The 56043-nt window shown below is 68.6% G+C and carries 43 protein-coding genes and 1 pseudogene; 24 read left to right on the top strand and 20 right to left on the bottom strand.

The genetic code is table 11. From position 1 onward, the window contains the following. The first annotated feature begins 145 nt into the window (after positions 1–145). From DLJ59_RS18410 to DLJ59_RS18440, 7 genes are all read left to right on the top strand, one after another. On the top strand, positions 146–1327 hold the full coding sequence (locus DLJ59_RS18410) for an acyl-CoA dehydrogenase family protein (protein WP_124773876.1): 1182 nt from the start codon (positions 146–148) through the stop codon (positions 1325–1327). Between the two features lie 306 nt (positions 1328–1633). Continuing rightward, positions 1634–2650: an alcohol dehydrogenase catalytic domain-containing protein gene (locus DLJ59_RS18415; RefSeq protein WP_124773911.1), complete on the top strand. Its 1017-nt coding sequence runs from the start codon at positions 1634–1636 to the stop codon at positions 2648–2650. A 192-nt stretch (positions 2651–2842) separates the two neighbouring features. Next, entirely contained in the window at positions 2843–4087 is a 1245-nt protein-coding gene (locus DLJ59_RS18420; RefSeq protein ID WP_124773877.1) for a cytochrome P450 family protein, read from the top strand. After that, a complete protein-coding gene (locus DLJ59_RS18425) occupies positions 4084–5388 on the top strand; it encodes an enoyl-CoA hydratase/isomerase family protein (protein ID WP_208648750.1) in 1305 nt (434 codons plus the stop codon). The genes DLJ59_RS18420 and DLJ59_RS18425 overlap by 4 nt, the downstream gene beginning before the upstream one ends. Next, complete coding sequence (locus tag DLJ59_RS18430) at positions 5367–6680, top strand: aminotransferase-like domain-containing protein (RefSeq protein WP_244236101.1); 1314 nt, start codon at positions 5367–5369, stop codon at positions 6678–6680. The genes DLJ59_RS18425 and DLJ59_RS18430 overlap by 22 nt, the downstream gene beginning before the upstream one ends. A 147-nt stretch (positions 6681–6827) precedes the next feature. Beyond that, positions 6828–10379: a non-ribosomal peptide synthetase gene (locus DLJ59_RS18435; RefSeq protein WP_124773878.1), complete on the top strand. Its 3552-nt coding sequence runs from the start codon at positions 6828–6830 to the stop codon at positions 10377–10379. Positions 10380–10614: 235 nt separating this feature from the next. Then, positions 10615–11850, top strand: a complete 1236-nt coding sequence (locus DLJ59_RS18440) for an acyl-CoA dehydrogenase family protein (protein ID WP_124773879.1) — start codon at positions 10615–10617, stop codon at positions 11848–11850. A gap of 544 nt (positions 11851–12394) precedes the next feature. Here the strand turns inward: DLJ59_RS18440 and DLJ59_RS18445 are convergent. Further along, entirely contained in the window at positions 12395–14047 is a 1653-nt protein-coding gene (locus DLJ59_RS18445; RefSeq protein WP_244236105.1) for a condensation domain-containing protein, read from the bottom strand. A 225-nt stretch (positions 14048–14272) separates the two neighbouring features. On the opposite strand from DLJ59_RS18445, the gene DLJ59_RS18450 reads away from it, so the two are divergent. The 7 genes from DLJ59_RS18450 (at position 14273) to dpgB (ending at position 21872) form a co-directional block, all read left to right on the top strand. Further along, entirely contained in the window at positions 14273–14653 is a 381-nt protein-coding gene (locus DLJ59_RS18450) for a phosphopantetheine-binding protein (protein ID WP_208648751.1), read from the top strand. Further along, positions 14650–16005, top strand: a complete 1356-nt coding sequence (locus tag DLJ59_RS18455) for a condensation domain-containing protein (RefSeq protein ID WP_124773882.1) — start codon at positions 14650–14652, stop codon at positions 16003–16005. The genes DLJ59_RS18450 and DLJ59_RS18455 overlap by 4 nt, the downstream gene beginning before the upstream one ends. A 99-nt stretch (positions 16006–16104) precedes the next feature. Then, complete coding sequence (locus DLJ59_RS18460; RefSeq protein WP_244236102.1) at positions 16105–17109, top strand: LLM class F420-dependent oxidoreductase; 1005 nt, start codon at positions 16105–16107, stop codon at positions 17107–17109. Between the two features lie 504 nt (positions 17110–17613). Beyond that, on the top strand, positions 17614–18765 hold the full coding sequence (locus DLJ59_RS18465; RefSeq protein ID WP_244236106.1) for a serine hydrolase domain-containing protein: 1152 nt from the start codon (positions 17614–17616) through the stop codon (positions 18763–18765). 139 nt (positions 18766–18904) lie between these two features. Further along, the gene (locus DLJ59_RS18470; protein WP_124773883.1) at positions 18905–19486 is read left to right on the top strand and encodes a pyridoxamine 5'-phosphate oxidase family protein; all 582 of its coding nucleotides are present in this window, start codon (positions 18905–18907) and stop codon (positions 19484–19486) included. Between the two features lie 482 nt (positions 19487–19968). Next, positions 19969–21159: a 3,5-dihydroxyphenylacetyl-CoA synthase DpgA gene (gene dpgA / locus DLJ59_RS18475; protein WP_208648752.1), complete on the top strand. Its 1191-nt coding sequence runs from the start codon at positions 19969–19971 to the stop codon at positions 21157–21159. Next, positions 21156–21872, top strand: coding sequence for an enoyl-CoA-hydratase DpgB (dpgB, locus tag DLJ59_RS18480; RefSeq protein ID WP_341869615.1), 717 nt, complete (start codon positions 21156–21158; stop codon positions 21870–21872). Before dpgA ends, dpgB begins: the two co-directional genes overlap by 4 nt. Before the next feature lie 706 nt (positions 21873–22578). Here the strand turns inward: dpgB and DLJ59_RS18485 are convergent. The 3 genes from DLJ59_RS18485 to DLJ59_RS18495 form a co-directional block, all read right to left on the bottom strand. Next, complete coding sequence (locus DLJ59_RS18485) at positions 22579–23004, bottom strand: SgcJ/EcaC family oxidoreductase (protein ID WP_124773885.1); 426 nt, start codon at positions 23002–23004, stop codon at positions 22579–22581. Positions 23005–23104: 100 nt separating this feature from the next. Beyond that, positions 23105–24265, bottom strand: coding sequence for an epoxide hydrolase family protein (locus tag DLJ59_RS18490; RefSeq protein ID WP_124773886.1), 1161 nt, complete (start codon positions 24263–24265; stop codon positions 23105–23107). 15 nt (positions 24266–24280) lie between these two features. After that, the gene (locus DLJ59_RS18495; protein ID WP_124773887.1) at positions 24281–25654 is read right to left on the bottom strand and encodes an FAD-dependent oxidoreductase; all 1374 of its coding nucleotides are present in this window, start codon (positions 25652–25654) and stop codon (positions 24281–24283) included. 375 nt (positions 25655–26029) lie between these two features. Here DLJ59_RS18495 and DLJ59_RS18500 point away from each other — a divergent pair, with 375 nt between their 5' ends. After that, complete coding sequence (locus DLJ59_RS18500) at positions 26030–26833, top strand: hypothetical protein (protein ID WP_124773888.1); 804 nt, start codon at positions 26030–26032, stop codon at positions 26831–26833. A 313-nt stretch (positions 26834–27146) separates the two neighbouring features. Here DLJ59_RS18500 and DLJ59_RS18505 read toward each other — a convergent pair whose 3' ends face one another. Further along, on the bottom strand, positions 27147–28343 hold the full coding sequence (locus DLJ59_RS18505) for an MFS transporter (protein ID WP_158630866.1): 1197 nt from the start codon (positions 28341–28343) through the stop codon (positions 27147–27149). A 285-nt stretch (positions 28344–28628) separates the two neighbouring features. Continuing rightward, a complete protein-coding gene (locus DLJ59_RS18510; protein ID WP_208648753.1) occupies positions 28629–29315 on the bottom strand; it encodes a DUF899 domain-containing protein in 687 nt (228 codons plus the stop codon). A 390-nt stretch (positions 29316–29705) separates the two neighbouring features. On the opposite strand from DLJ59_RS18510, the gene DLJ59_RS18515 reads away from it, so the two are divergent. After that, positions 29706–30503 (top strand): helix-turn-helix domain-containing protein, encoded by a 798-nt coding sequence (locus DLJ59_RS18515; protein WP_124773891.1) that lies wholly within the window; start codon positions 29706–29708, stop codon positions 30501–30503. A gap of 163 nt (positions 30504–30666) precedes the next feature. Here DLJ59_RS18515 and DLJ59_RS18520 read toward each other — a convergent pair whose 3' ends face one another. From DLJ59_RS18520 to DLJ59_RS18580, 13 genes are all read right to left on the bottom strand, one after another. Then, positions 30667–31464, bottom strand: a complete 798-nt coding sequence (locus DLJ59_RS18520; protein WP_425271437.1) for a TIGR03084 family metal-binding protein — start codon at positions 31462–31464, stop codon at positions 30667–30669. 24 nt (positions 31465–31488) lie between these two features. After that, the gene (locus DLJ59_RS18525) at positions 31489–33156 is read right to left on the bottom strand and encodes a GMC family oxidoreductase N-terminal domain-containing protein (RefSeq protein WP_124773892.1); all 1668 of its coding nucleotides are present in this window, start codon (positions 33154–33156) and stop codon (positions 31489–31491) included. Next, positions 33153–33683, bottom strand: a complete 531-nt coding sequence (locus tag DLJ59_RS18530; protein WP_124773918.1) for a DUF5987 family protein — start codon at positions 33681–33683, stop codon at positions 33153–33155. The genes DLJ59_RS18525 and DLJ59_RS18530 overlap by 4 nt, the downstream gene beginning before the upstream one ends. A 46-nt stretch (positions 33684–33729) precedes the next feature. Beyond that, on the bottom strand, positions 33730–34176 hold the full coding sequence (locus DLJ59_RS18535; protein ID WP_124773893.1) for an SCP2 sterol-binding domain-containing protein: 447 nt from the start codon (positions 34174–34176) through the stop codon (positions 33730–33732). Positions 34177–34428: 252 nt separating this feature from the next. Beyond that, complete coding sequence (locus DLJ59_RS18540; protein WP_124773894.1) at positions 34429–35223, bottom strand: 4'-phosphopantetheinyl transferase family protein; 795 nt, start codon at positions 35221–35223, stop codon at positions 34429–34431. Positions 35224–35226: 3 nt separating this feature from the next. After that, positions 35227–36072: an enediyne biosynthesis protein gene (locus DLJ59_RS18545; protein ID WP_425271438.1), complete on the bottom strand. Its 846-nt coding sequence runs from the start codon at positions 36070–36072 to the stop codon at positions 35227–35229. 197 nt (positions 36073–36269) lie between these two features. Next, positions 36270–38231, bottom strand: coding sequence for a CRTAC1 family protein (locus DLJ59_RS18550; RefSeq protein WP_124773896.1), 1962 nt, complete (start codon positions 38229–38231; stop codon positions 36270–36272). 245 nt (positions 38232–38476) lie between these two features. Beyond that, positions 38477–39058, bottom strand: a complete 582-nt coding sequence (locus DLJ59_RS18555) for a flavin reductase family protein (protein ID WP_124773897.1) — start codon at positions 39056–39058, stop codon at positions 38477–38479. After that, on the bottom strand, positions 39051–39473 hold the full coding sequence (locus tag DLJ59_RS18560) for an acyl-CoA thioesterase (protein ID WP_124773898.1): 423 nt from the start codon (positions 39471–39473) through the stop codon (positions 39051–39053). The genes DLJ59_RS18555 and DLJ59_RS18560 overlap by 8 nt, the downstream gene beginning before the upstream one ends. A 3-nt stretch (positions 39474–39476) precedes the next feature. Then, on the bottom strand, positions 39477–45233 hold the full coding sequence (locus DLJ59_RS18565; protein WP_124773899.1) for a type I polyketide synthase: 5757 nt from the start codon (positions 45231–45233) through the stop codon (positions 39477–39479). After that, a complete protein-coding gene (locus DLJ59_RS18570; RefSeq protein ID WP_124773900.1) occupies positions 45230–46222 on the bottom strand; it encodes a DUF1702 family protein in 993 nt (330 codons plus the stop codon). The genes DLJ59_RS18565 and DLJ59_RS18570 overlap by 4 nt, the downstream gene beginning before the upstream one ends. A gap of 262 nt (positions 46223–46484) precedes the next feature. Next, positions 46485–47033, bottom strand: coding sequence for a copper resistance CopC family protein (locus DLJ59_RS18575; RefSeq protein ID WP_124773901.1), 549 nt, complete (start codon positions 47031–47033; stop codon positions 46485–46487). 4 nt (positions 47034–47037) lie between these two features. After that, complete coding sequence (locus DLJ59_RS18580; RefSeq protein WP_244236103.1) at positions 47038–47517, bottom strand: hypothetical protein; 480 nt, start codon at positions 47515–47517, stop codon at positions 47038–47040. A gap of 419 nt (positions 47518–47936) precedes the next feature. Between DLJ59_RS18580 and DLJ59_RS18585 the strand changes: the two genes are divergently transcribed. Further along, on the top strand, positions 47937–48872 hold the full coding sequence (locus DLJ59_RS18585) for a hypothetical protein (RefSeq protein WP_124773903.1): 936 nt from the start codon (positions 47937–47939) through the stop codon (positions 48870–48872). Positions 48873–48912: 40 nt separating this feature from the next. On the opposite strand, the gene DLJ59_RS18590 is transcribed toward DLJ59_RS18585, so the two are convergent. Continuing rightward, positions 48913–49770: a maleylpyruvate isomerase family mycothiol-dependent enzyme gene (locus DLJ59_RS18590; protein ID WP_208648754.1), complete on the bottom strand. Its 858-nt coding sequence runs from the start codon at positions 49768–49770 to the stop codon at positions 48913–48915. A gap of 343 nt (positions 49771–50113) precedes the next feature. Between DLJ59_RS18590 and DLJ59_RS18595 the strand changes: the two genes are divergently transcribed. From DLJ59_RS18595 to DLJ59_RS18625, 7 genes and pseudogenes are all read left to right on the top strand, one after another. Beyond that, complete coding sequence (locus DLJ59_RS18595; protein WP_124773905.1) at positions 50114–51187, top strand: carboxymuconolactone decarboxylase family protein; 1074 nt, start codon at positions 50114–50116, stop codon at positions 51185–51187. A 215-nt stretch (positions 51188–51402) separates the two neighbouring features. Then, entirely contained in the window at positions 51403–51783 is a 381-nt protein-coding gene (locus DLJ59_RS18600; protein WP_124773906.1) for a YciI family protein, read from the top strand. A 5-nt stretch (positions 51784–51788) separates the two neighbouring features. After that, positions 51789–52175: a YciI family protein gene (locus DLJ59_RS18605; protein ID WP_244236104.1), complete on the top strand. Its 387-nt coding sequence runs from the start codon at positions 51789–51791 to the stop codon at positions 52173–52175. Next, positions 52172–53419, top strand: coding sequence for an RNA polymerase sigma factor (locus DLJ59_RS18610; protein WP_124773907.1), 1248 nt, complete (start codon positions 52172–52174; stop codon positions 53417–53419). Before DLJ59_RS18605 ends, DLJ59_RS18610 begins: the two co-directional genes overlap by 4 nt. 330 nt (positions 53420–53749) lie before the next feature. After that, on the top strand, positions 53750–54313 hold the full coding sequence (locus DLJ59_RS18615) for a carboxymuconolactone decarboxylase family protein (protein WP_124773908.1): 564 nt from the start codon (positions 53750–53752) through the stop codon (positions 54311–54313). Between the two features lie 35 nt (positions 54314–54348). Next, a pseudogene (locus DLJ59_RS18620) lies at positions 54349–54489 on the top strand (helix-turn-helix transcriptional regulator); the annotation flags it as partial. Between the two features lie 3 nt (positions 54490–54492). Further along, the gene (locus DLJ59_RS18625) at positions 54493–55704 is read left to right on the top strand and encodes a tyrosine-type recombinase/integrase (protein WP_124773909.1); all 1212 of its coding nucleotides are present in this window, start codon (positions 54493–54495) and stop codon (positions 55702–55704) included. The last annotated feature ends 339 nt before the right edge of the window (positions 55705–56043 follow it).

Raw genomic sequence — 56043 nt, forward strand, 5'->3', positions numbered from 1 at the left:
GCAGCGTGGCCGGGCAGCGTGGCCGGGCAGCAAGCGCGAAGACGCGGCAAGCCGGCCGACCTGGAAATGTCGGCATAGCCGCTGATTCCGATATCGGCCCCGATGACGCAGCGCGGCCGCGGGACGCCTGCTAAGGAGAAACTCGATGGAGATTACGCAAGCGCCGCCCAGGGACGAGCTGGTCCGTCGCGCCTCTGAGCTTGTCCCGCTGCTGCGGGACAAGGCCGTCTGGATGGAGGAGAACCGACGGATCCACGACGACGTCGTCGACGCGATCACCGACGCCGGCATCCTGAAGATGCGGGTCCCGGTGCGCTACGGCGGCTACGAGTCGGACATGCGAACTGTCGTGGATGTCGTGGCGGAGCTCGGACGCGGCGACGGCTCGACCGCGTGGACGGTCGCGGTGTGGTCGATCAGCACCTGGATGACGGGGCTGTTCCCCGACGAGGTGCAGGACGAGGTGTTCGCAACCCCGGACGTGCGCATCAGCGGAATTCTCAGCCCCGGCGCGGTGGCCGTTCCGACCGAGGGCGGCTTCGTCATCAACGGTCGGTGGTCGTTCAACACCGGGGCCCAGCAGAGTACCTGGAACACGAACGCCGCTGTCACGCCGACCGGGGACGGCGGCTTCGCACCGATCATGGCGGCCATCCCGATCGCCGACCTGGAGATCGTCGACGACTGGCACACCTCGGGGCTGCGCGGCTCCGGCAGCATCACCACGATCGCGAAGGACGTCTTCATCCCGGCCGAGCGGGTCCTCCAGATGGGGCCGGTGCTGCAGGGTCAGCACCAGTCCCGACTGAACGCCGACGCGAGGATTTTCAAGGCCCCCTTCATGCCGACCGCGTGCGCCACCATCAGCGCGCCGGCCCTTGGCCTTGCCAGGGCGGCGAAGGACGCCTTCCTCGAGCGACTGCCCGGCCGGAAGATCACCTACACCGCCTACGAGAACCAGGCCGAGGCACCGGTCACCCACCTGGAGGTCGCCGAGGCGATCACCAACATCGACGAGGTCGGTTTCCACGCCCACCGCGCGGCCGACATGATCGACAGCAAGGGCCAGGCGGGCGAGCCGTGGACGCTCGCGGAGCGGGCCCGTGTACGGCTCGACCTGGGTGCCGCCTGCCAGCGGGCCAAGGAGGCGGTCGACATCCTGCACGGCGCGAGCGGCGGTTCGTCCATTCACACGGACGTGCCGATCCAGCGCATCCAGCGGGACGTGCAGGCGCTCAACCTGCACGCCATCCTGCACCCGAAGACCAACCTGGAGCTGTACGGCCGGATTGTCTGCGGACTGGACAGCAACACGCCCTTCGTCTGACCGTCGCGTTCACCGGGGCCCGCACAGGGTGGCCGGTGACCGCAACCAGGAGCACCGCTCCGGAGTGCCGTCCGCAGCTCACCCATGAGGCCGGCGGATCAACCGTGGACAGCGGACGGCCTCCGGAGGCGTTCCCCGGCTCGGCCAGCCCAGTGTGCGTTTCCCGGGACTTGGGTCCGACGGTGGCTGGTCGACGATCCGGTGTCCCAGGCGTGCTCGACCCGCCGCTGGGAGCCGGCTGGGGACTTCATTCATCAGGATCGGCCGCCTCAACCGGCCGGTCATACTCGGAAAGGCGTCGTCGTGATGCTGGCATCAGTGTGTCCCGCAGCCGGTCAGACCTGGGAGTTGACCGAGGTTCCCAAGCCCGTGCCGGGTCCCGGCGAGGTGCTCATCCGCGTGCACGCGAGCGGTCTGTGCCGCAATGATGTGTGGCTCACCGACGGTACGTATCCGTTTCCGCCGATCGAACCGGCCATCGTCGGGCACGAGCCTGCCGGTGAGGTCGCCGAGGTCGGCCTCGGGGTGACCGCGCGCAAGGTCGGTGACCGGGTCGGCGCCACCTGGATCCAGAGCGGCTGCGGCTCGTGCGATCACTGCCGGCTCAACCTCCCGGTCACCGGCATCACCGGCATGAACTGCGACAACCCGGAGATGACCGGGCTGACCAGGGCCGGTGGCCACGCCGAGTACCTGGTGGTACCCGCGTCCTCCACGGTGCTGCTGCCGGACGAGCTGCCGTACGAGATGGCCGCGCCGCTGCTGTGCGCCGGGTACACCTCGTGGTCGGCGTTGCGGGCCGCGAATCCCCAGCCACACGAACGGGTCGCCGTGCTCGGCATCGGCGGCCTCGGTCACCTGGCCGTGCAGTTCAGCAAGGCCTGCGGCTTCGAAACCGTGGCCGTGACCCGTACGCCGGGCAAGCACGAGGTCGCCCGCGAACTTGGGGCCGACCACGTGGTTTCCGACGGGGAGGCTCTCGCGGGCATCGGCGGCGCGGACGTCGTCGTCGTCGCAGGCACCTCGTACGAGGCCGCCGCCGAATGCCTCACGGGCCTTCGGGTCAATGGCCGCATGGTGCTCGCGACAATCGACCCGTCGGGTTCCTTCGCCATCGACCCGTCGCGACAGTTCTTCGCCAAGGGTCAGTCGATCCTCGGTGCCACCCACAACGGTCTCCCCTATCTCGTCGAGGCCCTCGACCTGGCAGCTCGCGGGGCCGTCACCCCCCATATCGAGGTCTTTCCCAAGGAGGAGATCGCCGAGGCGGTCGACCGGGTGGCCGCTGGAGAGGTTCGTTTCCGCGCCGTCGTCACCTACTGAGCGGGCGGCTGTTCCCCGCGCGGTGACCACTCGGAACGTCGATCAGAACAGCATGCCCGCAACGGCGGACCACCACGCCTGCGGCAGCATTCAGCAAGAGGTGTCCCCGGGGCAGGTCATGCCATCGTCACCGATGAAGATCGGTCATTTTCCGGCACGAGGCTGGTCTCACTGAGCAGCGAGGACGGCGTTATGCAGAACGAAGACCCTCCGGTTGTCATCGACACGTCCGGTGCCGATATCCACGGGGAGAATGCGCAGATTCGCGAGCGCGGGCCAGTCGCCCAGGTCGAGCTACCCAATGGCGTACGGGCGTGGTCGATCACCGGCTACGAAGCCGGTAGGCAGGCGCTGGGCGACCCGCGGATGTCCAAGGACGGGCATCAGCACTGGACCGCGTTCGTCGACGGCGAGGTCGACCCGAGCTTCCCCCTCATCGACTGGGCGCTCATGGAAAACATGAACACGACGTACGGACACGCGCACAGCAAAATGCGTGGGCTGGTGGCAAGAAGATTCACGCCGCGACGGATCGAGGCGATGCGGCCGACGATCGACGCGGCCGTCGCGGGCCTGTTGGCCGGTCTTTCCACCAGCCAGACCGGCTCGATCGTCGACCTCAAGGCGAGGTACGCGTATCCGCTCGCCGCCCACGTGATATTCGATGTCCTCGGTATCGCCGACGCGGCCCGGGGGACCATTCTGGGCGACGGCGAGGCGCAGGTCGACACGACCAAGACCGGCGAGGAGATAGCGGCGAGCGTCGAGCAGGGCCTCATGGAGATGGCCGATCTGGTCGAGGCAAAGCGCGGAAACCCGGCGGACGATCTCATGAGTGATCTGATCGCCGCCCAGGAGAAGGATGGCTCAGGGCTGCGCGACGCCGAGATTGTCGGCACGTTGTCGTTCCTGCTGGGGACCGGCACCGAAACCGTCACCAACCTGGTGATCAACTCGATTCTCGCACTACTCACCCATCCCGACCAGCTCGAGCTGATCAGGTCCGGGAACGCCTCGTGGCAGGACGCGATCGAGGAGACACTTCGCGTCGAGGCTCCGGTGGCACATCTGCCGTTCCGCTTTCCCACCGAGGATGTCCAGCTCGGCGACGTGACGATCGGCGCGGGCGAGCCCGTCCTCATGAACTTCGCCGCCATCGGACGCGATCCCGCCATCCACGGCGCGAGCGCCGGCTCCTACGACATCACCCGGCCGCGCAAGGACCACCTGTCCTTCGGTCACGGCGGGTACAGCTGCATTGGCAAGGCCCTGGGACGGCTGGAGGCCGAGATCGCGGTCCCTGCGCTGTTTGCCCACTTCCCCGATCTTGCTCTCGCGGTTCCGGCGTCGGAGATCAAGCCGCAGAGCACATTCATCATGAACGGTCGGGACGAGTTGCCAGTCCTGCTGTCCGCGCCCGCTGCCGAGTCAGCGTGACTCCACCAACCACTCCCCTGGTGCGGGACCGCCTACGGGCCGAGGTGACGGATGCCGCGGCCCGCACGGCCGACCTGTTGTCGACGTTGCCCGCTCCCGCCGACCGCAACCCCGACCAGCAGAGCCGAGCCACTGCGGCACACGGACACGCGCGCGCAGCGAGGCGCCAACTGCTGAACGCCCAAGCGGACCAACTCTGTCGGGACATCGTCGGAGAGAGCCCACAGCGGCGGTCCCTGGCTGACCTGTCGTACCGGCTGGCCGACCTGGTTCCCGGCCTGACGCCGAACCGGGCGGAGATGGAGCGGGAACGTGGCCGTCGTCAAGCCGCCAAGGAGGGCTTCGAGATCGACCAGGGCATCGCGTACTCCGCGCTGCTCCGATCCGGTGCGGGCGGCGACCTGCTGCGCTCACAGCGACTGCCGACGGACGAGGCCCGCTCGCGGCTGCCGGAGTTCCAACGGACCGGCGTGGTCGAGATGCCGGTGGTGTCCGTGCGACGTACGGACGGGGTCGCCGAGATAACCGTCGCCAACCAGCGCTATCTCAACGCGGAGGACGAGCCCCTCGGTGAGCAGTTGGAGGTCGCTGTCGACCTGGCCCTCCTGGATCCGGGCGTACGCGTGGGCGTCATGCGGGGCGCCGTCATGGAGCACCCGAGGTACGCCGGCCGTCGGGTCTTCAACTCGGGAATCAACCTGACACTCCTGTGCGCTGGGCAGATCCCCTTCCTGGGCTTCGTCATGCAGCGGGAGATGGGCTACCTGAGCAAGATCCAGCGTGGCCTGTGGGACCCCCGGCAGGAGGTCGATCCGACGGCTCGGGGCGGCAAGCCATGGGTCGCCGTGGTCGACGGGTTCGCCATCGGCGGCGGCATGCAGCTGATGCTGACCTTCGACTACGTGATCGGCCTGGACACGGCCTACTTCACTTTGCCGGCGGCACGGGAGGGCATCGTGCCCGGTGCGGCCAATCTCAGGCTCGGCCGCCTCCTCGGCCCGAGGCTGGCTCGACAGGTTCTCCTGGGCGGAAGGCGGATAGCGGCCCGCGACCCGGTCGCCGCGCTGCTGTGCGACGTCGTCCTGGACGAGGACGGCGTCGACGACGCGGTCGACGACGCGGTCCACGCCATGGACAACCCGGCCGTGGTGGCCAATCGGCACATGCTCACCGCCTTCGAGGAGACCGAGGACCAGTTCCGGGGCTACCTCGCCGAGTTCGCGGAAGTTCAAGTTCAGCGGCTGTACAGCCGGGACGTACTGCATCGGTTGGAGCAGCAGTGGATGCAACGGCAACGCTGATCACCGGGACGCACCTGCACGCTGATGATCTGCATCGCAGCGTGTCCAGCCGGCAGGTCGCCGCCATGACCTTCCTCAACGAGATCGTGGCCGAGTTCCCCGACGCCATCTCGTTCGCGCCGGGCGCCCCCTACGAACCGTTCTTCGCCGACGTCGCGGTCGGTCCGCTGCTGGACACCTTCGTCGAGGCCCGACGTGCCGCCGGTTTCAGCGAGGAGGCGGTGCGCCGACACCTGTTCCAGTACGGCCCGAGCAAGGGGATCATCAACGACCTGGTTGCCGCCGCACTGCGGGCCGACGAGGGCATCGACGTCTCCCCGGAAGCGATTGTCATGACGGTCGGGTGTCAGGAGGCGCTGTTCCTCACCCTGCGTGTCCTTCATCCGCCGGGTGCCAGCCTGGCGGTCACTGATCCGTCTTACGTCGGCGTGGTCGCGGCGGCCGGTTCCCTGGACATCGCGGTTCACCCGGTGCCGGACGATGGCACCGGTCCCGACCTGGCGGCCCTCCGTACGGTGTCGGAGCGGGAGCGGGCAGCCGGCCGTCGCCTCCGCGCGTTGTACGTCTCCCCTGACTTCGCCAACCCGTCGGGAAACCGGCTCTCGCTCGCCGCCCGACATCGTCTGCTGGCGGAGGCGTCTGCCCTCGACCTCATCCTGATCGAGGACAATCCGTACGCGTTCACGGCCGCTTCGGACGACCGGCTGCCCAGCCTCAAGGCGCTCGATCGCGACGGTCGGGTGGTGCACACCGGCACCTTCGCGAAGGTGGCGGTGCCGGGTGCCCGGGTGGGCTACGTGGTGGCTGACCAGTGGGTCGAGTCGCGCTCCGGTCCGCCGGTGCGACTGGCGGCCATGATCGCCGCTGCCAAGAACGCGGTCACCCTGAACACGTCGCCTCTGGCTCAGGCCCTGATCGGCGGGCTTCTCATTCAACATGGGGGTTCCATCGCCGCCCTCGGCCAGCGAAAGGCGGCGCACCTGCGCGACAACCGAGCCGTCCTCCTCGATCGGCTTGTCCACCACTTCGGCGAACCCGGTCAGCCGAGCACCAGGGTTCGCTGGTGGGCTCCCGAAGGCGGCTACTTCGTCCAGGTCGAGCTCCCGGTCGAGGCCGATGACGCGCTGTTGCGGCATTCCGCGGAGACGTACGGCGTGCTCTGGACCCCGATGCGCGGCTTCCACCTCGGCGGGGGCGGCGAGCGCCGAATTCGGCTGTCGTGCTCCTCGCTTGAGCATCAGGAGATCGTCGAGGGCACCGGTCGGCTGGCTGACTTTGTCAACGCGTTGTAGAGGACACGCCGATCGCGCTCGGCGCGAACATGCCGCTGGTGCGGTCACTCCGGTCGCTCGGTTGCCGCGTCGATCACGACACAGGCACCGAGGCTGGCGACGACAGCCGGTGACGGCGACGACCGGCGCCCAGGCGAAGGAGGAGCAATGAGCAACGACGTCTCGTCATCCGAGCGGCGGCCGACCGCCAGCCAACTCGCGTTGTATCTTGCCGAGCAGACGGCCTTCTGGGCCGGCGGCCTGCAACACTGCCGGGCGGTCCTGGTAGCGGGTGACGTGGTCCTTGCCGCCCTGGCCGCCGCATGCGCAGATCTCCAGCGTCGATACGCCGCGTTGCGACGCCACTTCCGTGACGTCGACGGAGAACCGCTGCTGGTTTCCAGCGATGGATGGCCGGTGGAGTTCATCGCCGGTGCTCCACGATCGTTGGGCGCCGCGCTCAAGGTTGCCGCGGTCGACGCGAGCCGTCATTTCGACCTGGACGACCGACCTGCTATCAGGGTTGGCGTGTATCCGGTGGAGGGCGGCAGGACGCTGGTGGTGCTGACCATCCACGCCGCGGTGGGCGGCCGGTCCGTGGCAGCGCGGCTGCTCGACGAGCTGGGTCAGCGGTATCCGTTAGCACTCGCCGGCCCGCCCTGGCCGTCGAACGACATGCCTGCCGTGGAGCAGGGCGGCCCGGGCCGCGTCGTCGGGAGTGTCGCCACGCTCGACGGCGTCTCTCGTGCCGTGCTGGCACACAGGCCGATCACGTGGCCCGTCAGCCGTGGCCGCGGGCGCGGTCATGGCCGGTCGATCACGACGGCCTGGTGGCTGGAGGAGAGTCACACCGCCCTCCTGCGGGCGTTTGCCGACCGCGTGGGCGTCTCCGTGGCCACAGTCCTGCGGAGTGCCCTACGCATCCTTCTCTTCCGTGAGACCGGCGAGCGGGACATCCTGCTCGGCTCACCCAAACCCACCCGCATCGGCGACGTTGCTGTCGCAGCCGACGACATCCAGATCTTGCGACACGCTCTCGACCCGCACACCTCGGTCGTCGACACGGTCCAGGCCGAGCACACCATGGCGACGCAGCCGGTCGACCACCCCGACGTGCTGAATGCGGTGCTCTCGCGGGCGCTGCGACCGGAACAGAGCGACGGGCTCGAAGTCCAGGTCGGCTTCCGGTGCGACACCGGAGCCGAACCGCCCATCACCTGGGCCGGAATGGTGGCACGGGACATCGACCTGCCGGTGGCGCACTCACCGTACGAACTCGAATGTGCCGTTACCGTCGGTGACGACGGCATTGTCGGCGAGTGGCGAGGCGCGGTCGGGCTGTTCGACGAGCAGACCCTCGATCGGATGGGGCGCAGCTACTCGACCCTGCTGCATGGCCTCGTACAGTGCCCGGCCAGGCCGATCGGCGAGCTCGACGTGATCCACCCGACCGACCGGACGCGGCTGGCCAAGTGGGAGGCCCCGACCTCGGGCGCGAGCGGTGAGGACACGCTTGTCGAGCTGGTCGGTCGTTGGATCCGGCGGACGCCCGACCGGCCGGCGGTGGTGATGGCCGACGTCGTGCACACCTACTCGGAGCTGGACGCCGCGGCGACCCGGATAGCAGCCGCGTTGGGCACGCTTCGACTTCCGCCCGAATCACCGATCGGCATCCTCGTCGCCCGTCGTGTGGAGCTGCCGGCGATCCTGCTCGGAGTTGCCCGAGCCGGTTTGGCCGCCGTACCCATGGATCCGGACCATCCCACCGAGCGCCTGTCCTACATCGTCGGCGACAGCGGATGCGGCGGGGTGATCACCGATGGCGCCCTGCCAATCGAACGGGTGACAGCGCTCGGCGTACCGGTGGTGTCGCTGTCCGACCTGCTGGCGGCCGACCCGGCACCGCCCGGCCGACCGCCGCACCCGGATTCACTGGCCTACGTGCTGTACACCTCCGGATCCACCGGACGTCCGAAGGGCGTCGCGGTGACCCATCGCGGCCTGGCCAACTGCCTGGTCGCCACCCGGCAGCTGCTCGATTTCCAGCCGACCCAGTCGCTGCTCGCGGTGACCACGATCTCCTTCGACATCGCGATGCTGGAGACGTTCCTGGCCCTGACCAGCGGCGGACGGACGATTCTGGCGACCAGCGCCCAGGCACGCAACGGAGCGGAGTTGCAGGCTGTCCTGGCACGGCATCGGCCCGACGTCATGCAGGCCACGCCGATGACCTGGCGCATCCTCTTCGCGACGGGTTGGCCCGGCGACCCGGAGTTGATCGTGTCATGCGGAGGCGACGTCGTCTCGCCGGAGTTGGCCAGCCGGTTGGTCAGCTGCACGAAGGAGTTCTGGCACACCTACGGGCCCACGGAGGCCTCGATGTACGCGGTGTGCGAACGGCTGCCGCGAGACCCGCAGATGTCCATCGTGCCGGTCGGTCGCCCGTTGCCCGGTGTCTGGCTGCGCATCCTCGATGCCGCAGGTTCGCCCGTGCCGCCTGGTGTGGTCGGCGAGCTCTATCTCGGCGGTGTCGGTGTGGCGCGGGGTTACATCGGTGCCCCGGCGCAGACCGCCGAGCGCTTCGTGCCCGATCCGACCAGCGAAGGCGGCCGGCTCTACCGCACCGGTGACCTCGCCCGGTGGCGCGCCGACGGTCGGCTGGAGCTGCGAGGACGCAACGACCGTCAGGTCAAGATACGCGGGCATCGCATCGAACCGGACGAGATCGAGAGCGTCCTCAGCGGGCACCTGGACATCGCGTTCGCCGCGACCGTGGTGGCCGGCCACGATCGCGACAGCAGGAACATCGTGGCGTTCCTCCAGCCACGACAGTCAGGTGCCGTCCAGGACCTGGTGAGCCGGGTCGCTGCGCATGCCCGCCAGGCGTTGCCGGCGTACATGGTGCCGTCCTCGTACGCCCTGCTCAGCACGATGCCACTGACCGCGACCGGCAAGATCGATCGGGCGGCACTGGCCCGTATCAAGCCACCGCGACGCAACGTCGTCGAGAGCGATCCGGAAGCACGCTGGATGTCCGAGGCATGGCAATACGTTTCCAGGGGCAGCGCCAGCCGCGACGACGACCCTGGTCAGCTCGCCGGAGACCTGCGACTCGCCTGGAAGCTTCGCGCCCACGTACGGCGCGAGTTGGGCGTCCAGCTTCGTCTGGACGACATCGTAGCCGCGGCCACCGCAGCCGATCTGGCACAGCGGATCCGGCAGCTTCGGCTCGCCGCCGGCGTACCGCCGCTGCGCTGGTCTGGTCGTGCGGATAGGTCCGCGCTGGTGCTCCTGCAGGGTGACGAGGCCTGGCCGGCGCAGGCCGTGGCGGATTTCGAGCGCTGGTTCAAGGTGTCGATCCTCGACATCGCCGACAGGCGGCGCCCGCAGGACCTGCCGGCACGGCTGGCGACGGTTGACGCTCCGGGCGCCACCGTGCTGGCAGCGCGCGGTGACCTGGTGACAGTGGCGGCCGACATCGCCCACACCGTCCGCGAGCGGATCGGCGTCGGGCCGAAGGTGCTCGCGGTCGAACCATCCGCGCCGAGCGGACCGCACCCGCCGGGGCATGCGCCGCAGTGGGTGGTGAGCCGCGACCACGCGCTGCTCCGCTCTTGGCGGGCGGCGGCAGAGGACACCGACCTCGTGCTGTTGGCGGTGGACCCGGATGCGCCGACGGACTGGACGATACTGGCATCCGTGGTCGCCGGAATGGGTTGATCAGCACCGCTGACGCAACCTCCGGCAGCGGCGTCGCGACCACGACAATCGGCCGGGATCCGGCAACCGCGAAGTGGTCGACAACGGCACGGAGGGACGACGGTGGAGTCGTGGAGGCGACCAGTCGTCCGCGTTTCGAACGGATGGGCGGAAGACTCCCTTCACCCCGTACGAGGAACTGCGCACCACCATATCCGGCAACGGCGATCGTCGGTAAACCAGAGATGGATGGTCAATGACCGCGAACATGAAAACCGCCGAACACGACCTCCCCACTCCGCCCGAACCGGGGCTCACGCCGGATCAGGTGATAGCGAGGGCCGAGGCGATGGTGCCCGAACTCGTGAAACGCCAAGGTGAGGCGGAGGAACGCGGTTTCTACGCCGAGGACATCCACGAACGCTTCGTCCGAAACGGCTTCTACCGAATTCTGGTGCCCCGTCGTTACGGCGGATACGAATTCGACGTGGAGACCTTCCTGCGCGTCGCCATGACCCTGGTACGGGGATGCGCCTCGACCGGCTGGATGTACAGCCTCGGGGCCTCGCACGCGCTCATGGCCGCGACGTTGTTCGACGAGCGGGCGCAGGCGGAGCTCTTCAGCGGTGGCGACTTCATCTGCCCCAGCACCGCGGTCCCCAGCGGATCAGCCGTCCCCGCTGCCGGCGGCGGATGGACGGTCAACGGCACCTGGTCGTACTGCTCCGGAGCGCCGTACGGAACCCACTTCATGGCACACGCGTTGATGCCCGCGGACAATGGGTACCCCCCGGAGACGCTGCTCTTCGTCGCGCCGCAGGACCAGTGGGTGCGACTGGACGACTGGGGACAACTCATGGGCCTGCGGGGCAGCGGCTCGCACAGCATCACGATGAAGAACAGCCACATCCCCGACCACCTGGCGCAACCTGGCGTGCGGATCGTCGACCACGACGCGACGTCGGGCACGCCGGGCCGGACCCTGCACGGCAACCCGGAGTACGGCGGCACGCAGCATGCCTTCATCAGCCTCCTCAACTGTTCCATGGCGGTAGGCATGGCGCGGGGAGCGCTGGACACGTACGAGGACCTGCTCCGCGACCGGACGACCCTGGTGCCGCCGGTGGTGCCCCGCTATCAGGACCCGGACTACCAAATGTGGTACAGCGAAGCCGTCGGGATGATCGGCACCGCCGAGGGCGCCCTGCTGAGCGCGATCCAGCAGTGGCATCGCACGGCGGCGCAGGGTCCGGCCGCGGCGACCAGGGAGTCGGACCTGCGCCTCTCGGCCGTCTGCCGGCACGCCGCCAACCTGTGTTGGGAAGCGATGTCGAAGTACATCATCCCCACGGCGGGCTCGAGTGCGCTGCGCCAGGGTGAGCGCCTGGAGCGGGTGTGGCGGGACATGTCCACGCTGCGCACCCACGCCGGGCTCTCGATCCTGTTGCCCACGGTCGCCCTGCGCGAGCTCGCCAAGAGCCTGGCGAGCTGAAACCCCACTGCCGCTTTGCCCGTCCGCACCGGTGACGCCGGGCGAACGGGTCGTCCTCCGCCCAGCACGGACGGTCCCCGTTCAGCGCGTGGAGGGTTGTTCGAGCGTGCCACCGCCGGAGTTGGGGCGCGCCCGAACAACCTCGCGGTGTCCGCTGGTGGGAGCGGTCGGGTGCGGGCCACGGCATGGAGGGGTCGACGGCCGCCGGGCGAATCCGGCTTCGCGGCGAACCCGACGTGGTCGGGGACGCCGGCGGCGAAACCGTTGGGCCGGGCGCATCCACGACGCCGTCGGCAGGTCGAGCCGACGGTGGTCCACGCGCTGGTACACAGCCATCGCACGATCTTCGAACGGCCCACAAGCCGCCCCTGGCGGCCGCTCCGGCGGAGCGCGGGAATGGGTCAGCACCGCCCGGCGGGAAACTCCCAGCGCCTGGCGGTGCTGTCCATCGAGGTCAGAGTCGGACGCGGCCGGTTTCGACCGCAGGCACCTGATCAGGATCTCCGGCCGCCTCCGCTGTGACAGCCACGACTGTCAGCCCCGGTCACGACGTCCCCCGTTCAAGTCGCTCGGGCCCGTCGCGGATGATGTCGAGGAAGTGATGCTGGATGTCGTCGACAAGGCTGGCGTCGTGCTTGTCGGTCCGCACCTGGAAGCCGATGTGAAGCCCCTCCGGAGTGGGCGTCACCATGAGCATCACGACGAAGAAGCTCTTCGTGGCAAACGCGGTGCCCTCGGTCACGAGTGCCCCGTCAACGCCACCGAGGCTGAGGCTGGGTGTCGAGTTGTAGTTCAGAGCGACCATCCGGTCGAGCGGGATCGCTCCCTCGGATCCGCTGAGCGCTTCTGCCAGATCCTTCGGGGCGACGAGAGCGTCGCGGGCAGCCATCGCCTGCTGATACGACCCGCGGACTCGCGCGAGCAGGTGCGAGCCTGACCGGGACGGGGCATTCGGGCGCAGCAGAATCGTGCCAACCCGGTTGGTGATGGTCCTGTCGATCACCTCACCGGAGTTGTTCGCGATCGGGACCATCACCGCGAAATCTGGCGACGCACCCGCCCGGACGAGGGACTCCACGTACACGGCCGCGATACCCACGGATGGCGGCATGCCGTTGGCCCGGGCGTAGTCGTTCCAGGACCGCAGGTCCGACTCCGGTACCCGGAAGCTGCGCAGAACGGCCGGACCTGCGGCTGAGTACCGCGAGCCGTCATGTATGAGGGGCACCGTCACCGCCCCGTCGCGATGGCTGGGGAACTGGCAGGCCGGGAGTTCACGGAGCTCGTCGCGCCAGTACTGGCGCTGCGCCTCGATGTCCGACGACGCGAGCTGGTGCCGGAAGTCGCAGGCCATCTCGGCCAGCGAGGCGGTTCGGCCCGGCCACTGCGGCGCCCTCCCGGCCACCCGCGCCGCGTAGGCAACCGGCAGCTCTCTGGTCAGGATGTCCCACGAACGACCATCGAACCCCGAGTGGTCCACGGCCACCCCGAACAGGGTGCGCCCGGTCTGCCCGTTGCGTACGAGCACGCACCGCCAGACCTTCCCCTCGTCGACCCTGAGCGGCGTCCGCATCGCCCGCCTGAGCGCTTCGGTCGCAGCCTTGTCACTGGCCTCCTCGGCCAACCGGTGAAACTCCACCCGCCCCGGATCGGCCGGCACTTCCGCCAGGCCGAGATCCGGCTCGCTGAGGTACCGGGCGTGCAGCGCCTGGTGACGGCGATGGACATCGGTCGCGGCACTCTCCAGAGCGGCCGCATCGATTTCGCCGTCGAACCACCAGGCAATCTCGACCACGATCTTCTGCGGAACAGATTCCGCCTGAATCGGCGAGATGGCCACGAGTTCGTCGCCTTCGGCCCCGGAAGGCCCGGCGGGGACGTCCTGCGCGTTGCTCACCGAGCCGCGAGCGGAGTCGATCCACGCTGCGAGCTGGGCAACGGTGGGAGTCCGGAAGACCTGGGTGAACCTGACACGTACGCCGGTCATCTGCTCCAGCCGGGCACAGGCGACTGTCACCCACACCGAGTCGAGTCCGAGATCGAAGACGGAAGCCGTGCGCGGCAGGCCGGGAACATTGAGCATCTCGGCGAAGAGGCGCTCGACCATGACCTCCGTCTCGCCTTGCGGGCACTCGTCCCCGACAACACCCGACGACGGAGCGGTGTCGGAGGTTTCCAGGGCTTCTTGCTGCGTCATTTCCACTCCTCGGAGGGGATAGGAAGGGCCGGCAACCACGGTTGCCCAGAGGCTGAGGATCGCTCCACCTTCTGCGGCCTCGCACCTCTCTTGTTGCCCAGCGGCCTGCACCGTGCGGTCGCTGACCGAGGCGAGGGCAATCCCTGAGGTGCACCCGGTCGAACCGACTGCCACGTTGGGTTCCGCAAAGCACCTTCAGCTCCGGGCTCACGAATGGGGAAGGGTATGGATTCCAGCTCCGCCCGGGAACAGCTCGCCACGCAAGCCGCTCAGGCGCCGTGCGCGGAGTTGCCCGAACCAGTATTCGCCAACCCGTCGGCCTACCGGGCGCCCGGTACGCCCCGGCAGGAGACGCTCTGTTCGCTGTTCGCGGAGGCCCTCAGCGTGACGAGGGTCGGATTGGACGACAGCTTCTTCGACCTCGGCGGCCAGTCGCTGAACGGGGTCCGGCTGATCAACCTCATCAACAACGCCCTCGGTTTGGAGCTGACGATCGACGAGTTGTTCGACTTTCCCACCGTCGCCGAGTTGGACCAGCACCTCGGGGCCGATCCGGACCGAGCCCTCACTCAGCAGCAGATCGCGACCAGCAGGAGGCAGGCGTGACGACAACCGACGCCGAAGGTCAGGCCGTGACCGTCCCGTTGTCACTGAATCAGGAGTTCAACAGCCTCTTCGACGGGGGCGGCGACGACGGCCCGTTCGGTTGCCGCAACCACGCCGTTTCCGGCTGGCGCATCACTGGTGGTCCCGTCGACAGCGACGTCCTGCGCGACGCGCTGCTCGACGTCGTGACCCGGCACGAGGCACTCCGGACGCGCATCGCCGGGCCGCCCGACGACCGGTACCAGGAGATTCTGCCGCCCAGCCCGGTGCGGCTGGATGTCCGTGACTTCCCGGCCGCTCCCGAGGCGTCCCGCGCGGAGCTGGCCGAGGCGCTGATCCACGAGATCGAGACGGAGACGATAAGCGCGTACGAGGCGCCGTTCCTGCGTGCCACGCTGGCCAGGTTCGATGAGCGCGATGCGGTCCTGATTCTGATGGCACATCACATCAGCGTCGACGGACAGTCCCTGACGGTGATCATTCGGGACCTGGCCAATCGCTACGCCGCCCGGATCGGCCGCAGCGTTCCGGACCTACCAGCGTCCCCGCAGTACCGCGAGTACGGCGTCTGGGAACGTACGGCGGCCGAATCGGCCGCGGCCCGCGAATACTGGCAGCGCCAACTGGACGGCGCCCTCTTCACGGCGATCCCGACCGACCTGCCGCGCTCGTTGGGCCTTGCGGAGTCGACCGCCCGGCATCGCTTTCTGATTCCGGGCGACGTGGTGTCGGCCATCGACCGCATGGCCAGGTCGAACCGAGCCACGCGCTTCATGGCCATCGCCGCGGTCTACCAGCTGCTCGTGCATCGGCTGACCGGCGTCACGGACGTGGTGATGGCGACGTTCACTCCGGGCCGCGGCGGAGGGCTCTTCGACGAGACTGTCGGTTCGCTCTACAACTTCATCCCGCTGCGAACGGACCTCACCGGCTGCAAGACGTACGAGGACGTGCTCAAGCGGACCCGCCGAACGTGTCTCGAGGCCTTCGCGCACGACATCCCGTCTATTCAGATCTTCACCGAAGCGCCTCAACTGATGGGCCCGGTGATGACCGACAACGCGACCGCGATGGTGCTCCAGAGCGTCCCCCTGAACCCGATCGTCGACGCGCCGGGTGACCTGAGATTCGTGCAGATCACCCGACTGCTGAAATCGCAGGAGCTGGCGTCCGCGGTGCCGGACGGCGCGCTGTGGGACATAAACAAGGATCCGTCGGGCGATGCCATCGGCTCCGTCGCCTACAAGCGAAACCTCTTCCGCGAGGACACCATCGTCTCCATGGCCGCAGAGTTCGGCGAGATAGCGCGCCTCTTCAGCGCGTCTCCTGGCGCTTCGGCGGGTCTGCTCTGACCTCCGGCCGGGGGACACCTCGGCCGTGTCTTCCTCGCTCACGACAACGACAGCTTCGTGCAGGGCGAACCGGCACGATGCCAGGAGAGGACGTACTTCGTGACCAGTGATCCGCACAACATGCGGTTCGGCATGTTCATCCCCCAGGGGGGTGATTTCGAGCTCGCGGGCATACCGACGACCGAGCAGTGGAACGTGCTGCGTGATCTTGCCCAGGCGGCCGACGCCGGGCCGTTCGAGTCGATCTGGGTGTTCGACCACTTCATCACCGACCCGCCGTCCGACGAGTCGACGTTCGAGGCGTGGTCGATGATGGCGGCGTTCGCCGCCTGCACGTCGCGGGTGCGGCTGGGGCAGCTCTGCACGTGCATGGGCTACCGCAACCCGGCCTACCTGGCCAAGGTGGCGGCCTGCATCGACGTCATGTCCGGCGGCCGGCTGGATGTCGGCATCGGCGCCGGTTGGTACGAGCACGAGTGGCGCAGTTACGGCTACGGCTTCCCCAGCCTCGCCGACCGACTGGACATGCTCGACGAGGGCGCCCAGATCATGCGGCAGATGTGGAAGACCGGCACGGCCACCCTGATGGGGAAGCACTACCAGATCGACGGTGCGATCAGCCGGCCGCTGCCCTTGCAGGAGGGCGGGATCCCGTTGTGGATCGGTGGTGCCGGCGAGAAGAAGACCCTGCGGACCGCGGCGAAGTACGCGCAGTACACGAACTTCGGGGCCTCACTGGACGGGTTCGAGCACAAGTCCCAGGTCCTGGCCGCGCACTGCAAGGATGTGGGCACCGACTTCGACGCGATCGTCCGCTCGGTCCTCCTCAACGTGACCATCGGTGAGACCGAGAAGGAGGTTGCCGACAGGTTGGCCTGGGTGCGCGCCCACTACGAGCCGCTGTTGCCGGCCGCGCAACTGGAGCCGCTTCTTCGCTATTGGACGGAGGGCCTGATCGGCACGCCGGAACAGATCGTGGAACAGCTGACCAAGGCCGGTCAGATCGGCGTCGGGTACGTGATCGGCAGGTTCATCGACGCGGCCTACGACCGGAGGAGCATGGATCTGTTCGCCGACAGGGTGATACCGGAACTGACCCGCTGACTCGTGGGTGGAACGTGGGTGAGGTTATTCAGGCTGACGCCGGGCACGCGCCTGACCTACGGCGATGGCATCGCCTGAGTAACCTCGCCCACCCGAGCACCCACGGCGCACCCGGTCGAATCAGCAGGTCGTCGAGGTCAACCGCGAACAGCCCTCAGGATGCCCGTTCCACGGCCTGAGGACGACCGGTCGCGCGATTCGCGCCGAACGCGCCGGCGTCCGTCGGACACGGCCGACGTCAGGCGAGGGCTGCTGCCGCCGTAGGCCTGGTCGTCGGCGGCCCTGCCGCCCTGACGCCGTGTGGCACGTGGCCGCGGCCCTCTCGCTGATCGGGATGCTGACAACCGACGATTTCCGGCACAGTGGCTATCATCCATAGCTGCTCTGGCCTCGCCACCGACAAATGGATCGTCCGGTCGGACGGGCGAGCCGGGTCTTCGATTGAGTGAGGTGAGGGGGCGGCGCGTGTCGGCTGGCGGGTTTTCGGCGAAGCGGCTGGTCCGGGTGCGGGACCTGCTCGAGCGTCTCGTTGGCTCCGGCTTCGTTCCGGGCGTCCTGGTAGCCCTTGCCCGCCACGGTGAGGTGCGTGTCGAAGCCACGGGGACCCTCGCGTTCCAGGGTGCGGGCGCGGGGATCCCGATGGCCGGAGACACCATCGTTCGGATGGGGTCGATGACGAAGCCGATCGTCGCCGCGTGTGCAATGACCCTGGTCGAGGAGTGCACGCTGCGTCTGGACGACCCGGTGGACGACCTGCTGCCGGAGCTGGCGGAAATGAGAGTGCTCGCCGATCCCGGTGGGTCGCTGCAGGACACCGTTGCGGCGAAACGCCCCGTAACGCTGCGCGATCTGCTGACCTTCACTCTGGGCACCGGTACGGTCATCGCCAAACCGAGCACGGTTCCGATCGCCGAGGCGCTGGACTCGATCGGCAGGCCAGACCTGGACGGGTGGGTGCGCGGCCTGGGCGCGCTGCCTCTGGTTCACCAGCCGGGTGAGCGCTGGATGTACGACACCGCCGCGGACGCGACAGGTGCGCTCATCGCCCGGGCCACCGGCAAGCCTCTCGGGCAGGCCCTGCGCGAGAGGATCTGCGATCCGCTCGGGATGAGGGACACCGGTTTCAGTGTGGACAGCGCACGTCTCGGCCGGCTCGCGACGGCGTACGCACGTGACGATGGCCCGACCGGCGAGGCGGTCGTCGAGGACCCTCCGGACGGACGGTTCAGCGGGCCGGTGGCCTTCGAGGGCGGTGGTGGTGGGCTCGTCTCGACCGCCGACGACTACCTCGCCTTCGCTTCGGCTCTACTCGCCGGCGGCACCCATCACGGCCAGCGGTTTCTCTCCCGGTCGTCGGTGACCCTGATGGCAACCGACCATCTGAGCCCCGCGCAGAAGGTCGTCTCTGGATTCGAGCCGGGATATTTCGACAATTTCGGCTGGGGTTTTGGGATGTCGGTCGTCACCCGGCGTACGCACCTCGGTCCCTCGGTCGGCAGCTACGGATGGCCCGGCTTCTATGGCACCGCCTGGTACAACGACCCCGCCGAGGACATGGCGACGGTCGTCGTCATGCAGCGGGCGCACATGGGTAATCAGAAGCTGCCGCTGTGGAGCGACTTCTGGACCACCATCTATCAGGCCATCGACGACTGAGTCGGTGATCGGCGAGAAGACCTGGAGAGTGGGGCGTGACCGGCTCCCACGAACCGGCCCACAGCTCTCGACCGGGTCATCCGACCGCCACGGCAGCCCGTTGGCGACCAGCCGACACAGCCGCTCGGCAGGGTGGTGGTTGATCGGTACTTCCCAATCGATCGTGTTAGCGTCTCCCAACAACTTTCGTTACGCGATCAGTTTCGGAGGGCTGATGAAGCCGAGCGAACGCATCGACCGGCGTTACAGCGACGACGAGGGCCGAGTGGTCCCGTGGACCGACGCCGAGGCGAGGTTGGCAGCGACGGAGCTCGCCTGGGTGGTGACCGTGCGGCCGGACGGCCGTCCGCACGCGACGCCGATGGTGCCGGTGTTCCATGACGGGAAGGTCTACTTCCACACCGGCAGCAAAGAGGTGAAGTACGCCAACATCCAGGCCAATCCGCAGGTGCTCGTGCTCGCTGGCGACACCGCCTGGCAGCAAGGCCTCGACGTGGCCGTCGAGGGGACGGCCGTGCCGGTCACCGACGACGCACTGCTGCGCAAGCTCGCCGAGCTCTACCGCGACCGCTGGGACGGCCGCTGGCAGCTCGACATCAAGGACGGCGCCATAGTCTCCGAGCTGCCCGACAGCGAGGTCGTGGCCTTCGAAGTCACACCCAACAGGGCGTTCAGCCACTCCAAGGGCGACCCGTTCAGCCAGACCAATTATCGCCTCTGATCCGGCAACGTCGACGCGACCAGGCAGAGGCACCGTCCGGCTCCTTCCCCCTCCGGCAGCACCGACCTGAGCGCCCAGGACCACGGCCGTCGGTCAGGCCAATCTGCCAGCGCCCCCGGACACACCGAGCCACTGGTGGAGCCCCGAGGCACCGGCAGAAGTCTGTGGCCCCGCCCAGCGCCATTCACCCGCACTGCGGGTAACCGCTCCTCGACGAGATGGTCTCGCTGCTCCGCGATCTCGTCCGCTGCGTACGGTTCTGCGGGCTCGGCAAAACTGCCCCGGCCGCCACGAGGATCATCTTCCGAATTCGGCAGACTCGGATTGCTGTTGCGCGCCTTCAACCCTCTCCGGTGACGCCTCAGCTGGCCTGACTCCGACGTTGGCCCGGTGTCGGGGAATTTCAGCTGACGCCCGGCAATCTCCAAGATGCCGCGTCCACGGCTCGGGCCGCATTGTCGTAGAACGAGCACAATGCTGCTTTGGCCAAGCACGCCAAGGTGGCTGAGATGCGGAAGGAAGATCTGCGCGTGACCGTTGACATCGCCAACACCCAGAGGCCATACGATCGGGCACTGGCGGCAGAGTTTCCCATTCTCCCACCCACACCCTACGAATCCACGATTGTCGGGGTGGGCACGGCCTCGTCCGCCTCGGCCTTCTCCCAGCAGGACCTGTTGGACACCTTCGCAATCTCCGATCCGAAGATCCGCTCCGTCTTCCTCAACAGCGCGATCCGTCGGCGGTTCCTCGAGCTACCGCTCCCGGCACCTGACGGGACTCGTTCTCCGGAGACACAGGCGGACCTCCTCGATCGGCACAAGAGGCTGGCCGTGGACATGGGGATGCGCGCCCTGCAGGCGTGCCTGGACGACGCTGGTGCGGCGATCTCCGACATTCGCCACCTGTGCTGCGTGACATCCACCGGATTTCTCACGCCAGGGCTCAGTGCCCTCCTCATCCGTGAGCTGGGCATCGACCGGCACTGCAGCCGAACCGACATCGTGGGGATGGGATGCAACGCGGGGCTCAATGCCCTGAACGTCGTGTCGAGCTGGTCCGTGGCCAATCCGGGCGAACTGGCCGTGGTCTTGTGCACCGAGGCTTGTTCGGCTGCCTATGTCCTGGACTCGACCATGCGCACCGCGGTCGTGAACAGTCTGTTCGGCGACGGCGCCGCCGCGTTGGCCGTGGTCGGCCGCCCCGCCGGCGACTCCCTGGGCACCCCTGGTCGTCCGCGCATCCTCAAGTTCGCCAGTTGCATCATCCCCGACGCCGTCGATGCCATGCGCTACGACTGGGACAGCGTCCAGAATCGGTTCAGCTTCTTCCTCGATCCACAGATACCGTATGTCGTCGGTGCGCACGCGGAAATCGTCGCGGATCGTCTGCTGGCAAACACCGGCCTGCATCGCAGCGATATCGCGCACTGGCTCGTGCACGCCGGGGGCAAGAAGGTCATCGACGCGGTGACGGTCAATCTGGGACTGAACCGTCACGAGGTCCGGCACACCACCGGCGTCCTCCGTGACTACGGCAACGTGTCGAGCGGCTCGTTCATTTTCTCGTACGAACGTCTCCAGCAGGAGCTAGTAACCGCCCCGGGCGATTATGGAGTACTGATGACCATGGGTCCTGGTTCCACGATCGAGACGGCGCTGATCCAGTGGTGAGCGCCGAAACCGTCCGGAGAGGCCGGGGCGAGCATTACGCCGCTGACGGCACGCGAAGTGACGTCACGCTACGCATCGACGGCTCGAAACCTCTGACGATGGAGTCCGTCGCCGCGGTGGAGGCCGCCTGCGCGGCGGCCGAGTCGGACGAGTCCACCACGATGCTTCCGGTCCAGGTCACCGGTACGCCCGGTAAGGACTGGACCCACGGCTTGGACGTGTCGCTGGTCAGCAAGTGGGAGCGGTCACTGCGGCGGCTCGAGCGTCTCAACGTCACCACGGTCGCGGTGGCCTCCGGCGACTGCGGGGGCCTCGCCCTGGACGTCCTGCTGGCGACGGACTATCGCATCGCCACACCCGACGTCCGGCTGTCGTTGCTCGTCGACCGGGAGGCCACCTGGCCGGGCATGGCGGTCTTCCGCCTCGCCCAGCAGTCCGGCGGCTCCCGGCTGCGCCGGGCGATCCTGTTCGGTGCTCACCTGGATGCCCAGGAAAGCGTCGACCTGGGCCTCGTCGACGAGTTGACCGACGACCCAGCCACGGCCCTGACCGCCACAGCCGAGATGGTGGCCGGTCTCTCCGGCAGAGAAATGGCCATCCGCCGACAACTGATGTTCGATGCGACGACCACCAGTTTCGAGGATGCCCTCGGTCGCCACCTCGCGGCCTGCGACAGAGCCCTGCGGCGGTCCGCCGACGCCGCGACGCCCTAGCGGATCCCCCGTCCCGCGTTCGCGCCGGAACTCCGGGTGATCGGGGCCGTGGCTCGCCGGCAGCCACGGCCCCAACTCCCTCGCGTTGCGCCACCGAGGTGGGGATCCTGCGAGAGCGAGTACCGCGAGCCGTCACCGCTCCCTACTGCGTAGCCGTTTCACAACGACCCGATCCGAGGCGGTCGACTCTCGATCCGCTGATCCAGGGAGTCCCGCTCCTACAGGGCAGGTGGCTGGGCGTCGGCCTACTCGGCGTGCGCGTCCGTGACCTGCTCCAGCAACGGGGCAGACGCGGGATCCCGTTCGACGTCGCAGAGACCCGGACCAGCGCCAGGACCACCTGTCGACGTGTCGGTAGGCCGACGTTAGGTGAAGCCGCACCTCGGGCAGGACCGCGTCCCACAGCAGCTTTCCGGCAACGGCGTTGCCCGCCGCACCGAAGGCTGCCCCGACCCGGGAGAGCAGCGAGAGTGGACCGGCGCCACCACCAGGCGGTACGAGCCGCAGGCATCGCGGCCGACGCGGCAGGGGGTGTTGACGGATCGCGGAGCGGCTGGCCAGGACGGCCCCAGCTGATCGACAGCGTGGCAGGCCAACCGACCGCAAACCGACCACCCCCGCGGCCGACCCGGTGACAGCCACCGGTCATGCGACGGGCGACCGGCGCTCTGGTGAGCGCCGGTCGCCCGTTGGTCGGTCAACGAACTCAGTCGCGCGGACAGTTCTGGTAGACCGCCAGCTGCCACCGGCCGTCGCGCCAGACCAGAATCCAGGACGCCCGGATCGCGTCCCCGTCCGCCAGTTCGGTCTCGCCGGACGCGATGACCCCGCCCGTGGTCAGCAGCGCCACGGCGTCTGCCGCGAGCGGCTTGAGGCCGATGGGCGTGCCGGTAACGCGCGTGCCCTGGTAGGGCCCGGCGTACTGGCTCGCCATGAACTCCCGGATCTCGTCGCGGCTCTTCTTGTACACCCCGGGAAGGATCAGCGTTCCGTCCTCGGTGAACAGGTCGGCGAAGGCGTCGGCGTCGTGTGCGGCCCAGGCCGCGACCATCCGCGCGGGTACGGCGGCGATCTCGGCCTGCTCGGCGCTGGAAACAGTCGGTGCGGCTGCCGGGGGAGAGTTCGTCGACATGATTGTCTCGCTTTCGTGTGCCGGATAGGACGCTGTGCCTTTGTTGGGTTGGTACGGACGCTCGCTGCGTGCCTCGGCTCAGGGCCGAGGCGTGGCGCGGTCAGCGCGAGAGGGAGCGGGCGAACGTACGGATGTCGTCGACGAGAAGCTTGGGCTGCTCCAGCGCCGCGAAATGCCCACCGCGCTCGAACTCCGACCAGTGGGTGAGGGTCGGCATGATCTGTTCGGCGAACCGGCGTACCGGCCGCACTGCGTCCTTGGGGAAGGACGCGACACCCACCGGCATCGTCAGCGGCCACGGCCCGGCCCAGGTCCTGACGAAGTCGGCATCCATGTGGCTGGACTCGTAGTACAGCTGGGCGCTGGACCCGGCCGTCGCCGTCAGCCAGTAGATCGAGACCGCGGTGAGGATGTGGTCGCGACTCACCGCGTCCTCGGGCACCTTCGCCGAGTCGGTCCATTCCTTGTACTTCTCGGCGATCCAGGCGAGCTGCCCCACCGGCGAGTCGGTCAACGCGTAGGAGAGCGTCTGCGGACGGGTGGACTGGATCCGCTGCCACCCCGTCCCGTCCTGCATGAACCGGCCGGTGAACTCGAGCCGGGCCAGGTCGGCCTGGCCCAGCCCGGCCATCGCGGCCGGATCCGGCGGCGGAAAGGCCACGCACATGTTGAGGTGGATGCCCGCGACGTGCTCGGGGTCGGCCAGGCCGAGCCGCAGCGAGATCGGCGTTCCCCAGTCGCCACCCTGAACCGCGTACCGGTCGTAGCCGAGGCGGCCCATCAGTTCCTTCCAGGCGCTGGCCACCCGGCCGGTGTCCCAGCCGACCTGACCGGTCGGACCGGAGAACGCGTACCCGGGAATCGACGGGATGACCAGATGGAACGCGTCAGCCGCGTCACCGCCGTGCTTGACGGGATTGGTCATCGGCTCGATGACCTCCAGGAACTCCGCCACGGTGCCCGGCCAGCCATGCGTCATGATGAGCGGCAGCGCGTCGGGTTCGGGCGACCTGATGTGCATGAAGTGCACGTTCGTGCCGTCGATCTCGGTGATGAACTGCGGGAACTCGTTCAGGCGTGCCTCGGCTGCCCGCCAGTCGTAGCGGCTCTGCCAGTAGTCAGCCAGCTCCTTGAGGTACCCCAGCGGTACGCCTCGGTCCCACCCGACACCAGGCATCTCGTCCGGCCAGCGGGTGTTGGCGATCCGCAGCTTCAGATCGTCGAGCTGGGACTGCGGAATCTCGATTCGGAATGAGCGCATGCTGCACCTCCAGAATTAGTCAGCGACCACTGCGAGCGGTGCAGGAGCCGGCGACCGGCGACCGGACTGCCGCAACGTCCGAAGAACCCTGCCGGGACGAAGGAGAGCCGTCGGCTCGTCGACGAGGCCGGCGACCCTCATGAAGGCGTTGGTCAGGCTGTCGTCGTGCACCGCTGCCCGCTGGAGCCGAGCGACGTAGCCGTTGATCATGCGGACCTTCGCCGTCCGGCGGCCCTCCACGCCCGGGTAGCCGAGATCCGCGGTCGCCGCGAAGTCCCAGGGTGAATCAATCTGGCGGGAGATCGCCTGGAAGAAATCACGCGCCGGTGGCACGTGAGCCTTCCGGAGCTGATCGGCCAGGACCTGTGACTCGATGGCGGCGACCGCCATGCCCTGTGCGTACACCGGGTTGAAACTGCACACCGCGTCCCCCATGACCAGCAGGCCTTCCGGAAACCGGGTCAGCCGCTCGTAGCGACGGCGGACGCTCGCCGGGAAGCGGAACATCACCGGGTCGTCGATCGGCTCAGCCTCGCGGATCGACTCGTAGATCTCCGGCACGGGCAGGGACCGGACGAACTCGAGGAAGCCGTCAGGGTCGGTGGGCGGATGGTCGCCGAGTACGCCGGTGAGGGACAGCTCGACGCGGCCGTCCTCCCCGGGAAGCCGATAGTAGAAGGCACCACGCGGATGCGAGGGGGTCGCCGCCGCGATGATGGCGATGTCGCTGCCGAACGGATCGCGAGGTACCCGGTAGTGGCGCGTGGTGTAGGCGAGATCGACCTTCACCCGGTCTTCGGACGGCCGGGAATAGCCAAGCTCCTCCAGCCAGGCCGGCGTCCGTGAACCCCGGCCGGTGGTATCGATGACCAGGTCGGCATCCAGAACTTCGGGGCCTGCACTCCCATCGCGGGTCTGGACGCGCACCCCCGTGATCCGACCCGCGTCGGGGGTCGACTCCAGTCCGACAATGTCGTACTGCTCGATGAACCGAACATTGGGAACCTTCTCCACCCTGCCTCGCACGAACCGCTCGATGACGGGCCGAGTGCACGGCACCGAGAGCAGACCCGTTTGCGCCGGGCGAAGCCGCATGCCGTTGAAATACCAGCGAATGTCGCCGCTGAAGTCACCCGGTCGGACACCGGCGGTTTCCAGTTCCTGCATGAGGCCGGAGAACCGCTCTTCGAAGATCTGCTGGCCGCGGCCAACCAGGCCGTGGGCGTGGCGGCCGTGCGGCACGCCGCGCCGAGGGCCTTCCACCCCGGCCAGTTCGTCGCGATCCACCACGAGTACTTCCGGGTAGACCTCGGCGAGTACATCGGCGGCGAGGAGGCCAGCCAGGCTCCCGCCAAGTACCACCGCCCGGTTACCGAGCTGATCAGGCATCGCGATCTCTTCCTCCCCTTTGGGCCCAGAAGCGTGCGCCCTCGCGTACCGGTAGCCGCTGCGTCGGGCCCACGAACGTTTTCCTTCGCCTCATGGCCCCGGCAGAGCCAGAGTCAGAATCGAGGATGACGATGGGCCCGGGCACCTTCCGCTGTGCTACGGAACCGGGGCCGGACACCGCCCCGCGAGGGCTCCTGATTGAGCACCACCCGACAAGAATCCGGACGCTGGTCGGCGAAGGATGACCATCGACGACGGCCAGTCGGTTCGATCATGAGCTGGCGATGACCTGGCGGCACCGTTCCCGGGTGGTGGTCAGCCTCGGACGGCAGGGCCGCCGGCCGCATCGGCGGCGCGAGTGCTTGAGGGAGCGGCATGACGCATTCGGGCGACGAGCGGATTCTCCGGCGGTTGAGCGGTGGCGACACCGATCCGATCCTGGTAGCCGACTTCCAGGCGATGTCCATGTCCCCGCGCATGAGCGAGATGCTCAGCGAGCGGATTCCGGGCCACGCGGTCTTTCAGATCGATCCCATCGGCGTGCTGTCCGAGGACCGCAGGTACGTTCCGATGCCGGAGCTGGCCGCAGCCTGCGTGGACGAATTCCTCGGCTCTGGTGCGGACCAAGGCCACGTACACGTCATCGGGCACTGCAGTGCCTCGCCGCTGGCCCTGCGTGTCGCGGGCCTGTTGGCATCCACCCGCTCGGTCACCGCCGTCCTGGTGAACCCGATGTGGCCTGTCGACGACGATGTGACGCTGAAGTTCACCGAGTTTCTCAGCAAGTTCGGCCCCGCCACCCACACTCCCCCGGAGCTGACCACGGACCCTGACCTCGACATGTCGAAGATGGAACGGATCCTTCTCGACAAGGTGAGCGCTCTGGCGGCCAGCACGGGCCTCAGCGGCTCGGCGGGGGCTTTCTCGGACCTGATCGTGTGGTACCGCGCGTGGCTGGCGTTCCTACTGGCCGGTCGGAACGACACCCAGATCGGGCTCGCCGCCGGACGATCGGCGGTGACGGTGCTGTCCGACTCTCCCTCGACCGTCGCCGTACCGGGCCGGGACGAGGATGCCTATCTGGTGCGGGAGATGCCGGCGCAACCGGTCGGCACGGTCACGCCCGAGCTGGCCGAGATTGTGGCCACGACCATCGTGCCGAATCTCCGGACGGTGTGACGGACCCGTCCGAAATCGACGGCCAACGGCCCGGAGCACCCGTTCGCCCCGCTGAGAACTGCCATTAGCAGAGCCAAGGCGAGCGCGGAAAGTCGCCGGCGGGTCCCAACTAAACCGGCGCCACCGCCCTGAACATCGGCGGCCTGCGCCGGTCCCATTCGCGTCGAGACCCAGGGTGCCTGCCACGCCTGTGCCGTAGCGCCCGCGCCGTGACGGCAGGGCCGGCCGGACCGGTCCATCGGCCCAGCCGGCCCTGCTCCAGTTCCGTGCCCTGGCCGGGGCTATGGCTAGCACCGGCCAGGGCGTGCCCGGGTCACTTCACCGCATCGACAGCCTGCAGGTCGAGGGCTTCCGAAACCTGCGGCCTGGTTCGCTCACCCCACCGCGTCACGGCCGGCATCAGCAGGCTCGGCAGGAGGAAGAACACGCCGAGTCCGATCAACCCGGGCACGCCAAGGCTCAGGACCACCCCGAGGAGCAGCGCCGGAGCCGCCGCGTTGCCGGTGCCGGCGAAGATCCCGCTGAAGCCGTCGTACTGAGCCTGCGCGTGGGCCGGCGGCAGGTTCAGAGCGATGGAGAAGATGCCGGCCGTGTGCATGATCTCGCCGTACGTGTGCAGGGCAACGGCCGCCACCACCACCGTCAGCGCCGCCCAGCTGGGCAGCCCGGCCGCAAAGGCCAGCACGCAACAGCTGAGGAGAAAGGCCAGTCCGGCACGCCGCCACGCGAGCCCGCCCTGCCGGATCGTCTGCACCCGGCTGCCGAGGCGGACCTGGAACAGGATGATCAAAACGGTGTTGATCGCCAGGGATACCGGAATGGTCCAACGCGGAGCATTCGTCTTGTCGACCACCCACAGCGGAAGCAGGAGCGTGAGAACGTAGAACTGCGGGTGGATCGCGGCTTTCAGAAGCGCGAACGTGACATACGGCTTGTCACGCACCGCGATCCAGCGCGGGCCGGTGGCTGGCTTCGGAAGTGGTTTGTAACGCGGCAGTTTGTTGAGAACCGCCCAGGTGACCACGAAGCTGAGCAGGTTGATGACGATGAGCGTGCGATATGCGGTCGGGGTGCCAAGCTGGATCGCGATGCCGGAGGGTATCAAGCCGACCGACAAGCCCAGATTCGTGACCGCGTAGATCGAGGATCGGAACGCGGGCGCGTCTTCGCCGGCCACCCGCCGCAACAGCGCTCCCTCGACCGTCCCGAGCGCGTTCGACGCCACCAGGTGCACCGAGGCGGCGACCAGGAAGCTGATGAAGTCGCCGATGAAGAGGATGCCCAGCATTGCTGCGGCCTCCACCAGCAGCAGGGCCCTGATCACCTGGACCGGGCCGCGCCGGTCGGCCAGTTCACCGAGCGGTAGGGCCATCGCCAGTGCGACCGTGGCCGCGATGGTGAGACCCAGCCCGACCCGTGCGGCGGACAGGTCCACGACGCGGGTGAAATACAACGGCAGGCTTCCAATCAGCAGCCCACTTCCGAATGTGTTGATGAGCGTGGCCAGCACGTAGAGGCGCTTGGGGCCCGGCTCACTGGGGAATAAGGAGCTAACAACGCGAACTGGGTTCCATCGCGGCATGCTCCGCCTCCGATCTCTGTATCGGTCGCTGGCAGCACGATCTCGGATCCGGCCTCCCGGTGACATCTTCGGGATTGCCTGGCTGTGCGAGGGTGCAAGCACGCGACCCACAGACGAACGCGGAACGGCTGGCCGGAAGCCCGCGATGGCCGATGAGGTCGTTCCGCCGCGGCGCGGGACCGGTCCGTGGCCGACGCGCTCGGCCGGTGCCGGTTACGCCTGGCGGCCCAGGGCGGTCAGCTCGAGCAGACTGTCGGCCTGGCTGAGCTCTTCGACGCCGCGATCGTAGGTGGAGTAGGTGTGGAAGACGCTTCCCTTGTCCTGGATGAAGCAACTCAGGCCGACGATCTCGACCGGAATCTCGCTCACGACCAGTTCGATCGGCGAACCGGCCGCCAGGATCTCCTCCTTGGACTCGAAGTTGTACATCACCGGGGCAACCCGCTCGTCCAACGTGACGTGGAAGTCGTAGTTGAAATCACTACCAAATGACGAATACCAGGGGAAATGCCGTCGCTGCCAGCCCCTGCTGGCCTTCAGCTTGGCCAGCGACGCGCGGGATACGGCGACGAACGCCGTGTCCCGCGCCCGCATTGCCGCGAGCAGCCCCGGGTGGAGCCTTCCCGAGAATGCCGAACAGCTCGGGCACGCATCGTCCCAGGCGGGATCGAACATGAAGTGGAAGACGATCAGCTGACGACAGCCCTCGAACAGCTCCGGCAGGGTGACCCGCCCGCGTTCGCCGTCGAAGACGTAGTCCTTCTGGATCCGTACCATCGGCAGGCGACGGCGAGCGGCGGACACCGCGGCATGCTGCGGGGAGAGCTGCTCCTCCCTGGCAAGGAGCTCTCTACGGGCCGTCAGCCATTGATCGCGGGAGACCACCTGCGGCAACACCATGAGCATCTCCTCTTCGGTTGATGGGGCCATCAGAGGCGCCGAACCTCGACTGCTGCCCACATCGTCGCCCCGACGCCGATCTGCCGTTGCCCGTCAGAGCCCCATGGGAGAGGCGTGCGATCGTCTGGTCCGGCGGCAGGTTGCCGTGTGCCTGAGGGGTCGGGTCGATCCGGGCGCGCCGCTTGGGCAGAAGTCAGCCGGTGTGCAGGGCTTACAGCATGCCGGATTCAAGCCCCGCGAGTCCACAGTAGACCTCCGGTTGGTGCGTCTCCGACGTCGACACAGGCTCTAGTCGGCCTCGACCACGGGCCCATCCGAGCCCCACCGGCTCTCGAGTTCCCCGGTGCAGAGTTCTAACGGATCGTGTTGCTGCGAACACGGAGGCCCCGCATGAATAGTGCTATCACATCCGCCATAGCGCGCATCTGGGAGGGCTACAGCGAGCCCTTGTCGCTCGACGAGATCGCGAAGAGCGCAATCCTCAGCCGGTTTCATTTCTCCAGGGTGTTCCGGGCCGCTACCCGCGTCTCCCCCGGGAGGTACCTCTCGGCAGTCCGCATCTACCAGGCAAAACGTCTGCTGGCCACCACCAAGCTGAGCGTCACGGACATATCCCTGGCCGTCGGCTTCAACAGCCTGGGCTCATTCACGAACCACTTCACCGACAGCGTCGGCGCTTCACCGAGCCGATTCCGACGGATGTGGACCGAGGGCATGCGCGGTACACCCCAGCCGGAGAAGCGCTCGCTGCCCGAGTCGGGCACGGTGACCGGCACCGTCACCCTACCGACCGGGTACGCCAGGGCCAGGGTCTACATCGGCGCCTTCGACACCCCGATCATCCAGCGTCGACCGGCGTCCTGGACCGTCGTCGAGGCGGAAGCCGGCACCAAGGCGCGCTACTGCCTGCCCGACGTGCCCCCCGGGCAGTGGTCCATCAGAGCTGTGGCAACGGCGGACAGCGTCGACCCGGAACCCTGGACCCGGCGGTCGCTGCTCCTGGGCGACGTTGATCCGGTCACTGTGACTGACCGATCCACGAGCATGGTCGGCGTCGCGCTGCGGCCGAAGCAGATGACGGACCTACCCATCCTCTACGCGATTCCCGACCTGGAAGCCCACAACCTGGGCCGTCCCGCGCGGTCGGAGCCGAGCCGCACCGCGGAGCTGGCATCCCGAGGCAGGTAGCGCGACGCGCCTGGACCCGTCGCCACGCAGGAGGCCCACAGCACCTGACGCGGTCGCTGCCCGCCGACCTGGTGGCTCGAAGCACCACGGTGCTGCGGACACGCAGCGAGGTCCGCCTCCGCGAGCCCTCTCCAGGCGCTCGCGGTGGCGGACCTCGGTGTGACTACCGCTTGGCGAACTGGCCGGGTCGGCGACCGGCCCCGGCCGGCCCGCGGTAGGCCTGCGCGATGTCGAGCCAGCGGTCGGCTTCCTCGCCCTGCGCAATCAGGGACAGGTCGTCGCGGTGTCGACGGCGGCTGACCAACAGGGCGAAGTCGACGGCTGGTCCGGTCACCCGTTGGGTCGCGTCGGCCGGCCCGAACTCCCAGACCACGCCCGAGGGGCCGGTCACCTCGACCCGAAACTCGTCGGTCGGCGGCGTCAACCCGTGCGCGTGGTACCCGAAATCGCGGGTACGGAAGCCGAACCAGGCCAGGTGGCCGATCCGGTCGGTCAACTCGCGGGTGTGCCCGAGCGCGTCGGCGATGTCCTGGCCGTGGCCGAACAGCTCCATCATGCCGGCCGCGGCCAACACCGACGGCGGCAACGGCGTGACCAGCCAGGGCACGGTGGCCGTGGGCTCGACGGCGGCCAACGCCTTGGCGGCGGCGTTGCGTTCCTGCCGCCACTTGTCCACCAACGAGTCCGTGGACAGCGCCAGGTACGCGGTCAGCGCGTTGTTCACCGCCGCCTGGAAGTCGCGCTTGGCGTCGGCCACGTGGTCGGCGAAGGCCTCCGGCTGGCTGGCCGACAGGGCGGCCAGGTGGGACACGAAGGCCAGGTGGGCGATCTGGTGCTTGACGGTCCAGCCCGGCGCCGGGGTGTCCAAGGACCACTGCGCCGGGCTCAACCCGGTCACCAGCGTCTCGATGTCGTCTCCGTCAGCAATCAGATCATCGTAGGTATTCATCTGATCCGACACGTTTCCTCCTTGATTCGCCTATACCTAGGGGACTGTCACGGGCTGGCCGTCAGGGCCGGTCACCGTGACCGGTGCCTTACGACTGACCCGGGCCGTCGCCGGCAGTGACCCGAGGTAGCGCACGTCGACGCCGCGGGCCTGGGCGGCCCGGACGATGTTCGGCACGGCGCGCTCGGCGATCGCGGCGATGGTGAACGCGGGGTTGACCGTCAACGCACCGGGAACGGCCGAGCCGTCGGTCACGAAGATTCCGGGGTGGTCGCGCAGCTCGTTCGTGTCGTCCAGAGCCGAGGTCTCGGGGTCGTCACCCATCCGGCACGACGCCAGCGGATGAACGGTGTACGCCCCGATGACCTCGTTGGTCCAGGGCATCACCCGGGCCAGGCCGTCGCGCTCCAGGATGTCGCGGATGTCCGCGTCGGCCAGAGCCCACCCGTGCCGGGTGTTGGCGCTGGGTTCGTACCGCAGACTGCCCCGACTGAGCATCTGCATGGAGATGCGTTCGGCGTTGCCGGTCTCCGGAGGAGGACCGAAGACTCCTTCGTTGTCGTCCTCCGACATGATGAAGATGGTCAGCCATGACTGCCAACGCCGCAGGATCTCCTTCTTGTCGACCCCGAACCAGCTCGGCCCCTCGGCGTCGGGCGCCTGCGCGAGGATCGTGCCGAACCCCGGTGGGAAGTACAGCTGTTCCAGGGAGTAGCGACTGAACTCCGGCAACGCGCCGTCGAGGCGGTCCCAGCTGGCGGCGGACGGGCCTCGACCGATCTGGTTGGCCGCGTAGGCCAGGCCGTCGCCCCGATCCAGGCCGAGGACGTCGCGAACCCGGTCTTCGTTGAGGATGGCCGTGTTGAGCCGCTCACCATTGCCGGAGAAGTAGCGCCCGACCGCGGGTGGCATCGCCCCGAGATTCTCCTCGGACCGTTGCAGGATGACCGGCGTCGCGGCCGCACCGGCTGCGACCACCACGATCTTCGCCTCGATGACTCCGGCGTCGACCTGTACGCGGTAGTCGACCGGATCGACCACCGTGTAGTGGACCAGGAAGTCGCCCTCGGGCGACCGCTCGATGCGTTGCACCTCGTGCAGAGGTCGGATCTGGGCACCGTGGTCGAGCGCCGCCGGCAGGTAGTTGAGCAGAAGCGACCGCTTCGCGTCGAACTTGCAGCCCGACATCATCCAGTTGCAGTTGGTGCACAGGTCCGTGTCGATCGCCGCCGCGACCGGGTTGGCCGTGCGGCCGGCATGGTCGCAGGCTGCGGCGAACACACCGCCGGCGTACGTGACGTCGTCCCAGGTGCTCTGGGTGATGGGCAGGGCCTGGGCGACCCGGTCGTACCAGGGCTCCAGTGATTCCCGGGTGATGGACTTCGGCCACATCCGGTGGCCGAGGCTGCCCTCGCGCTCGAAGACGAACTGCGGGGCGCGGGGCATGGCCGCGAAGTAGACGACGCTGCCGCCGCCGACGCAGTTGCCGCCCAGCACGTTCATCCCCTCGCCCATCGTGAACTCGAACACCCGGGTGGACGACGAACCGAACTTGAAGTCGTGGTCGAACTCGTCGGCGGTCAGCCACGGGCCTCGTTCGAGAACGACGACCGAGGCGCCGCCGGCCGCCAGGTGGTACGCGGGAATCGCACCGCCGAAGCCGCTGCCGATGACCAGGACATCGGTTCGATCGTGGGCTGTCACTGCGGATCTCCTCTCGGGGTCGTCCGCGGGTGGATCGCGGCGAGGGCGCGGCCATAGGAGAACCTCGGGAAGCGCCAGACGCCGTCCGACTCGGGCGGCATGAAACCCATCGAGGTCAACCCTGGATGGCCCGACGCCAGGGCGTCGGACGTACTCATGTGGGCCCCGGTGTCCCAGGCCATGGCGCTGAACATGGCCAACGCGACCCACAGCTCCTGCTCCGGGTGGCCCGGCGCCAGCAGCTCCTGGGCGAGGGCGACCCGGTCGGCGAATGCCAGCGCCACGAAGGGCGGCACCGTGGGGTCCGGGTCGAGGCCGATCCGGGCGGTGTAGTGGCGCGCGTGCTCGTTAAGCCCTTCGGCCAGGCTGTCCAGCGTGCCGGCCAGGCCGCCCTCCGGGGTGAGCATCAGCTCCACGGCGCCGGAGGCGACCGCGCCTCCCCCGCTCACCTCGCCGGCGACGGCCCGATCGGTCGGATCACGCTTTTCGCCGGGAATGATGGTGTCGGCGTACGCCTCCAGGGTCATCACCTGGTCGGCCGTCAGGCCATCGTTTGTGTCCACATACCTTCCTTTACGGCCGCGGCGTGTCGAACAGGGTCGGGAATCGCGTGGTGAGGCCCAGATCGCCGCGGGCCTTCATGCGGCCCCGCAGGAAGAGGATCTTGGGGTTTGCGTTGCCGGTGACCATCCTCAGGAAGTCGACCGGCCCGAGGGTCAGCGTCAGACGGGGCGGGTGGGTCGGTTCCAGGGACGCCGTCAGCGTTCCCTGCCTGATGACCAGTTCCAGCGTGTCGGTGCCGCCGTCAGAACGCCCGGTCACCTTCCAGTGCACCACCGCCTCGAGGCCGCCGGCCCGGTCGGCCCGGAAGACCGCGGGCAGGTCCTGGAGGATGTCGTGCACGATCGAGGCACGGCGTGGTGACTGCATCAGTGCCAACAGCTCGCCGTTGGAGGCGGCCTTGACCTGTCGGGCAAACTCGAGCCGGTCCTGAAGAGGGCTCGTGTCGACTGGGCTCATCCGTCGAATCTCCTGTCGCGTAACGGTTTCCGGCAATGCGGGCCACGCGGATGTCCTTGACCATGGCACCGCTGGCCACCCTCGGCCCTCTTCCCCCGTGCCGTTCGCCGGCAGCGCGGCACCTGATCGGTGATCAGTGGCCGTGTGTTCCGAGCGGCGGACACCGCTGACGTATCGGCGGGGACGACAACGAGTGCCGGACGCCTGGGCGCCCGGCACTCGTGTCTCGTACGAAGGAAAGGGAATACCGCCCTATCGCACTGCGATCCGTGACCGGTCGCGGACGAGCTCGGCCGCGGCGGTGAACGCGTCGGCCCCGTCCAGCTGCCAGACCCGTACGGGCCGGGTCGACAACACCGTGACCGCCCCGACGTATCCCGGTCCGGATTGCAGATCGACGATCTGTGTCGCCTCGACCAGCTCCGGACGGTTGGTGAAGCCGGCCAGTCGTACGTGCCCGTCTGATGCCTCCAACGTCACGTTCGACATCGGGATCCGCAGCCCGTCACCGGTCGCCTTCAGCACCGACTCCTTGCGGGTCCAGCACTGGAAGAACGCCTCGAGTCGGGCCTGCCTGCCGCGGATCTCGTCGAAGAAGCCACGCTCGGCGTCACCGAACACGAATCGCAGCATGCCGTCCATGTCGACATCCGGGTTCACCTGCTCCACGTCCACCCCGACCGGCCCGTCCGCACACAGCGCGACCGCCAACAGGTCGGCGCTGTGCGACAGGGAGACGTTCGGTGTGCCACCCACCACCTCGGGGCGCCCGTGCAGCCGTCGGCAGTCCGGGCACTCCCGCCGCAGCTTCACGTCGAAGGGATCGCAGCCCACCGATCCCGCCACGGCGACCTTGAGCAGAGCGGTGGCGGCCGCGAACCGTCGTCGTCCCGGAACCTGTCGGAAGGAGTCGGCGCGGGCCCGTTCCGGTTCGCTGAGCAGTTCCTCGCACCAGTCGGGAGCATCCGTCGCGTCCATCCACCACACGTGACAGTCGATGGCGTCGACCGCCCCGTCCGTCGCGACGCCCGAGACCGCGGCGCTCACGCGTCAGCCCGCCGGCGCGGCGGCGACCGTCTTCTGGCCGCGTTCGCGCCACCACTTCAGCCACCAGAACGCACCCCGACCCAGGCACACGAGAGTGGTCGCGAAGAAGAGGGTGTACACGATGTTGAACTGCATCAGCACGCCGTACACGAGACCGACACTCATGCCGAACATGAACTGGTGAAGCGGCCTGGTCGGGGTGGTGCCGGGGTCGGTCACCATGTAGTTGGTGTAGAGCAGGAACGCCACACCGGTCATCGGCACCAGCGCGGCCCACAGGGAGACGTCCCAGACCCAGTGCCGCACCAGGGCCTGGATGACGAACGTGCCGACCCAGCCCAGGATCAGCGGCACCTTCTTCGTCAGTACGGCGTTCAGCACCGTACCGGCGGTCAGCAGGACGACCGGGATGATGATCCGGAAGACATCGGGCACGTGTTCGGTGAAGTGGTAGGGCGGGGCGATGTTGACCCAGGTGAACAGGAGAAGGCACATCGTGATGCCGAAGTTCGACGGATTCATGAAGTGCCGCATCCGCCCCTTGATCGGCGCGACGAGCACCGCCTTCTGGCCGACACCGATCACCACCGCGAGGGCGATCGGCCAGAACCGGTCGTTCGCGTAGAGCAGCATGTTGACCGCGAGCGTGGTGATGTAGGCCGGTAGGAGGAAGGTGAAGACCCCCCAGGCTCCGTGTCCGGCGAAGGCGGGTGTGCTCCGGGTGGCCCAGGCCGCGATCAACGCGATCACGATCTCCAGGCCCAGGCCGATGGCCAGCGCGAAGAACGGCCAGGCCCATGGCTGCTCGAACCCGAGGACCGTGTAGCCCAGGATGTTGAAGATGCTCATGGAGATGGCGAAGTTGCGGAGCGCCAGGTAGCGCGGGTCGCGGCGGTCCACCCGTGGTGGCTTGGTGGCCTGCCGGTCCGCCGCAGCCTTCAGCGCCGGCGGCACCGGCACGTCCTTGGCTGGCGGCGGGAGGGTCGTGGTGCTGGAGAGGTGATTCGGGCCGCGTCCGTCACTGGTCGCGACGCTGTCCGTCGCCGTCATTTCGCTGCTACCTCCTTGACCTGGTCGGTCAGCATCAGGTCGTGCCAGCCAGCGGCCAGGTCAACCGTCTGCACATGGGCGGTCCCGTTCACGTCCCGCCAGCTGATCTCGGCCGACACGGGCTGCGAGCCCTGGTCGCCGAGACCGAAGAACACATCGAAGCTCCGCTTGCCGGAGTGGCCGCCGCCACCGTCGAGCTGGGCGATCTGCCGTTTGCCGTCGGCGGTGGTCACCAGGACCTTGGCGCCGTACGCCGGGGTGCCGACCGGTCCGCCCGCGGCGCCGCCGCTGGCTGGCCGGTGGAGGCGCAGGCCCAGGTAGTCCCCACGACCGGCACTGTCGTTGCGGTAGAAGGCCGGTGGGCCCCACTGGCGGGCGATGGCGAACTCCTGCCCGCCGTCGCCGTCGGTGTCGGCGACCGCCACACCCCGGGTCGGGATCGGTACGTCCAGGCCCAGCTTGGCGCTGACGTTCACGTAGCGGCCGCTGCCGTCGCGTACCCAGAACGCCATGGGCTCGTGCCCGGCGATGTCGTCACCCGGCTCGGCCTTGGGCCACATGTCGGGGTTCTCCAGCAACAGGTCGTTGCTCATGGCCAGTTCCTGCAACCAGTTGAACCGGTTGATGGTGCCCTTCACGAACCCGCAGGCCTGCACCACGGCCAGGTGACCGCTGTTGTTGAAGTCGGCCATCTTGGAATCCCAACCCCAGCCGGTCCAGGCCATGTCAAGGTCGCCGGCCTCGTTGCGGAACGGCGCGATGCCCTTGTCCAGTTTCGCCTTCGCCCCCGCCGCGCTGCTCTCGGTGTTGATCCAGACCAGGTTGCTCTCCTCCAGACCCCACGCGGTGGTGATGTTGCTGACGAACGCGTCGAACTGGCCGTTGCCGTTCAGGTCGCCGAACTCGATGGACATGCCCTTGAACGAGTCGTGGCCGACGACCAGGGACTTCGGCGTGAGCGCGTCCCGCTCGCCCTCCACCAGCTCGAACTTGATGTCGCCCGGCGTCGACCGGTTGTGGAACATCCGGTCCTGGCCGAAGTCGTTGGCGAGGTAGAGCTCGGGGAGCAGGTCGCCGTCCAGATCGGCCGAGCTGGCGCCCAGCGTCCAGCCGGAGGCGAAGCGCGGGTTGAGGGCCGGCTCCTCCTCGAAGGAGACGGACGTCGCGGTCGCCCCGGTAAAGCGCAGAATATGCGCGCCACCGGCGTTGGTGGCCCGCGACATGGAGTGGTTCATCTGGACGTTGGGCTGCCCGTGCGGGTCCAGCACGCCGCTTTCCGGGAAGTAGTTGAACACTCCGATGTCGGGGTGCCCGTCTCCGTCGAAGTCCGCGACCGCCACGGCGTTGGTGTTCCACTGCTTGCCCTGGTAGGTGCCACCGGGCCCGGTCGACGGCGCGATCAGTTCGGTGGGCTGGTAGCTGGCCAGGGTCAGCAGGCCCGGTTGGCCGCGGTGCAGGAACACCACGGGGGTACGACCCCAGTAGTAGACCAGCAGGTCGTTCCAGCCGTCACCGTTGTAGTCGCCCGGGACACAGCCCATCGGTGCGATGACGTCACTCATCGGCAGTGGGGCCGGATCCAGCACGAACGGCGGGTAGGAGTCGCCACCGACCGGGGCCGGGGTGACGATGGCCGCGTCGGAGCGCGTGTCGACCAGGCACAGGTCGTTGGCCACACCACGACCGTCCAGGTCGTTGACGGAGATGGCGGCGCCGACCGACGAGATCCACGACCGAATGTGCTTGTACCGCGGGTTGACCACCCGGACGGACTTCTGCGGCAGGTTGGCCGGCAGAGCGATCGGGACTTCCGTGAATCGGTACTGCGAGGCCAGGGCGGCCTCATGGGCCGCGGAGATCGAGGGCCGCTGGGCCACCACGAACAGCGTGCTGGCCAGGACGAGAACAAATAGCGCTGGGGCGAGTCTGCGGACCACCGCGACTGGGCTGGATCGCATTGGATCCTCTCATCTCGACGGAATGGCGTCACCCGACGCCGAACGGCGGCAGCAATGCCTGCCGAAGAAATCCTGATTTCTGCGCCGCGGCACGTCTTCTCGTGACATGCGCAATGGTTGGGGGACGGACGCGCGAAGACCCGGCGGGCCACCAGGACGGCCGAGCCGGGTCCGCGCGATCCGTGGACGAGACAGTTGTTCCGAACAACCCGGCAGCTACGGCCGCCCGGGCGTGAAGATCCGTCCTATGCGGCGTCGGTCGACCCCGGCTGGGCCGGCTCCGGCTGGTCGTCGGTACGCAGGAACTGGCCGTTGAGGAACAGCAGTGCGTCATCACCGGGGCGACGCCACAATGACAGCACCCGACCGACATAGATCGTGTGGTCGCCCGCCTCGTGGCGTTGCTCCAGTTCGCATTCGAGATGGGCCAGCGACCCGTCGATGAGGGGCGCACCGCTGTGTGCCCCTGAAGACCACGACACCGCGTTGAACTGGTCCCGGCCGACCGGCCGCCGCTTGTCGGCGAAGTACCGCGCCAGCTGGGTCTGGTCAGCGGCCAGGATAGACACCGCGAACGCGGGCTGCTGCTCCATGACCTCGTGCATGAGGGCGTCCCGCCCGACACAGACCAGAATCAGCGGGGGGTCGAGGGAGACAGCGGTGAAGGAGTTGGCAGTCATGCCGTGAGCAACTTCTCCACCCACTGTCACCACGGTGACACCGGTAGCGAAGGCGCCGAACACACGGCGCAGCGACGCCCTCTCGTGGACCACATCCTGAGCTGGTTGGAGCTTTTCCACATTCGCCTCCGCGGGCCGTCTAGGCATAGGGCTGCAGGGCCTTGGCCAGTGCCTCCGGCACGCGGGCCGGAGTCGTCCGGGTGTTGGGTCCCCGCATGCAGGCGACTCGTTGACTACCGCGGGCGACGAGGGTCTCCCCGCTCTCGTCCAACCGCACGTAGTCGAAGCCGAACTGCACCTGGGTCTGTGCCAGCTCGGTCAATCGCATGCGGATGCACAACTCGTCGAACGCGGCCAGCTCGGCGAAGAATTCGCAGTCGACCCGGAGGGTGAACAACTTCAGATCCTGCTGAAGATCCTCGAGGACCGCCGGTGCCCGGTCCTTGAGGAACATCTCCCGGCACCGGCCCTGCCACCTCAGATAGTTGACGTAATAGACGTTGCCGACCATGTTGGTTTCCTCGAACCCCACGGTGTGGCGGTACTCGTAGTATTTGCTCATCGCCTATTCACGCCCTCCGCTGAGAATGGCCAGGGCAACCTTGTCCTGCCCTCCGGACATCCGGGTGACAAAGGTGGCGACCCGCCGGTCACCGCACCCGAGCACGACCCAACCGATCGGTTCGGTCGCGATCAGACGCCACTCACCGGCATCGGGCAGGCAGTCCAGGGCGGCCTGGACCCGGCTCGCCGCGGCGTCGAGCGGTTCCCCGACGGCCTGGACGACCAGGTGTGCCACCTCCGCGTGTGAGCCGAGGTGATCGGCCCACTCCTGCGCGGTCCGGCGGGTCACCGGTGTGAGCGCGCAGCCGACCCGGTCCGAAGCAGCGACGGACAGGGCAAGGCCGGCCGCCGAACTGACCGAGACGTGCCGTCCCCCGGCGACCCGAGGTTGGCCGTCCTTGCCGTAGCGGACCTTGACCGGCGCACCCAGGGCCCGACCGACCGCGACCGTGGTGATCGACTGGGCCGGCCCGGCCGGCGCGGGTTCGACCACGACCGCGACCGCCGACCCCAGCACGTCCTGCATCGCCCGCTCCAGGTAGCAACCGAGCAGGACCGGGTGCCAGGGCCCCGAGCCGTCCTGCTTGCGTACGGCGCGCAGCCGCAGGCCTTCCCACCGCTCGACCACGGTGCCGGCCGCGTCGCGCAACGCGATGTCGTAGACGTAGGTGTCCCCGTCCCGCGAGCGTTCGGTGGCCCGGAACCGGAGCGAGTCGGCGTCGAACATGGCCGCACCCGCCGGCACGATCCGCTCGATTCCCTGTGGCAGCAACGTCGCGTCGGGTACGCAGACCTGGTTGCCGTGCATCATCGCGTCCCGCACACCCGGATCGCCGAGCAGCAGGGTGGACGGCAGGTAGGACGCGAACCAGTCGGTCGACGCGTCCGCCGCCACGGTGGCGTCCACCTCGCGCGCCGCGGCCAGATGGTACGTCCGCAGGCGCTGGAACCGACGGCCCTGGAACAGGACCGGGCCGTAGAGGTCGGCCGCCGGGTCCAGCGGAACCTCGGGCAGACCGGGCTCGATCTGCTCGGGAGCGCCAGCCGTCGGGCTCGTCGGCGTGAAGCTCAACCGGGCCCGGAAGTGATCGGCGTTGAACCCGGTCTCCTCGCTGTGCAACGCGACCTCGACGGTGTCCGGACCGGTGACGACGGCCGCGATCCGGATCCGGGTGCTGCCGTGCACCGGCACGACGATCGGCCGGAGGAACTCGGCATTGTCGACGACCGGTGCGTTGACCGCACCGGTGACGGCCGCCGCGACCTGAGCCATGGCTTCCATGCCGAACACCGCCGGGAAGAGCTGGTTGCCGTCGAGCAGGTGATCGGCCAGGTAGAGGTCGGTGCCCGAGCTGATCTCGACCTCGCAGATCAGCTCGACCCCGTGGTAGCGCACCAACGGGCGGTCGACGAAGCGCAGCAGTGGCAGCTCCGGCGCTTCGTAGCGCATCGTGTCGATGCCATGGGTCCGGCCGCTGATCACCACGGTGTTCGGGCTGTCCGGGTCGGCCAGCAGTCGCCGGAGCACGGCGATCCCCTGCTCCGGCGGGATGGCGCTCACCCCATCGCGGTCGAGCTTCTCGACCACGTCCAGCCGTTCGCCCATGCCGACGCCCGACCACACCGACCACTCCAGGCAGAGCGTGCGGCAGTGCGGGTTCCGCCGGCCGAACTCGGAGGTGGCGTCGTCCAGCCACTCGTTCGCCGTGGCGTAGTGGGCCTCGCCGGGCAGCCCGGCACGGCCGATGATGCTGCCCAGGGTGACCAGCAGTCGCACCTGTTGCGGGTCGACGGCGGCCAGCACGGCACGCAGGCCACCGACCTTCGGCTCGAGCGTACGGGCGACGGTTTCCGGCTCCAGTGTGAGCAGCGATGCCGGCTCGTTGCGGCCGGCGCCGTGCAGCACCGCGGTGACCGGGCCGAGCGTTGCGGTCAGGGTGGCCACCGCACGGGTGACCGACTGGGCGTCGGTGACATCGGCCCGCACGTACTCGACGGTGATGCCGGCCTGCGCCATCCGCTGGAGGTTGGCCGACAGCTCGGCGTCGTGGGCCGGGTCGGATCGTCCCAGCAGTGCGAGCTTGGCCCCGCTGTCCTGGGCCATGGCCAGGGCGCACTCGGCCGTGATGCCCTTGCCGCCCCCGGTGACGAGCAGCACGTCCTGTGCCGCGAGGGCCGGGACGGATCGGGCCGGTTCGAAGGGCAGCACCCGAAGTCGCGGGGTCCGCCTGGTCCCGTCCGCGTCGTAGAACACCTCTGCGAAGGTCTCCGTCACGGCGGTCTCCGCCGTGACCCGCCCCACCGCCTGATCGGCGTCGGCCAGATGAACCACGGTGACCCGGGTCTGCGGCGACTCCAGGTGCAGCGTCTTGGCCAGTCCCGCCGCGCCCCGGCCGTGCTGGACCAGGACGAACCGCCGGTTCGACGGCCCGGCCAGGACCACTTTGGCCCCGCTCAGGGCCAGTTCGAGGTCCTGCTCGGTGCAATCCGGTGGCAGGCAGACCAGCACGCCCGCGCCCACCCCGGCCGTGGCCAGGACGGCGCTCAGATCCCGGGCGAACGGGTGACCGGCCGGCGCGAAGACCTGCCACTCACCGTTGGTGTCCTTGGCCGCCGGGGGCGGCATCGGCGTGACGTCCAGGTCGACCGACCATGGGCGGACCCAGGGCGCCGCCCCGGTGGGCGCCACCGGCGCGCCCGCGTCGAAGGGCTCGGCGTTGCGAGCCAGTGCCTCGTAGGCGTCCGCGAGCTCCCGCACCGTCGAGGTGGCGAAGTTGGGCGGCGTCTGCCCGGCCGGGACCCCGAGCTGGGTCGCGACCTGGTTGACGATCTGACCGACGGTGATGGAGCTCAGGTGCAGGTCGTCGAGCAACCGGCTGTCCGGACGCACCAGCTCCAGCGGCAGCTCGGCCCGTTCGGCGGCCAGCCGCCGCAGCAGCTCCAGGCTCGAACCCGCAGGGTCGTCGCTGACTGCCGGCCTCGACACGTCCGCCTGGGCCTGGACCGACGGCGCCGGTCCGATCGGTTGGCTGGGAATGTCGATGTCGAGCGACGGGGCCGCCTCGCACGGGTTGGCGAAGAACGACTGTGGTGCGCCGACCTCCAACGGCTTGAGCAGCCGACCGTGGAACAGGCTCGGGTCGACCTCGGCCGCACCGACCACGAACGCCGCCCCGACCACCCGCAGCACGCCGCTCAGCGACTCGTCGTCGGTGTCCAGGGCCACCGCGCGCAGATCGGCCGCCGCGGCGAGTCCCGTGAGCACGCGACCGGGACCGACCTCGATCAAAAGGTCGACCTCCTTGCCGACCAGGGCGAGAGCCTGCTGGAACAGCACCGGATCGGTCATCTGGTTGCGCAGCAACCCGGTGAGGTTCGCGTCGGCCGGCAGCAGCTCACCGGTCACCGAGGACATCACCCGACCGGTCAGCGGCGCCCAGGCCTGGCCGTCGAGCGCCGCCCCGAACACCCCGGCCGCCTTCGCGACCAACGGCGAGTGGAACGCGTGCGACACGGGCAGCCGGCCCGCGTCGAATCCAGCGGCCCGGGCGCGGTCACAGGCCGCTTCGACGGCCTCGACCCGCCCGGCGATGACCGTCTGCTGCGGGCCGTTGTAGGCGGCGATGACGACGTCCGAACCGTCGATGATCTGGTCGATCTCCACCGCCGGAGCGCTGATCCTGGCCATCGTGCCGGTCATGCCGTGCTCACCCATGGCCTGACCTCGCTGGGCGGCGAGGCGCAGCAGCGCATCCTCGTCCAGTGCCCCGGCCCAGTGCAGGGCCGAGAGCTCGCCGAGGCTGTGGCCGAGGGCGACCGTGCCGTGCAGCCCGAGCGAAGCCAGGACCCGCAGGCCGGCGATCGAGCCGGTGACGATCCGCGGTTGCGCGACCTCGGTGGCCACGGTGTCGCGGCTGACGGGTAGGGCGGCCTTGGCGTACACCGCGTCCGCTTCCGCGAAACGGCGTCGCATCGCGCCGCCGCTGGTTCCCTGGCCGGATCCCTGACCGGGGAACAGGAAGCCGATCTGTCCGCGCTTGGCGAAGTGGCCGAGCAGCGTCCGTCCGTCGGCGCTGAAGCTGGTCGTCTCACCGGCCTCGACCTTCTCCAGCAGGCTGCGTAGCCGGCTGACGGCATCGGCGGGCGAGCTGGCCACCACAGCCGCACGGAAGGGTAGGTCACGCAACCGCTGGTGCAGGCTCGCGGCCAGGTCGCCGAGCTGGGCGTACGAGATCACCGGCACGAAGTCGACCAGCTCCCGCAGCCGACCCGCCAGCTCGGTGGCCGACGCCGCGTCGACCAGCAGCAGCTCGTGGTCCTGGATGGCCGTGGCGATGGCCCGGGTCCGGACATCGAATCCGTTACGCCGCTTGGTGTTCTCCAACACCACGTGGGTGTTGATGCCACCGAACCCCATGGCGGTCACACCGGCACGGACCGGTCCGGTGGCCGGCCACGGCTCGGCCTGACGCAGCACCCGGAGCGTCGCGTCCGGTGCGGTCAGCAGGTCGTGGGGATCACCGCAGCCCAGGGCCGGCGGCAGGACCTGGTGGTGCACGGCCATCGCCGCCCTGATCAGACCGGCCACGCCGGCAGCCGCCTTGGTGTGGCCGATCATCGCCTTGACCGAGCCGACCACGGCCGGCGTCCCGGTGGCCCCGGCAGCCCGGCGTGCCTCGGACAACGCTCGCAGCTCGGTCGCGTCGCCGACCGAGGTGCCGGTGCCGTGGCCCTCGAACAGGCTCACCGTCTCCACCCCGAACCCGGCCCGCTCGTACGCACGCTGCATCGCCAGTTGGTAGCCGCTGAATTCGGGCCGGGTCATGCCACCCTTGCCGTCGGAGGACATGCCCCAGCCGGCCACGGTGGCAATCACCCGCTGGCTGCTGCGCAGGGCGTCCTCTTCGCGCATGAGGACGACCATGCCGCAGCCCTCACCGGGCCAGAAGCCGTTCGCGCCACGGTCGTAGACCTTCATCTCGCCCCGGGCCAACGCCCCCGTCTTGGCGAAACCGATCATCTCGAACGGATCGATCGACAGGTCGACCCCGCCGGCCACGGCCACGTCCACCACACCGTCGACCAGGTTGTTGCAGGCGGTCGCCAGCGCCAGCAGTGACGAGGAGCAGGCGCCGTCGACGGTGAAGCCACCGCCGTTGAGGTCGAAGTAGTTGCAGATGCGACCCGCGATCGTGTTCGACAGGCCGCCAGCGAGAGTGTCCTCGTCCACCTCGGGGAAGGGTGCCTTGTAGACGCCCTCCAACTTCGCGATGAAGGTGCCGAGCCGGTCGTCGTCCCAGCCCTCGCGCTGCAGCGCGGCGGCGACCGTACGCCGGACGAACGGCCACCGCAGCCGCATCTGACTGGCACGCGAGAACTCACCGGTGAGGCTGTTGCCGACGACAACGGCTGTGCGCTGGCGGGGCAGGCCCTCACCACCGGGGAAACCAGCGTCGGCCAGCGCCTGCGACGCGACGTCCAGAGCGAGCCAGTGGGTCAGGTCGGTAGACCGGTACGTGCTACCCGCGACCTTGAAGGCCAGCCGGTCGAACTCGTAACCCTCGATGACCGCAGCCATCCGGGAGTAGAATTTGTCGGGTTCGTCCGGGTCGGCCGACCAGTAGTCGTCGAGGTTCATCCGCTCTGACGGGAGTTGGCGGAACGCGCGCCGCCCGGCTACCGCGTTCTCCCACAACTCGCGGGGACTGTTGGCATCGGGGTAACGGCAGGCCATGCCGACAATAGCGATCCGGGTCATTTTTGCTCCGTGGCGGTTAGTGCGTAGTGTCCGGAACGAGCAAAGGCGTCCGAGATCCGTTGGCGCCAGACCTCGAACGCCGGTACCTGGTCGTCGCCCGGAAGGTCCACCTTCGCCTCATCGGTGACCTTCTGCGCCAGCGCCACCGACTGACCGCAGAAGATCCGGGTGGCCACCTCGTTGTGCGGGCAGATCAGGTTGGCAGTGGCACGAGCGCCGGCCGCGAACGCAGCCCCCTGGGCCAGCTGCGGCCGGTAGTCCTCGGCGTAATCCCACAACGCGGTCAGGTCGGCCTCGGTGGCACCGCCGGCGTAGGTGGCGGCGAGCCCGATCCCGCTGTAAAGGTCGGGCCACCGACGGTGCGGAAAGCGTTCGACCAGGCCGGTCACGACGTCGACGTCGGTGCCGCCGATGAACCACAGGGCCCGGCCGATGCCCTGATCGATGGCGCGGGACGCGTAGTCCCTGGCGGCCGTGTCACGCCACGGCAGCGAGCTGTCCTCGTACAGGTCGTGGACGTAGCGCTCGGTGCGGAAATACGCCTGGTGGAACCCGTAGCCGTCGAGCACCAGCCATCGCAGCAACGGGTCGGGTGAGTGCAGCGTCGACCACCGGATCCGGGGCAGCCGTGCCATCGCCCATCCGACGCCGACGTACGCCATGTAGATGTGGTCGGCGCCGGCGCCGGCCAGGAAGCGTTCGACGTTGCGTCCACCGGGGCGCAGGCCGTCGCGGACGGCGAAGGCCATGGCAGCGCCCTCGTGGGCGAAACCACGGAACCGCATGGGTACGGTCGCCAACGGCGCCTCGGCCGCGGCCGGTGTCCGTGCTTCGGCGGCAATTCCATAGCCGTCAAGGAAAGTGCCACCGACGGTCTCCAGCAGAGTACGCGCCTCGGGGCTCTTGACGTGGAATCCGCGGACATCCATCCTGGTGGCGGATCGGTTGGGTGTCATTATCCTGCGGCGAATCACTCGAAGAGCGTTCATCGGTGGGCTACTCCTGTGCCGCTAGTTCGACATTGGGAAGCTTTATACGCCTCGCCATCTCCCTGAGCCTGGCAAGGCGTCGACAACCTGTCTTCTTTGGAATTGCCCAGGGATCAACAGAAAAGGCCCCAGACGATTTCAGACGGTGGCCCGGAAGAACGAAACCGGTCCGGATGCGGTGTCGCATCCGGACCAGTTTCCACAATGCGGCCGGTCATCGTCGGTACCCAGCGGCACGGCGGCCAGGGGACGGACCGACGCCTCAGGACCGACGGGGCTGGGGCCGGTGAATGAGCATGACCAGCAGAGCGATGACAAATCCTCCGGCGACGACGGTGAGCCCGACGCTGAGCGGATCGCTGCCGAAATGATCGTGGCCGCCCGTGGCCGACGGTGCCGCGTCGGCGGGCGCCGCCGCCGGGGACGCGAGCGACGAGGAGACCCGGAACCGGTTGGTGCCGGTGAAGGTACGGCCATTCTCGAGAACCACGTGATAGGCCAGCACGTAGTCGCCGTCGGCCTGGATGGTCACCGGCTTGTTGATCGCCGTACCGTCCACCACGGGCGCACCCGAGGACACCAGGTGGCCGCTGCCGTCCGAGACCCCAATGTGGATCTGCTCGGGCCGCACGGCCGCGTCGAAGGTGAGTGACACCTGGCGGGGCGGCTCGCGCAGGGCCGCGCCGTTGGCCGGGAAGACCGGCCCCAGGGCGGCCTCCCGACCACCGGCGAATATCAACACGCCGATCGCGACGACGACAACCGCCCCGGCTGCCCCGACCAGCCGTCCCCACCGGGTGCGTCGGTTCATGACGTCAGACCTTGACCAGCTCGCGGGCACACGTGCAGGCGGTCAACTCCCGCTCGGCATCCTTGGGTCGCAGGTGGAAGTACATGGCGACCACCATCGGGATGAAAACGACGGTGTTGTAGAAGAGGTGCAGCTCCACGCGGGGATAGAAGTGCTGCAGGATGCTGGTCGGCACCGCGGCGCCGAACAGGAAGTGGTGCGTCTGCGCCTGGATCAGCAGCAGCAGGTGCTCGATGTGGTGCCAGAACTGGATGGCCAGCGCCACGGTCCACCAGGTCCTGGCGCGGCCGGCGAACCCGTCGCGCAAGGCGAACAGGCCGACCAGCATGACGATCGCGTAGGCGTAGTGCAGGATCTCCGACGAGACCAGCCACGGGTAGAACTGGCCGAGAACGCCCCGCGCCTGCGGTCGTGGCTGGTTGAAGGCCCAGATCTGAGCGGCCTGCACCAGGTGCTCGGCCCAGTGGGCCAGCACAATGAACATGAACACACCGAGAACAAGTCGATGCCCTGCCCCGTTGGCCCAGCTGACTGAGCGCTGGCTGTTTCTCGTGATCGTGGCCACAAGCCCCTCCGCACCATTTTGAAGGCACCCGACGGCGCCGATTCCACGATGGGATCGTACCGGGCGTGGCCCATCTCGTGCATTGCTGAGTTGGGGGCGGCAAGGACCGTCGCATTGTCCATCATAAGTCTCATTGGTGCATCATCGACCAGCTTGCGCAGCCTGCACCCGCACCCGCGATCGCGGGCACGCAAGACTGGACCGAGTGTGCATAATCGCCACATAGCCCGCCATCGCGTACGCTCTGCGGCTGGATTTTCTTCCAGATTGCGGGCCTGTATCCAGGAGGAGCAATCTGGAACAGCCGAGCCGCCGAATTCACCCCGACAATGACTCGCATGACTCTCTACGGTCGAGAACAGATAATCACCACGCCGCCAGACAGCAGGCCCGCTCACCAGGGCCGGATCATCGTCGGCAGCATCGTGGCCGGCGTGCTCCTGGCCATCCTCTGGTCGTTCGAGCTGGTCGACCACGTCATCGGCGACACCGTCGCCAACACCCTGCTCGGCCACGACGCCAAGGCCACCGCCATCGGCGGCACCCTGGCCGGTTTCGCGTTCGCGTTCGTCTCCGGTCTGGCCGGGACCTTGACCGCCTGCAACATCGCCATGGCGGCGTCCATCGGACCGATGAGCCAGGCCAGTGCCGGCTCCTCCACCCGCCGGGGTCTGCGCGCCATGCTGAAGCCAGTCGGGTGGCTGACCCTCGGCATGGTGACGGTCTCCGGGGTCTACGGCTTCGTCGGAGTGCTCATCGGTGACCGGCTGCCCCAGCTGTCGACCGCAACGGCCGGCGGCATACCCGTACGCCTCTGGCAGTCGATGGTGGTCTTCGGGCTCGTGGGTCTGATCTTCGTCTATCTCGGGCTTGCCGCTCTCGGAGTCCTGCCCGACCCGTTCGCGCGACGCCCGGTCGCCCGCGTGGTCACCCTCGGCGCGCTCGTCGGCGCCTTCCTCATCGGGCGCCCGTATCCGTTGTTCAACAAGCTGTTCCACTGGGCCGTCGACAGTGGCAACCCGCTGTACGGCGCCGGGGCCTTCATCCTTCAGTCACTGGGCAACATCGTCATCGTGACGGCCCTGTTCGGTTTGGTCGTGCTGCTCAGCCGGGGACGTGCCATCTACTGGCTGTCCAACAGTCCGGCCCGTACCATCGCGGTGACGGGCGCACTGCTGATCGCCCTGGGCGTCTTCACGTTCGTCTACTGGGACGTCCGGCTGCCCGCGATGTTCGGCCACGGATGGTTTCCCACGATGCCGTACAACCGCTGACACGGTGAACGCGAGCCGGCGAAGCGTCGCGGGGGACGACTTACGAGTTGGGCATGTGGACGACCCGGAGAAAACCGGGCAGCAGCCACGGCCGGGGCCCGCCGATGATCACGTCGCGGTGCAGCACCGCCGAGAGCATTCCGATGCGCCCGAACAGCATGAGGTTGAAACGCGCGGGGCGGTAGGTGATGCGCGCGTCCGGTGCGGTGCCAGGCGGAGCGACGGTCAGTCGGCCGTTTTCCAGGACGGTCGTCGTCTGCGCCGTGTACGCCGAACGGAACGCCACCGCGATTCGACCTGCGGGCTGTCGCGCACCGGTGTCGATGAGGACGCCGTGGTCGTGCCGCACCATGTCGAGGAAGAACAGGTCGAAGAACAGTGCCGCGTCGGCCTGCGGCATGGGCCACGGCTGGCCGGTCGCACGGGCGATGTCCCAGCCGTGGATGAAGAGCTCGTTCGTCAGATGGGCGAGCAGACCCGCGACGGTGACCGACGCACCGCCCAGCCAGCGCACGGTGCTGCCCGGATCGCTCTGCGCAGTGGCACGGAGCAGGTGGTCGACGGCGGCCGACAGCTCTCGGCACAACACGTCGGCGTCACGCTCGGTCAGGTGGCGTAGGACGAGCACGTTGAGTGACGATACGGTGTCCACGGTCGTCCGTTGCAGGGCGCTGTCGAGGCCGGGCACCGGCACGGAATTGGCGTCCGGGTCGACCAGCGAGACGTAGAGCATCGCGATGGACATCACGTGCACGGTCGAATCCGACACGGTCCATTCCTTGGTGGCCATGGTTCGCGTCGGCGTCGCGCATGATCTGACCAGCGCGGTGAAGCGCTGGGTCGCCTGGTGCACGGCGACTCGGACATCGGGCCAGCGATCACGGGCGTTCTTCGTCACCGCCCCACTCTCACATCGGATCGCGCGGCGGCGGATCCCCCAGCGTGCGCGGTTCCGGCATCTGTAGAACGGGACGAGACGGACCCATGGGACGCGTCCGTCCCGGTCGGCAACACACGAGATGGACGCTTCCGCAGGCGGTGCGAGGCTGGCGGCATGACCGAGTTCGACGCCGACGCCGGTCGACGAGGGTCCGCACCGACACCCGTAGTCGGCACCCCCGCCGACAACGACCCCACGGCGGTGGCCTGATCCAGCGCCGCCGCTACGCCGGACGACCCGGTGTGGCGGCGGTGCTTCCCACCGGCACCGAGGCACCGCCTGACACAGAGACGGGATCGGCATGACCACACTGTTCGCGCATGCGACGCGCCGAATCGGTCACTCGCATTTCCGGTACGTGCGCCCCGTGCCGATCGCCGCGGCCACCGGTCTCGTGGACACGGTGTACCGGCGGATCGAGGCGGAGTTCGGCATGCTCGCCCCTCCGCTGACCCTGCACGCTCCCGCACCGCCGGTGTTGGCAGCCAGCTGGTCGATCCTGCGTGAGGTGATGGTGGCGCCCGGGCTGGTCAGCCGCCCGGAAAAGGAGGCGGTCGCGGCGGCGGTATCGCTCGCCAACAACTGTCCCTACTGCGCGGAGGTGCACGGCACGACGCTACGAGGGCTGGTACGCGGGAAGGATCCCGAGGCGATCGCCGCGGGCCGCATCGCGGACGTGGCGGACGACCGGTTGCGGGCGCTCGCCGGCTGGGCGGCCGCCTCCGCCGAAGCTGCCGGCCCAGCCCCCTTCCCCCGGGCACAAGCACCGGAGCTGGTCGGCACGGTCCTGACCTTTCACTACATCAATCGCATGGTCAACGTCTTCCTGCAGGAGTCACCTCTGCCACCGGTCCGGGGCTTCGCACGGGAGGTGGTGCGGCGGGGTGCCGCCCGGGTGATGCGGCGCCTGGCTTCCTCCACTCCCCGGTCCGCACACGACACCGACGACCTCCTCCCCGCCGCGGAACTGCCCGACGACCTGCGTTGGGCCGCAGGTCGCCCCACCATCGCCAACGCCCTGGCCCGCGCCGCCAGGGCCATCGACGAGGGCGGCAAGCGGCGTCTCACGACCGCGGCGCGCGAGCTCGTCCGGGCGGCTCTGCGAAAGCCCGGCCGCGACCCGGGAACAGCCCCGTGGCTCCGGGAGCGACTCGCCACACTGCCCGAGCGCGACCGCCCGACCGCCCGCCTCGCCCTGCTCACCGCCGTCTCGTCCTACCGGGTCACCGACACCGTCATCGCCGACCTACGTGGCACCGGCGCGGACGACGCGGCGCTGATCGAGATCACGTCGTGGGCGAGCATGACCGCAGCCCGCCACATCGCGGGACTTCAGGACACCGGAGACGACCTCAGCGGCCACCACAGGGGGTGAGGCCCGCGACCTCGCTCGCCAGGTCGACCGGGCGCATCGGCTCCGCCACGCCCGGTCTCGCCGACGTCTACTCCGAGGCTGCTTGAAAAGAAGTTTCCGGGATGGTGTCGTATCAAGGTGCGCCCGTTCGTGGAACTAACGTACGGCGGTCTGCCGGGCCGCCGGACACGAGGAGTCGGGAGAGGCCCTCGTCCGGGCATTGAGAGGAGACGAACTTGACGGAATATCTGATCGCCTTCAACGACGAGTGGGTGGGTCGGCACACGGCGGAGGAGATGGGCAAGAAGGGCGTGGCCGTCCTGGCCGTGATCGAGGAGATGCGGTCCCATGGTGTCCTGATCTCCAGCAACGGCGGGCTCGACGAGTCCACCGTGGTGTGCAGCGTCGAGTCGGTCAACGGTGAGCCCGTCTTCAGTGACGGCCCGTACGTCGAGACCAAGGAGCACCTCGGCGGCTTCGCCGTCGTCGACGTCGCCGACGACGCGGCGGCGCGGCACTGGGCCGGAAAACTGGCGACCGCGCTCGAGTGGCCGCAGGAGGTGCACCGGTTCCCCAATCCCGGGCAGAACCGGTTCAGCAGTTCTGGAGACAAGTGAGCCTGGTGCCCAGGTACCTGCTGTCCGTCTACGGACCGGCAGAGCGCACCGAGCTCGGCACCAGCACCTCCGGAAAGGCCATGCCGCAGGCGACCGCCGACGTCGGCGCCTTCACCGAGAGGCTCCGCCGGGACGGTCACTTCGTCTTCGCTGACGGCCTGGAGCCCGTGACGACCGCCACCACCGTCGACGGCCAGGGTGAGAGGACGTTCCTCACCGACGGGCCCTACCTGGTGACGGAGGAGCAACTCGACAGCTTCTGGGTCGTCGAGGCGGCCGACCTCGACGTGGCCCTGGTGCTTGCCGCCGAGGGGTCGAGAGCGTGCGGTGGTGCGATCGAGGTACGTCCCTTCCGTACCGAGGGATCCGAGGGGACACTGCTGCAGCCGTGACTGGCCCCACCACTGTCGCGCAGGCGATCACCGGTGCCCACCGCGAGGAGTGGGCACCGGTGGTCGCCAGCCTCGCGCGCCGTTTCGGTGACCTCGACGTCGCCGAGGAGGCCGCGGCCGAGGCGTTCGCAGCGGCTGCGGAGCGATGGCCGCGCGAGGGCGTACCGCCGAACCCCGGCGGCTGGCTCGCCACCACCGCGACCCGCAAGGCGATCGACAGGCTCCGTCGCGAAACGCAGCGCGACGCCAAGCACCAGGAGGCCTTGATCGTGTACGACGACACCCCTCCTGAGCCGACCGGCCCGGTCGAGGACGACCGACTCAGGCTGATCTTCACCTGTTGCCACCCCGCGCTCGCGATGGAGGCCCGGGTGGCGCTCACCCTGCGCCTGCTCGGTGGTCTCACCGTAGCCGAGATCGCGCGCGCCTTCCTGGTGCAGGAAACGACGATGGCGCGACGGATCACCCGCGCCAAGACAAAGATCAAAGCGGCACATATCCCCTACCGGGTGCCCTGGGCCGCCGACATCCGTGAGCGGCTGGCCGGGGTGCTCGCGGTCGTCTACCTCATCTTCAACGAGGGCTATCTCGCCAGCGAGGGCGACGACCCGATGCGCGTCGACCTCAGCGACGAGGCGATCCGCCTCGGTCGTCTGCTCCGCACCCTGCTCCCGGACGACGGCGAGGTGGCCGGGCTGCTCGCCCTGATGCTCCTCACCGACGCCCGTCGGCCGGCGCGGGTGTCCCGCACCGGGGAGCTGGTGACCCTCGACGAGCAGGACCGCGGCGCATGGAACCGGGCCCTCATCGCCGAGGGCAACGCCTTGATCCGCGAACGGGTCGAGGCGACGGCGACCGCAGGTGAGCCACCCGGGCGCTACCAGCTGCAGGCCGCCATCAACGCGGTCCACACGGATGCCCCCTCGGCCCGGGACACCGACTGGTCCACAGTGGTGGCCCTCTACGGGCGCCTGATGCTGCTCGACCCCTCCCCGATCGTGCGGCTCAACCGGGCGGTCGCGGTCGCCGAAGTCGACGGCCCCGCGGTCGGGCTGGCCGAGATCGACCGGCTCGCCGATGTTCTCGACGGCTACCACGCCTTCCACGCCGCGCGCGCCGACCTGCTGCGGCGAGCCCGACGCGGCGGCGAGTCGCGGGCTGCCTACGACCGAGCCATCGGTCTCACGGGCAACTCCGCGGAGCGGGCGTACCTCACCCGCCGCCGCGACCAGCTCACCAGCTGACCCACCGGCCGCGCCGGCCGCTCGCGGCACCGCTCGGGGCGATCCGTGCGCTCACAACCTGCCTCCTCCACCGGTGTCCGCTGCCGGCCCGGTCCACCTGGCACCGGCTCCCGACGACGACCACAGCGGTCTCCCCGCGGGGTGATGTCCCCGGCCTTGGTCATCCGTCCGGTCGGAGTGACACAAAGGGCACGATCGATGAAGCGCAACCAGCGGTCGGCATGGGATCGTGGCTGCGCGGCGTCAGACCACACCGTCCCGCACGGCCTGTCAGGTACGGCAGAGGCGTGGCCCGGTCGGGCCACAGTTCACGGCTGGAGGCAGAAAACCATGGCACACATCGATCTCGGTGTCGACGAGAAGCAGTTTCCGGGCGTCACGGGTCCGATGCAGTACCGTCCGGAGACGGCGAAGCCGCTCAACGAGCTGGCCGAGGTGCTGTTGCGCGCGCCGCACTCGCTTCCGGCCGGGGAGCGGGAGTTGATCGCCGCGTACGTCTCGGGGCGCAACGAGTGCACCTTCTGCTGCGCGTCGCACTCGGCGTTCGCCGCGGCGCAGCTCGACGAGGGCATGGACCTCGTCGACCACGTACGCGCGGACCTCGACACCGCGCCGATCTCGGCGAAGCTGCGCGCGCTGCTGCGCATCGCCGGCGCGGTACAGATCAGCGGCCGCAACGTCACCGCCGAGCTTGTCGCCGACGCCCGCGCGGAGGACGCCACCGACCTGGAAATCCACGACACCGTCCTAATCGCCGCCGCGTTCTGCATGTTCAACCGGTACGTCGACGGTCTCGGCACCTTCGCGCCCGAGGGCCAGGACGCCTACGCCGAGACCACCCATCGGATCATCGACGTCGGCTACGGGTCGGCGGCCAGAACTCCGGCAGCCTGAGCACAGACGAGGATGCCCCCAGCTCGGTTCCTCTGCTGGGCAAGCCCAAAAATACCCTCCACGCCTGGCACAGCCGAGGCAAGGGGCCCCGCGCTATCCGCGTCGGCAACACCCTGCGATACCGGCGCAGCGAAGTCGAAAGCTGGCTCGACGACCACACCGACGCGGAGCGCTGACCCATGGCCCGACCTGAACTACCCCTCGGCACATGGGGCAGGATCCGCACCCAGAAACTCGGACCCAATCGGTTCCGCGCCCGAGCCCGGTTCCGTGACTACGACGGTAAGACCCGCGACATCGAGGCCACCGGCACCACCGGCCCGGCCGCCGAACGGGCGCTGAAGGTCAAGCTACGTGACCGCACCACCCCCAACGACGACGAAATCACGCGGGAGACCCGCGTCAGCACACTCGCCGAACAATGGATCGGAGAGATCACCACCGAGGAGCGGATCGCTCCGCAGCCCATCCAGCGTTATGAGACCAGCGCGCGCAACGCGATCCTGCCCGCCCTGGGCAACCTCCGAATCCGGGAAACCAGCGTCGGGCGCCTGGATCGGTTCCTGCGCGACATCGCCAAAGACCGTCCCTCGGCAGCCAAAGGCGCGAAAGTTGTCCTGAGCCAGATGTTCGCCCTGGCCGTTCGCCACGGCGCGATCCCCACCAACCCCGTACGCGACACCGGCCGGCTCCGCAAACCCCGCCGCACGGTCGTCGCCCTCACCGACGAGAATCTCCAAGCCGTCCGGACGGCGATCCGTGACTGGCAGCGACCGATCCCCGGGAAGCCCGGACCACGGCACAGCGGCGACCTGGCGGACGTCGTCGACCTGATGCTCGCCACCGGCGCCCGCATCGGCGAGGTCCTCGCCCTGCGATGGGAAGACCTGAACCTCGCCGCCGAACGCCCCACCCTGACGATCTGCGGCACGCTCGTCTTCGTCAAAGGCCAAGGCGTCTTCCGCCAACCCTGGACCAAAAGCGACGCCGGCTGGCGAATGGTCGTGCTGCCCCGGTTCGCCGTCGGCATGATCATGGCCCGCAAGATCGTCGCCGCCGACAACCCCCACGACGCGATCTTCGCCTCCCGACGCGGCACCTGGCTCTCGCCCAACAACGTCCGCCGCCAGTGGCGTGAGGCTCGCGCCGACACCGACCTCGCCTGGGTCACCCCCCACACCTTCCGCAAGACCGTCGCCACCCTCATCAAGGAAGAGACCGACACGAAAAGCGCCGCAGCACAGCTGGGACACTCCAGCGAGGAGGTCACCGCCACGTACTACATCGCCAAGCCCGCCCAAGCCCCGGACGTCTCGGACATCCTCGAGCGACTCGGCGCCGACCGCGGGCGACGTCCCACAGCCGCATTGCCCAACGATGCGCAGGGATGACGAACCTGGTCGCCGACCCCAGTAAAAGGGGGGTTTTCGGGGGGCGGTTCAAAACCCCATAGACAAACTTAAAGCCCTGACCAGCATCTCCGCTGGTCAGGGCTTCTTCTCTGCCGGGACAGCCGGATTCGAACCGACGACCCTTGACCCCCAGGCGACCAACACGGCCCCCCGAACTGCCCTGAAGCATCGGCTGAACTGCTGAGACGATCTGACTTCGTCCTGACGCGTCCACGGGTGTCGGGGTACTCGTTGGAGTGCAGAGGTGAGTACGGCTGATCTTGCAGAGGTCAGGTGTCGTGGTGGGCGCCTTGTTCGTCACGGTGGGTTGCGTTTTGC

Source organism: Micromonospora inaquosa (assembly GCF_003857055.1).
In the GTDB taxonomy this organism is placed as follows: Bacteria; Actinomycetota; Actinomycetes; order Mycobacteriales; family Micromonosporaceae; genus Micromonospora; species Micromonospora inaquosa.

Coding starts and splice junctions, on each gene's coding strand:
- DLJ59_RS18555 (WP_124773897.1), bottom strand. CDS start 39,058: ATGCCTAGACGGCCCGCGGAGGCGAATGTGGAAAAGCTCCAACCAGCT.
- DLJ59_RS18415 (WP_124773911.1), top strand. CDS start 1,634: ATGCTGGCATCAGTGTGTCCCGCAGCCGGTCAGACCTGGGAGTTGACC.
- DLJ59_RS18435 (WP_124773878.1), top strand. CDS start 6,828: ATGAGCAACGACGTCTCGTCATCCGAGCGGCGGCCGACCGCCAGCCAA.
- DLJ59_RS18410 (WP_124773876.1), top strand. CDS start 146: ATGGAGATTACGCAAGCGCCGCCCAGGGACGAGCTGGTCCGTCGCGCC.
- DLJ59_RS18420 (WP_124773877.1), top strand. CDS start 2,843: ATGCAGAACGAAGACCCTCCGGTTGTCATCGACACGTCCGGTGCCGAT.
- DLJ59_RS18565 (WP_124773899.1), bottom strand. CDS start 45,233: ATGACCCGGATCGCTATTGTCGGCATGGCCTGCCGTTACCCCGATGCC.
- DLJ59_RS18450 (WP_208648751.1), top strand. CDS start 14,273: ATGGATTCCAGCTCCGCCCGGGAACAGCTCGCCACGCAAGCCGCTCAG.
- DLJ59_RS18515 (WP_124773891.1), top strand. CDS start 29,706: ATGAATAGTGCTATCACATCCGCCATAGCGCGCATCTGGGAGGGCTAC.
- DLJ59_RS18595 (WP_124773905.1), top strand. CDS start 50,114: ATGACCACACTGTTCGCGCATGCGACGCGCCGAATCGGTCACTCGCAT.
- DLJ59_RS18580 (WP_244236103.1), bottom strand. CDS start 47,517: ATGTTCATTGTGCTGGCCCACTGGGCCGAGCACCTGGTGCAGGCCGCT.
- DLJ59_RS18510 (WP_208648753.1), bottom strand. CDS start 29,315: ATGGTGTTGCCGCAGGTGGTCTCCCGCGATCAATGGCTGACGGCCCGT.
- DLJ59_RS18560 (WP_124773898.1), bottom strand. CDS start 39,473: ATGAGCAAATACTACGAGTACCGCCACACCGTGGGGTTCGAGGAAACC.
- DLJ59_RS18500 (WP_124773888.1), top strand. CDS start 26,030: ATGACGCATTCGGGCGACGAGCGGATTCTCCGGCGGTTGAGCGGTGGC.
- DLJ59_RS18570 (WP_124773900.1), bottom strand. CDS start 46,222: ATGAACGCTCTTCGAGTGATTCGCCGCAGGATAATGACACCCAACCGA.
- DLJ59_RS18445 (WP_244236105.1), bottom strand. CDS start 14,047: ATGACGCAGCAAGAAGCCCTGGAAACCTCCGACACCGCTCCGTCGTCG.
- DLJ59_RS18495 (WP_124773887.1), bottom strand. CDS start 25,654: ATGCCTGATCAGCTCGGTAACCGGGCGGTGGTACTTGGCGGGAGCCTG.
- DLJ59_RS18585 (WP_124773903.1), top strand. CDS start 47,937: ATGACTCTCTACGGTCGAGAACAGATAATCACCACGCCGCCAGACAGC.
- DLJ59_RS18535 (WP_124773893.1), bottom strand. CDS start 34,176: ATGAGCCCAGTCGACACGAGCCCTCTTCAGGACCGGCTCGAGTTTGCC.
- DLJ59_RS18440 (WP_124773879.1), top strand. CDS start 10,615: ATGACCGCGAACATGAAAACCGCCGAACACGACCTCCCCACTCCGCCC.
- DLJ59_RS18625 (WP_124773909.1), top strand. CDS start 54,493: ATGGCCCGACCTGAACTACCCCTCGGCACATGGGGCAGGATCCGCACC.
- DLJ59_RS18575 (WP_124773901.1), bottom strand. CDS start 47,033: ATGAACCGACGCACCCGGTGGGGACGGCTGGTCGGGGCAGCCGGGGCG.
- DLJ59_RS18545 (WP_425271438.1), bottom strand. CDS start 36,072: ATGAGCATCTTCAACATCCTGGGCTACACGGTCCTCGGGTTCGAGCAG.
- DLJ59_RS18550 (WP_124773896.1), bottom strand. CDS start 38,231: ATGCGATCCAGCCCAGTCGCGGTGGTCCGCAGACTCGCCCCAGCGCTA.
- DLJ59_RS18530 (WP_124773918.1), bottom strand. CDS start 33,683: ATGACCCTGGAGGCGTACGCCGACACCATCATTCCCGGCGAAAAGCGT.
- DLJ59_RS18485 (WP_124773885.1), bottom strand. CDS start 23,004: ATGTCGACGAACTCTCCCCCGGCAGCCGCACCGACTGTTTCCAGCGCC.
- DLJ59_RS18615 (WP_124773908.1), top strand. CDS start 53,750: ATGGCACACATCGATCTCGGTGTCGACGAGAAGCAGTTTCCGGGCGTC.
- DLJ59_RS18490 (WP_124773886.1), bottom strand. CDS start 24,265: ATGCGCTCATTCCGAATCGAGATTCCGCAGTCCCAGCTCGACGATCTG.